The sequence below is a fragment of the Cupriavidus sp. YAF13 genome, assembly GCF_052113425.1.
Lineage (GTDB): Bacteria > Pseudomonadota > Gammaproteobacteria > Burkholderiales > Burkholderiaceae > Cupriavidus.
On the sequence record NZ_JBFRDD010000019.1, the window covers coordinates 57,129 to 114,799 of the forward strand.

At 66.3% G+C, this 57,671-nt stretch carries 46 protein-coding genes (1 of these 46 only partly in view); 13 read left to right on the forward strand and 33 right to left on the reverse strand.

Annotation, left to right across the window (positions count from 1 at the left end; translation table 11 throughout):
- The 6 genes from AB4061_RS17120 to AB4061_RS17145 all read right to left on the reverse strand — a co-directional run.
- A protein-coding gene (locus AB4061_RS17120) for a ParB/RepB/Spo0J family partition protein (protein ID WP_043350783.1) crosses the window boundary here: on the reverse strand, positions 1–530 show its 5' portion. Its footprint begins 373 nt before the window's first position; 530 of the gene's 903 nt are visible here — the first part of the coding sequence; it begins with the start codon at positions 528–530; its stop codon lies off the left edge, out of view.
- Positions 531–582: 52 nt separating this feature from the next.
- The gene (locus AB4061_RS17125) at positions 583–1,356 is read right to left on the reverse strand and encodes a ParA family protein (RefSeq protein ID WP_441635766.1); all 774 of its coding nucleotides are present in this window, start codon (positions 1,354–1,356) and stop codon (positions 583–585) included.
- Positions 1,357–1,424: 68 nt separating this feature from the next.
- Entirely contained in the window at positions 1,425–2,132 is a 708-nt protein-coding gene (gene rsmG, locus AB4061_RS17130) for a 16S rRNA (guanine(527)-N(7))-methyltransferase RsmG (protein ID WP_441635768.1), read from the reverse strand.
- Positions 2,133–4,073 (reverse strand): tRNA uridine-5-carboxymethylaminomethyl(34) synthesis enzyme MnmG, encoded by a 1,941-nt coding sequence (mnmG, locus tag AB4061_RS17135; protein ID WP_441635770.1) that lies wholly within the window; start codon positions 4,071–4,073, stop codon positions 2,133–2,135.
- Positions 4,074–4,269: 196 nt separating this feature from the next.
- Entirely contained in the window at positions 4,270–5,130 is an 861-nt protein-coding gene (locus tag AB4061_RS17140; RefSeq protein ID WP_441635772.1) for an N-formylglutamate amidohydrolase, read from the reverse strand.
- 5 nt (positions 5,131–5,135) lie between these two features.
- Entirely contained in the window at positions 5,136–6,131 is a 996-nt protein-coding gene (locus AB4061_RS17145; protein WP_441635774.1) for a Bug family tripartite tricarboxylate transporter substrate binding protein, read from the reverse strand.
- A gap of 127 nt (positions 6,132–6,258) precedes the next feature.
- Here AB4061_RS17145 and AB4061_RS17150 point away from each other — a divergent pair, with 127 nt between their 5' ends.
- Positions 6,259–7,203, forward strand: a complete 945-nt coding sequence (locus tag AB4061_RS17150) for a LysR substrate-binding domain-containing protein (protein WP_441635776.1) — start codon at positions 6,259–6,261, stop codon at positions 7,201–7,203.
- 263 nt (positions 7,204–7,466) lie between these two features.
- Here the strand turns inward: AB4061_RS17150 and AB4061_RS17155 are convergent, their stop codons facing one another.
- From AB4061_RS17155 to AB4061_RS17225, 15 genes are all read right to left on the reverse strand, one after another.
- Positions 7,467–8,210, reverse strand: coding sequence for an ABC transporter ATP-binding protein (locus AB4061_RS17155; RefSeq protein WP_441635778.1), 744 nt, complete (start codon positions 8,208–8,210; stop codon positions 7,467–7,469).
- 10 nt (positions 8,211–8,220) lie between these two features.
- Complete coding sequence (locus AB4061_RS17160) at positions 8,221–10,008, reverse strand: branched-chain amino acid ABC transporter ATP-binding protein/permease (protein WP_441635780.1); 1,788 nt, start codon at positions 10,006–10,008, stop codon at positions 8,221–8,223.
- Positions 10,009–10,018: 10 nt separating this feature from the next.
- Complete coding sequence (locus AB4061_RS17165; RefSeq protein WP_441635782.1) at positions 10,019–11,071, reverse strand: branched-chain amino acid ABC transporter permease; 1,053 nt, start codon at positions 11,069–11,071, stop codon at positions 10,019–10,021.
- Positions 11,072–11,481: 410 nt separating this feature from the next.
- Positions 11,482–12,633, reverse strand: a complete 1,152-nt coding sequence (locus AB4061_RS17170) for an ABC transporter substrate-binding protein (protein ID WP_441635784.1) — start codon at positions 12,631–12,633, stop codon at positions 11,482–11,484.
- A 409-nt stretch (positions 12,634–13,042) separates the two neighbouring features.
- Positions 13,043–13,801, reverse strand: a complete 759-nt coding sequence (locus AB4061_RS17175; protein ID WP_441635786.1) for a sulfite exporter TauE/SafE family protein — start codon at positions 13,799–13,801, stop codon at positions 13,043–13,045.
- An 81-nt stretch (positions 13,802–13,882) separates the two neighbouring features.
- A complete protein-coding gene (locus tag AB4061_RS17180; protein ID WP_441635788.1) occupies positions 13,883–14,353 on the reverse strand; it encodes a hypothetical protein in 471 nt (156 codons plus the stop codon).
- A 358-nt stretch (positions 14,354–14,711) separates the two neighbouring features.
- Complete coding sequence (locus AB4061_RS17185) at positions 14,712–15,740, reverse strand: branched-chain amino acid ABC transporter permease (RefSeq protein ID WP_441635790.1); 1,029 nt, start codon at positions 15,738–15,740, stop codon at positions 14,712–14,714.
- Positions 15,740–16,624: a branched-chain amino acid ABC transporter permease gene (locus tag AB4061_RS17190; protein WP_441635792.1), complete on the reverse strand. Its 885-nt coding sequence runs from the start codon at positions 16,622–16,624 to the stop codon at positions 15,740–15,742. The genes AB4061_RS17185 and AB4061_RS17190 overlap by 1 nt, the downstream gene beginning before the upstream one ends.
- Positions 16,625–16,803: 179 nt before the next feature.
- A complete protein-coding gene (locus AB4061_RS17195; protein WP_441635794.1) occupies positions 16,804–18,012 on the reverse strand; it encodes an ABC transporter substrate-binding protein in 1,209 nt (402 codons plus the stop codon).
- Between the two features lie 95 nt (positions 18,013–18,107).
- Complete coding sequence (locus AB4061_RS17200) at positions 18,108–18,833, reverse strand: ABC transporter ATP-binding protein (RefSeq protein ID WP_043350837.1); 726 nt, start codon at positions 18,831–18,833, stop codon at positions 18,108–18,110.
- Between the two features lie 9 nt (positions 18,834–18,842).
- On the reverse strand, positions 18,843–19,619 hold the full coding sequence (locus AB4061_RS17205) for an ABC transporter ATP-binding protein (RefSeq protein ID WP_441635796.1): 777 nt from the start codon (positions 19,617–19,619) through the stop codon (positions 18,843–18,845).
- A 392-nt stretch (positions 19,620–20,011) separates the two neighbouring features.
- A complete protein-coding gene (locus AB4061_RS17210) occupies positions 20,012–21,712 on the reverse strand; it encodes a GMC family oxidoreductase (protein WP_441635798.1) in 1,701 nt (566 codons plus the stop codon).
- A gap of 170 nt (positions 21,713–21,882) precedes the next feature.
- The gene (locus tag AB4061_RS17215; protein WP_441635800.1) at positions 21,883–22,830 is read right to left on the reverse strand and encodes an alpha/beta hydrolase; all 948 of its coding nucleotides are present in this window, start codon (positions 22,828–22,830) and stop codon (positions 21,883–21,885) included.
- Between the two features lie 50 nt (positions 22,831–22,880).
- Positions 22,881–23,381 carry a Cu(I)-responsive transcriptional regulator gene (cueR, locus tag AB4061_RS17220; RefSeq protein ID WP_441635802.1) on the reverse strand — a complete coding sequence of 167 codons (501 nt, stop codon included), beginning with the start codon at positions 23,379–23,381 and terminating at the stop codon, positions 22,881–22,883.
- Entirely contained in the window at positions 23,378–25,849 is a 2,472-nt protein-coding gene (locus tag AB4061_RS17225) for a heavy metal translocating P-type ATPase (RefSeq protein ID WP_441635804.1), read from the reverse strand. The genes cueR and AB4061_RS17225 overlap by 4 nt, the downstream gene beginning before the upstream one ends.
- A gap of 261 nt (positions 25,850–26,110) precedes the next feature.
- Here AB4061_RS17225 and AB4061_RS17230 point away from each other — a divergent pair, with 261 nt between their 5' ends.
- A complete protein-coding gene (locus AB4061_RS17230) occupies positions 26,111–26,323 on the forward strand; it encodes a heavy-metal-associated domain-containing protein (RefSeq protein WP_441635806.1) in 213 nt (70 codons plus the stop codon).
- A gap of 66 nt (positions 26,324–26,389) precedes the next feature.
- Here AB4061_RS17230 and AB4061_RS17235 read toward each other — a convergent pair whose 3' ends face one another.
- The 4 genes from AB4061_RS17235 to AB4061_RS17250 form a co-directional block, all read right to left on the reverse strand.
- A complete protein-coding gene (locus AB4061_RS17235; RefSeq protein WP_441635808.1) occupies positions 26,390–27,118 on the reverse strand; it encodes an OmpW/AlkL family protein in 729 nt (242 codons plus the stop codon).
- A 230-nt stretch (positions 27,119–27,348) separates the two neighbouring features.
- Positions 27,349–28,308, reverse strand: a complete 960-nt coding sequence (locus tag AB4061_RS17240) for a delta(1)-pyrroline-2-carboxylate reductase family protein (RefSeq protein WP_441635810.1) — start codon at positions 28,306–28,308, stop codon at positions 27,349–27,351.
- Positions 28,309–28,405: 97 nt separating this feature from the next.
- Positions 28,406–29,410 carry an aldo/keto reductase gene (locus AB4061_RS17245; RefSeq protein ID WP_441635812.1) on the reverse strand — a complete coding sequence of 335 codons (1,005 nt, stop codon included), beginning with the start codon at positions 29,408–29,410 and terminating at the stop codon, positions 28,406–28,408.
- 112 nt (positions 29,411–29,522) lie between these two features.
- Positions 29,523–30,434 carry a LysR family transcriptional regulator gene (locus tag AB4061_RS17250; protein WP_441635814.1) on the reverse strand — a complete coding sequence of 304 codons (912 nt, stop codon included), beginning with the start codon at positions 30,432–30,434 and terminating at the stop codon, positions 29,523–29,525.
- A 175-nt stretch (positions 30,435–30,609) separates the two neighbouring features.
- Between AB4061_RS17250 and AB4061_RS17255 the strand changes: the two genes are divergently transcribed.
- Positions 30,610–32,154, forward strand: coding sequence for an MFS transporter (locus AB4061_RS17255; protein WP_441635816.1), 1,545 nt, complete (start codon positions 30,610–30,612; stop codon positions 32,152–32,154).
- 55 nt (positions 32,155–32,209) lie between these two features.
- Positions 32,210–33,136, forward strand: a complete 927-nt coding sequence (locus AB4061_RS17260; RefSeq protein WP_441635818.1) for a LysR family transcriptional regulator — start codon at positions 32,210–32,212, stop codon at positions 33,134–33,136.
- Here AB4061_RS17260 and pbpC read toward each other — a convergent pair whose 3' ends face one another.
- The 4 genes from pbpC to AB4061_RS17280 all read right to left on the reverse strand — a co-directional run bounded on the left by pbpC (position 33,137) and on the right by AB4061_RS17280 (position 42,620).
- Entirely contained in the window at positions 33,137–35,338 is a 2,202-nt protein-coding gene (gene pbpC / locus AB4061_RS17265; protein ID WP_441635820.1) for a penicillin-binding protein 1C, read from the reverse strand.
- The gene (locus AB4061_RS17270) at positions 35,335–36,036 is read right to left on the reverse strand and encodes a lysoplasmalogenase (protein WP_441635822.1); all 702 of its coding nucleotides are present in this window, start codon (positions 36,034–36,036) and stop codon (positions 35,335–35,337) included. Before AB4061_RS17270 ends, pbpC begins: the two co-directional genes overlap by 4 nt.
- Positions 36,033–42,053 (reverse strand): MG2 domain-containing protein, encoded by a 6,021-nt coding sequence (locus tag AB4061_RS17275; RefSeq protein WP_441635824.1) that lies wholly within the window; start codon positions 42,051–42,053, stop codon positions 36,033–36,035. The genes AB4061_RS17270 and AB4061_RS17275 overlap by 4 nt, the downstream gene beginning before the upstream one ends.
- An 87-nt stretch (positions 42,054–42,140) precedes the next feature.
- Positions 42,141–42,620, reverse strand: coding sequence for an Lrp/AsnC family transcriptional regulator (locus AB4061_RS17280; RefSeq protein WP_150987569.1), 480 nt, complete (start codon positions 42,618–42,620; stop codon positions 42,141–42,143).
- Positions 42,621–42,892: 272 nt separating this feature from the next.
- Between AB4061_RS17280 and phhA the strand changes: the two genes are divergently transcribed.
- From phhA to AB4061_RS17300, 4 genes are all read left to right on the forward strand, one after another.
- Entirely contained in the window at positions 42,893–43,825 is a 933-nt protein-coding gene (gene phhA / locus AB4061_RS17285) for a phenylalanine 4-monooxygenase (RefSeq protein ID WP_441635869.1), read from the forward strand.
- Between the two features lie 147 nt (positions 43,826–43,972).
- Positions 43,973–44,290 carry a 4a-hydroxytetrahydrobiopterin dehydratase gene (locus tag AB4061_RS17290; protein WP_253929198.1) on the forward strand — a complete coding sequence of 106 codons (318 nt, stop codon included), beginning with the start codon at positions 43,973–43,975 and terminating at the stop codon, positions 44,288–44,290.
- A 154-nt stretch (positions 44,291–44,444) separates the two neighbouring features.
- Complete coding sequence (locus tag AB4061_RS17295) at positions 44,445–45,149, forward strand: response regulator transcription factor (RefSeq protein ID WP_043350877.1); 705 nt, start codon at positions 44,445–44,447, stop codon at positions 45,147–45,149.
- Between the two features lie 25 nt (positions 45,150–45,174).
- Positions 45,175–46,794: a sensor histidine kinase gene (locus AB4061_RS17300; protein WP_441635826.1), complete on the forward strand. Its 1,620-nt coding sequence runs from the start codon at positions 45,175–45,177 to the stop codon at positions 46,792–46,794.
- A gap of 46 nt (positions 46,795–46,840) precedes the next feature.
- On the opposite strand, the gene AB4061_RS17305 is transcribed toward AB4061_RS17300, so the two are convergent.
- A complete protein-coding gene (locus tag AB4061_RS17305) occupies positions 46,841–47,398 on the reverse strand; it encodes an SET domain-containing protein (RefSeq protein WP_441635828.1) in 558 nt (185 codons plus the stop codon).
- A gap of 1,424 nt (positions 47,399–48,822) precedes the next feature.
- Here AB4061_RS17305 and AB4061_RS17310 point away from each other — a divergent pair.
- The 4 genes from AB4061_RS17310 (at position 48,823) to AB4061_RS17325 (ending at position 52,308) form a co-directional block, all read left to right on the forward strand.
- Positions 48,823–49,101, forward strand: a complete 279-nt coding sequence (locus AB4061_RS17310; RefSeq protein ID WP_006162250.1) for an HU family DNA-binding protein — start codon at positions 48,823–48,825, stop codon at positions 49,099–49,101.
- A gap of 238 nt (positions 49,102–49,339) precedes the next feature.
- Positions 49,340–50,308, forward strand: coding sequence for a DUF2272 domain-containing protein (locus tag AB4061_RS17315; protein WP_441635830.1), 969 nt, complete (start codon positions 49,340–49,342; stop codon positions 50,306–50,308).
- 204 nt (positions 50,309–50,512) lie between these two features.
- On the forward strand, positions 50,513–51,277 hold the full coding sequence (locus AB4061_RS17320; protein ID WP_441635832.1) for a class II aldolase/adducin family protein: 765 nt from the start codon (positions 50,513–50,515) through the stop codon (positions 51,275–51,277).
- A gap of 47 nt (positions 51,278–51,324) precedes the next feature.
- On the forward strand, positions 51,325–52,308 hold the full coding sequence (locus tag AB4061_RS17325; protein WP_441635834.1) for a 2-dehydropantoate 2-reductase: 984 nt from the start codon (positions 51,325–51,327) through the stop codon (positions 52,306–52,308).
- A 241-nt stretch (positions 52,309–52,549) separates the two neighbouring features.
- On the opposite strand, the gene rarD is transcribed toward AB4061_RS17325, so the two are convergent.
- Both rarD and AB4061_RS17335 read right to left on the reverse strand, forming a co-directional pair.
- Positions 52,550–53,440, reverse strand: coding sequence for an EamA family transporter RarD (rarD, locus tag AB4061_RS17330; protein WP_441635836.1), 891 nt, complete (start codon positions 53,438–53,440; stop codon positions 52,550–52,552).
- 106 nt (positions 53,441–53,546) lie between these two features.
- Positions 53,547–54,680, reverse strand: a complete 1,134-nt coding sequence (locus AB4061_RS17335) for a TRAP transporter substrate-binding protein (RefSeq protein ID WP_174424353.1) — start codon at positions 54,678–54,680, stop codon at positions 53,547–53,549.
- Between the two features lie 477 nt (positions 54,681–55,157).
- Here AB4061_RS17335 and AB4061_RS17340 point away from each other — a divergent pair, with 477 nt between their 5' ends.
- Entirely contained in the window at positions 55,158–56,879 is a 1,722-nt protein-coding gene (locus tag AB4061_RS17340) for a carbohydrate porin (protein WP_441635838.1), read from the forward strand.
- Here the strand turns inward: AB4061_RS17340 and AB4061_RS17345 are convergent.
- Positions 56,863–57,663 (reverse strand): aquaporin, encoded by an 801-nt coding sequence (locus tag AB4061_RS17345; RefSeq protein WP_441635871.1) that lies wholly within the window; start codon positions 57,661–57,663, stop codon positions 56,863–56,865. The two genes, AB4061_RS17340 and AB4061_RS17345, sit on opposite strands and share 17 nt — an antisense overlap.
- Positions 57,664–57,671: the final 8 nt, after the last annotated feature.

Genomic DNA, 57,671 nt, shown 5'->3' on the forward strand with positions numbered 1-57,671 from the left:
ACCGGCTGGGCCAGGTTCAGCAGACGCAGCAGGTTGGACACCGCGCTGCGCGAGCGCCCCACCGATTCCGCTGCCTGCTCGTGGGTGAAATTGAATTCGCGCACCAGGCGCATGATGCCTTGCGCTTCTTCCAGCGGGTTGAGGTCTTCACGCTGGATATTCTCGATGAGCGCCATCGCGGCCGCGGCTTCGTCGGCCACGTCCTTGACCAGTACCGGCACCTCTTCGAGCCCGGCGATCCTGGAGGCGCGGAAGCGGCGCTCGCCAGCAATGATCTCGTAGCGGTCCGGCTCGGCAACGCGGCGCACCAGGATCGGCTGCATCAGGCCTTGGGCACGGATGCTCGCGGCCAGCTCCTGCAGCGCGCCTTCGTCCATGCGCGTGCGCGGCTGGTACTTGCCAGGCTGGAGCTGGTCCAGACGGAGCACAGAGGGCGCACCCTCCTGCTTCACGGCGTCGACGATCTCGGCTGGCCCACCCAGCAGGGCTTCCAGTCCGCGGCCCAGGCCCTTCTTCTTCGCGGTGCTCATCTCGGTATCCTGTATTCGGTGACTCTCAACCCGGTGACTCTCAACCCGGCGTTCAGTCGAGTTGCTTGACGCGCGCGATCATCTCGGCGCCGAAATCGAGGTAGGCCTTGGCCCCCTTGGACGACGGATCGAACGCCACACCCGGCATGCCATAGGACGGTGCTTCTGCCAGCCGCACATTGCGCGGGATGACGGTCTTGAACACCTTCTCGCCAAAATGCGACTCAAGCTGGGCCGACACCTGTTGCTGCAAGGTAACACGTGGATCAAACATCACACGGAGCAAGCCAATCACCTTCAGGTCGCGATTGAGGTTGGCATGCACCTGCTTGATGGTATTGACGAGATCGGACAGCCCTTCCAGCGCGAAGTACTCGCACTGCATCGGCACGATCACGCCGTTGGCCGCGCACAGCCCGTTGAGGGTCAGCAGCGACAGCGACGGCGGGCAATCGATCAGCACGAAATCGTATTCGGCATCGACCTCGGCAATCGCGTTCTTGAGACGTTTCTCGCGCTGGTCCAGTTCGACCAGTTCCACTTCCGCGCCGGCCAGTTCGCGGTTGGCGGGCAGCACGTCGTACTTGCCGGATTCGGAATGCTGGCGTGCCTGGCTCACCGTCGACAAGCCAACCAGCACCTGGTAGACGCTGTGCTCGAGCGACTGCTTGTCGATGCCGGAACCCATCGAGGCGTTGCCCTGGGGATCCAGGTCGATCAGCAACACACGCTGGTCCTGTGCCGCCAAGCCGGCGGCAAGGTTCACCGTGGTGGTGGTCTTGCCGACGCYGCCCTTCTGGTTTGCGATCACGAATACCTTGGCCATATGTTCCTGCTGCTCCTGCTTGATTTCTACCTGCCGGGGGTGGGCGCCGGCGACAACCACCGGCCGGGTCAGCGGCGCGACAGCACCACCAGGTGACGTTCTGCGTCCAGTTCCGGCACGGTCAGGCGCGGTATTGCCTCGACCTGCCACTCGGCCATCAGGCCGGCCGCTTCCATGCGATCGAGTTCGGGCTGAGGATAAACGCCCTTCATGGCAATCAGCTTGCCGCCCGGCGCCAGCAGGTGGCCGGCGAGCGATGCAAAATCGCTCAGCTCGGCAAACGCACGAGACGTAATGACTGCATACCCCTTGTCGTCTTCCAGCTTCTCGACCGGGCCCCAGTGGGCGGCGGCGTTGGACAGGCCGAGCTGTGCCCGGCACTGCGTGAGGAAAGCGGTTTTCTTTTGCACGATGTCGACCATCAGCACCGACAGGTCGGGACACGTGATGGCCAGCGGCAGACCAGGCATGCCGCCACCCGAACCCACGTCCAGCACCCGGCCACGCGCGCCCTCCTCTACCGCCGCGGCGCGAGCCGCTTGGGCCAGCGCCGGCACGGCGGCCAGCGAGTCGAGCATGTGGTGCGTCAACATCTCGTCGGGATGACGGATGGCGGTCAGGTTATAGATGGCATTCCATTTGCGCAGCAGTGCCAGGTAGGCAAACAACTGATCGATCTGGCTCGCGGAGACCGCCAGGCCGATGGCGGACAAGCCGGCCTCCAGGCGGCGGCGCTGGTCGGCGTCATCCACGGCCGCGTAACGTTGGTTCCTCACTCAGGCGGCCTCTTGGCTGGAGTCGGACTTGGCACGCCCCATGCCCTTCTTTTTCAGATGGACCAGCAGCAGCGAAATCGCAGCCGGCGTCACGCCAGAAATTCGCGATGCCTGGCCGAGGGTCTCGGGCCGGTGCTGGTTCAGCTTCTGGCCCACCTCGATGCCAAGGCCGCGCACTTCCGTGTAGTCGAAATCCTCGGGCAGGCGGGTGGATTCGTTGGCTTCGAGCTTGTCCACTTCTGCGGCTTGCCGCGCGATGTAGCCGTGGTACTTGATACCAATCTCGATCTGCTCGCGAATCTGCCCGACCAGCAGAGGATCGGCATCGAGTGCCTGGGCAGGTGCGAACTTGCCGTCCTGCAGCGCCATCAGCGCTTCGTACGTGACAGCGGGACGGCGCAGCAGATCGGCGAGGTTGTACTCGCGCTCGATCGCTTTGCCCAGCAGCGGCACGGCATCGGCTTCCGGCAGGATGCTCGGATTCACCCAGGTACCCTTCAGCCGCTCTGTTTCACGTGAAACAGCATCGCGTTTCCGGTTAAATGCATCCCAGCGCACATCATCGACCACACCCAGCTCCCGACCGGCCTCGGTCAGTCGCATATCGGCATTATCTTCACGCAGGCTCAAACGGAACTCGGCGCGGCTGGTGAACATTCGGTACGGTTCCGAGACCCCACGGGTGATCAGATCATCGACCAGAACCCCAAGATAGGCTTGGTCCCGCCGGGGAGTCCAGGCATCGCGCTCCCGTACGAAGCAGCCGGCATTGATCCCGGCCAGCAGGCCCTGGGCAGCGGCTTCTTCGTAGCCGGTGGTGCCGTTGATTTGCCCGGCGAAGAACAAGCCGCTGATGGCCTTGGACTCCAGCGAGGCCTTGAGGGCACGCGGATCGAAGTAATCGTACTCAATGGCGTAGCCGGGGCGCAGGATGTGCGCGTTCTCCATGCCGCGGATCGAATGCACCAGGGCAAGTTGCACGTCGAACGGCAGGCTGGTGGAAATACCGTTGGGGTAGAACTCGTTGGTCGTCAGCCCTTCCGGTTCCAGGAAGATCTGGTGGCTGTCCTTGCTGGCAAAGCGGTGGATCTTGTCCTCGATGCTGGGACAGTACCGCGGCCCTACCCCTTCGATCACGCCGGTGTACATCGGCGAGCGATCCAGGCCGCCACGGATGATGTCGTGGGTCCGGCTATTGGTATGCGTGATCCAGCACGGCAGTTGCTGCGGGTGCTGCTCGGCACGGCCCAGGAAGGAGAACACCGGCACCGGATCGAGATCGCCGGGCTGCTCGTCCATCACGGAGAAGTCGATGGTGCGTCCGTCGATACGCGGCGGCGTACCCGTCTTCAGGCGGCCCTGCGGCAGCTTGAGCTCCTTCAGGCGCGCCGACAGCGAGACCGAGGCTGGGTCGCCCGCGCGACCGCCAGTGTAGTTATCCAGCCCGACGTGAATCTTCCCATCGAGGAAGGTCCCGGCGGTCAGCACCACGGCACGAGCGCGGAAGGTGATGCCGACCTGGGTGACAGCGCCGACGACACGATCACCCTCCACTACCAGGTCATCCACGGCCTGCTGGAACAGCATCAGGTTGGGCTGATTCTCCAGCCGCGTGCGAATCGCCTTGCGATACAGCACGCGGTCCGCCTGAGCGCGGGTGGCACGTACGGCCGGGCCCTTGCTGGAATTCAGGATGCGGAATTGGATGCCCGACTCATCCGTGGCTGCCGCCATGGCGCCGCCCATTGCATCCACCTCCTTGACGAGATGGCCCTTGCCAATGCCGCCGATGGACGGATTGCAGCTCATCTGACCAAGGGTCTCGATGTTGTGGCTCAGCAGCAGCGTCTGGCAACCCATACGCGCCGCGGCGAGTGCAGCTTCCGTGCCGGCGTGGCCACCACCGACAACAATGACATCGAATTCTTTTGGGTAAAGCATGGAGGCACCTCCTCCGGGAGGCTAGCGGGAATAAATCGGGATGCCGAATTATAACGGCAATCTCCGTGGCGCCCCTGCGCCGCAGCATGTTTCACGTGAAACATGCTCCATGAAGAACTTGGGTGTGTTCCACGTGAAACAAAAAACCGGGCGCAATGGCCCGGTTTCTCATGTGCATGGCGGAAGGCCGCAGCACTTACGGTCTGCGCTGCTCGCTCAGATAAACGCCGATGCGCTCGACAAGTCGACCAAGATTTGTCCGAAGTTCGTCAAAGCCACTGTTGCGCTCTCGCGTCACTTCATCCATGTACAAGGGCCGGCGGATCTCGATCTGCAAGCTGTTACGCCGTTCGGCCGGACGGCCGATCTGTGCGATCAGTTGCACGCCCTTATACGGATCATTGCGTGCCACGGTATATCCCAGCGCGCGCAGCTCCGATGCCACCAGCCCGACAAAGCCAGCCTCGCAGGTGGCGCCATCGCGGTCGCCCAGCACAAAGTCCGCCAGCGGATGCGGACTCTGAATCTTGAGGCGCTCGTATGCATTGTTCGGCATCGAGTGCAGGTTCAGATGCCAGACCGCCCCGAAGCGCCGATAGGTGTCCTCCACCGCTTCCGACAGCGCCTGATGGTAGGGGCGATAGTAGCGGTCGATCCGGTCGCGTACCTCTTGCAGCGAGAGCTTACGGTCGTAGATCGGCGTGGCCGCATCCATGTTCCGCCAGATCAGCCCGTAGCCGAGGCGAGTCTTCTCGCCTGGCGCCAGCGGCTCGGGCCAGGTGCCGTCCAGCAAGTCGGGGTCCAGATCATCTAGCGTGCGATTGGGATCGATGTAGACCCGCGGAAAATTGGCCGCGATCAGCGTACCGCCGACGCGCGGCACGGATTCCCAAAGCGCGTCGATATGCGTGTCCTCGCCGGCACGCAGCCGCTGCGTGGGGATTGCCGCCCGGAAATCCTGCGGGTAACGGGTGCCACTATGCGGCGAGTCGCACACCAGCGGCAGCGTCTGGGCCGAGGGCGAGAAGCGGACAAAGGGCTCGAAGTTGTCGCTCATCGCCATCAGTCCAGTTTGATATTGGCGGCCTTGGCCACACGTGCATAGCGCGCCATGGCCTGCTGGATTTGCACCTTGAAGCCGTCCGGCGTGGTCGGCACCAGCGTGCCGCCGGACTCCTCCACCTTGCGCTTGAACTCGGGATTCAGCATCGCCTTGTGAATGGCGTCGTTGAGCTTGGCGACGATGGCCGGCGGCGTGCCCGCGGGTGCGACGATGCCAAACCAGCCGCCATCGCCCATCTCCTTATAGCCCAGCTCCGCATAGGTCGGGACATTGGGCAGCTGCGGCGAACGGGCGGAGCCGAGCACGGCCAGCGCGCGCAGCCGGCCCGATTTCACGTGGGGCAGCGTGGACGAAAGGTTGTCGGTAATGGCATTGACCTGCCCTGCCACCGCATCGTTGAGCGCCAGGCCCGCGCCCTTGTACGGAACGTGCAGCATGTCGATCTTGGCCAGCATCATGAAATTCTCGATGTTCACATGGCCAAGCGAGCCGGCGCCGGGAGAGGCGAAGCTGTACTTGCCGGGGTTGGCACGGACAAGCGCGACGAACTCCTGCATGGTCTTGGCCGGCACGCTGGGGTGCACAGCGAACACGCTCGGGATGGCCACCACGTTGGTGACTGGCGCAAAATCCTTGATCGGATCGTAGTTCAGCTTCGGATAGACAGCCGGGTTCGAGCCGTGCGTGCTGACCGTCGCCATGCCGATGGTGTAGCCGTCCGGCGCCGCGCGGGCGACCTGCTCCATGCCCAGTGAGCCACCGGCGCCACCCTTGTTCTCCACCACAATGGACTGGCCCAGCTCGCGCCCGCCGAACTCCGCAACCAGGCGTGCCGACAGGTCGGTCGAGCCGCCCGCGGCGAAGGGCACGATCAGGCGAATCGGCTTGTTCGGATAGTTGGCCTGCGCTTGCGCACCGCCGGCTGTGGTCAGGCTGGCGCATGCCGCCAGGCAAGACAAGACAAAATGCCGGCGCGGCAGTTGGGCTCGGATCATGCGGACTTCTCCTTGGATTTCTATGAGTTGACTCGCCAAGTGTCGGGAGTTTACCGAGTCCGCACAAACGACTATATTGCACGGTTGCATTACCAAAGATCATTCTCGGCACACCCACCCCCACCGCATGCGGCTACGCTCGCCCTCGATGTCCGAACTCCATGCCTTTGCCGCCGCCGCGCGGCTGGGCAGCTTCACGCGCGCGGCCGAAGACCTGTGCGTAACCCAGGGTGCGATCAGCCGTGCGATTGCCCGGCTGGAATCCCACTTTGGCCAACCTCTGCTCCAGCGCAATGCTCATCGACTGACGCTGACGGATGCTGGCAAGCAACTGCTGGAGGCCGYGGCCGGTCCGTTGGCAGCCATTGAGAGCGCCAGCGCCGCCCTCCTCGCCCGTGACCGCCAGCACCACCTGACGCTGTCGGCCGTGCCCACGCTGGCCAGCGTATGGCTGGTGCCCAGGCTGCCGGATTTCCACCGCCGCTACCCTGATGTCCGCCTGGACTTCGTGCCCTACCGGCGCGATGAAGACTTTTCAGGCCCCGCGCCCGATGCTGCCATCCTGCCGGGCACGCCGGATCGCTGGCCAGGCCTGCAATCCGACTACGTGATCGGCAGCGAGATGGTGCCCATCTGCCACCCCGACCGCGCTCGCGCCCGCCACGAGGCCGGCCGCTGGTCCGAGCCCGCCGAACTCCTCGATGAGCCCCTGCTCTATCACACCACCGCGCCGGCAAACTGGCAGCACTGGCTGTGCGCCGCCGGCGTACCCAGTGCTGCGCCCACGCTCTCGAAAGGCTTCGACCAGGTCTCGATCCTGGTGCAAGCGGTCAAGGCGGATATGGGCGTGGCGGTACTGCAGCGCTGCCTGGTACGGGATGAGATCGCTGCGGGGCGCGTGGTGGCGCCGTTCGATTTGCCGATCCGGCTGACGCGCGGCTACTTCCTGTGCGCACCGCGGGAGCGGCGGGACCATCCAGCGTTTGCGCAGTTTCGCGCATGGTTGCTGGGCGTGGCGGCACAGGACCCGGATGTGCTTCAGCTCAATGAAGAAAATTCACCAGAAAAATAGAACTGATCTTCATTTGCTAAATGACATCCATCATGTGCATACATCTCACCATCCAGCAGCTTATTCATCATCGCAATAAATATAAATATCAAACTTTAAGATAGATATATTCATATCATGAATTTGAAGCGTACCCACTGCTGCGCTATCCAACGGACAATGTCGCCAACAAATCGGCCACATCAAAAAATGCACTACATAAATAATAACGGCGAACAATGTTCGCCGTTATTATTCTGGAGAATCCAAAAAGCAGAAAAGCGCTAAGCCGCCTTCTTCGCCAATCCCAGATACGTCTCGATCACCTTCGGATTAGCCGCGAGCTCGGCAGCCGGCCCCTCCATCGCCATATCCCCGGTCTCGATCACGTACCCGTAGTCCGCCACCTGCAGCGCCGCCCGCGCGTTCTGCTCGATCAGCAGCGTCGCCACCCCCGTCTTGCGCAGGTCATTGATGATGTGAAAGATCTCCTTGACGATCAGCGGCGCCAGCCCCAGGCTCGGCTCGTCCAGCATCAGCAGTTTCGGCTTGGCCATCAGCGCGCGGCCCACCGCCAGCATCTGGCGCTCGCCTCCGGACAGCGTGCCGGCGTCCTGCTTCGCCCGCTCCTTCAGGCGCGGGAACAGGCCGTAGACCACTTCCATCTGGTCGAGGAAACTCTTCTCACCCGCACGCTTGCGGCGATAGGCGCCCAGCACCAGGTTGTCCGCCACGCTCATCGAGCCAAACAGTTCGCGCTTCTCCGGCACCAGGCACATGCCTCGCGCCACGCGCCCTTCCACCGGCAGCCCGGCGAGGTCGTGGCCGAGGTAGGTCACCGCGCCGGTGGACGAACCGCTCACCGGCAGCGCGCCCATGATGGCGTTGAGCATGGTGGACTTGCCCGCGCCATTGGGGCCGATCACCGTGACGATCTTTCCCGCTTCCACTTTCAGGTTCGCGCCGTGCACGGCTTCGACCTTGCCGTAGCGCACGTGCAGGTCCTTCACTTCCAGGATCAGGCTCATTGTCGTTTCCTTACTCCACGCCGCCGAGGTAGGCCTCGAGCACCGCCGGGTCTTTCTGCACGTCCTCGGGCACCCCTTCCGCGATGCGCGTACCAAACTCCATCACCACCAGCCGGTCCGTCAGGTTCATCACGAAGTCCATGTCGTGCTCGACCAGCAGCACGCTCATGCCCTCGCCCTTGAGCTTCTTCAGCAGCTCAGCCAGTGCCTGCTTCTCCTTGTAGCGCAGCCCTGCCGCGGGCTCATCCAACAACAACAGCGCGGGATCGCAGCACAGCGCGCGCGCGATCTCCAGGATGCGTTGCTGGCCCAGCGCGAGGCTGCCGGCTTCCATGTACATGCACTCGGCCAGGCCCACGCGCTCGAGCTGGCGCGCGGCCTCGTGCAGCAGCTTGGCCTCCTCGTTCTTGTTCATGCGCAGGATCGCTGCCGTCACGCCGCCTTGCGGCGCAAAGTCGCCGCGCAGGTGCGCGCCGATGGCCACGTTCTCCAGCACGGTCATGGTGGGCAGCAGATGCACGTGCTGGAAGGTGCGGCCGATGCCGCGCTTGACGATCTCGCGCGAAGGCAGCCCGGAGATCTGCTCGCCGCGATACAGCACCTCGCCGCGCGTGGCCGGCAGCACGCCGGTGACGAGGTTGAAGGTGGTGGACTTGCCCGCGCCATTAGGGCCGATCAGCCCGATGATCTCGCCGGCTCGGACCTGGAAGCTCACGTCGTTGACCGCCACCAGCCCGCCGAACTCCTTGCGCGCGGCTTTGACATCCAGGATCAGTTCGCCGGCCTGCGGCTTGGCGCGCAACGGCAGCGCGGGCGCTTGCGCCGGCGCCAGCACCGGCGGCCCGTTGGGGAACAGCTTCTTGACGAACGGCCAGATGCCATCGCGCGCGTATTGCAGCAGCAGCACCATCAGCACGCCGAACACGATGGTTTCGAAGTTACCGTTGGCGCCCAGCAGCTTGGGCAGAACGCCTTGCAGCACGTCCTTCAGGATGGTGAGGATGCCGGCGCCGAGCACCGCGCCCCACACGTGGCCTACGCCGCCGACCACCGCCATGAACAGGTACTCGATGCCGTAGTTCAGCCCGAACGGCGTGGGGTTCACCGCGCGCTGCAGATGCGCATAGAGGAAGCCGGAGATGCAGGCCAGCATCGCCGCCACCACAAAGATCACCACCTTCATCCATGCGGTGTTCACACCCATCGCCTCGGCCATGGTGCCGCCGCCCTTCAACGCGCGGATGGCGCGGCCCGGGCGCGAGTTGAGCAGGTTCTGCATGGCGATCACCGACACCAGCACCACGGCCCAGATCAGGTAGAACATCGAGCGCCCGGAGGCCAGTTCGATGCCAAGCACGTGCAGCACGGGAATGCCGTTGAGGCCGTCGTACTTGCCGAGGAATTCCAGGTTGCCAAACAGGAAAAACAGCGACAGGCCCCAGGCGATGGTGGCGAGCGGCAGGTAGTGGCCCGACATGCGCATGGTGATCAGGCCGATCACATAGGCCGAGGCCATCGTGATCACCAGCCCGACCAGCAGGCCGAGCCAGGGCGACAGCCCGAACTGCGTGGTGAGGTAGGCGGTGCTGTAAGCGCCGAGCCCGACGAAAGCGGCCTGGCCGAACGAGGTCATGCCGCCCACGCCGGTGAGCAGCACCAGGCCGATGGCGACGATGCTGTACAGGCCGATGTAGTTGCCCAGCGTGATCCAGAATTCGGGCGTGGGCAGCACCGGCAACAGCGCCAGCACTACCGCGAAGGCCAGCAGGAAGATTCGGTTCTTGAGGTTGGTATTCATGGCGTGTCCCTTATTCCTCGTCTTCCACATGCTTGCTGGTGAGCGAGCGCCACAGCAGCACGGGCAGGATCAGGGTGAACACGATGACCTCCTTGAACGCACTGGCCCAGAAGGACGAATACGATTCGAGCAGCCCCACCAGGATGGCACCGGCGGCCGCCACCGGGTAGCTCACCAGACCGCCCACGATGGCGCCGACGAAGCCCTTCAGGCCGATCAGGAAGCCCGACTCGTAGTACACCGTGGTCAGCGGCGCGATCAGGATTCCGCACAGCGCGCCCATTGCCGCCGCCAGCGTGAACGACAGGCGCCCGGCTTGCGTTGTGCCGATGCCGACCAGCCGCGCACCCAGGCGATTGACCGCCGTGGCACGCAGCGCCTTGCCGGCGATGGTGCGTTCGAAGTAGAAATACAGCCCCGCGATCATCAGTGCCGATACGCCGACCACCCAGAGGCTCTGCCCGGAGATCGTCAGGCTGCCCACTTCAAAGCGCGCCTCGGAGAAAGGCGCGGTGCGCGAGCCCTCGGCGCCGAACATCACCAGCCCCAGCCCCACCAGCGCAAAGTGCACGCCCACCGAGACAATCAGCAGCACCAGCGTGCTGGCTTCGGCCAGCGGCTGGTAGGCCAGGCGGTACAGCATGGGCCCGAGCGGAATCACGATCAGCAGCGTCAGGGCGATCTGCGCCAGCATGGGCATCGACTGCCCGTCGAAGTTCTGCGCCAGCAGATGCACGGCCAGCGGGAAGACCAGGTACTTGCCGGCCAGCACCGCGACCCGCCTGGGCGCGGTCCTGCGCAGTTCAGCGCTGCGCAGGACGGTGACCGTCTCGTAGACAAAGGTCAGCACGCCCATCACCAGCAGCAGCCAGCTGCTTTGCGGCGCATGGCCGGACTGGATCGCCGCCAGGGTCAGCGCGCCATAGGCGACGAACTCCCCTTGCGGAATGAAGATGACGCGGGTCACCGAGAACACCAGCACCAGGGCCAGCGCGAGCAGCGCATAGATGGCGCCCGAGGTGATGCCGTCCTGCGCCAGGATGGCGGCGATCGAGAGGTCCATTGTCTCCCCGTCTTGTTGGTGAGTCCGGCCGGCGGAGGGAGGCCGGCTGGCTTGTGAAATTACGAGTTACGAAATATGAAACAACTTACGCATAGCGGAAATCCCGACGAACCCTTAGATTGCGCAGTGCCGCATCGGCAATCTGGCACGGCAGGCGGGAAGCTATGCAGATGCCAAGTGCCGCATATCCGCAGCGCACCACGGTCGTCATGCCGTCGTGACGTCTTGCTTGTCCTGGCAAACGCYGAATTCATTAACACGTTAAAGATCTCGCATGGCAGATGCGGTGTCAAGTGCGGGATTGCCTGTAGTCGCGCAATGGCGTGGGCCGGCATGAGCCGGCACCAACAAAAAGGGCGCATGGCTGGCCATGCGCCCTTTTTGCATCAAATGCAGCCCGTCTTCGCCGCTTACTTGGTCTGCAGCTTCCACTTGCCGTCGACGATCTCCACCATCACGCGCGCGCGCTGGTCCAGGCCAAGGTGGTCGGTCGGCGTCATGTTCATGATGCCGTGGGAAATCGGCAGCTCCTTGGTCTGCTCCATGGCATCGCGCAGCGCCTTGCGGAACTCCTTGGTGCCCGGCTGGCCCTTCTTCAATGCCTCGGGAATGGCTCGCTGCAGCAGCAGGCCGGCATCCCAGGCATGGCCGCCGAAGGTCGAGACCTGGCCGCCAAATGCCTTCTCGTAAGCCGTCTTGTAGGTGATGGCCGGTTTCTTCACCGGGTTGGTGTCGGGCAGTTGCTCGGCCACCAGCAGCGGGCCGGCCGGCAGGAAGGTGCCTTCGCAATCCTTGCCGCACACGCGCAGGAAGTCGGCGTTGGCCACGCCGTGGGTCTGGTAGATCTTGCCTTTCCAGCCGCGCTCCTTGAGCGCCTTGGCGGGCAGCGCCGCGGGCGTACCCGAGCCTGCGATCAGCACGGCGTCGGGGTTGCTGCCCATCATCTTGAGCACCTGGCCGGTGACCGAGGTATCGGTGCGCGCAAAGCGTTCGTTGGCCACCACCTTGATCTTGCGCATCTCGCCAACCTTGGCGAACTCTTGCGCCCAGCTATCGCCATAGGCGTCCGCGAAGCCGATAAAGGCAACCGTCTTCACGTTGTGGTTGGTCATGTGCTCGGCAATGGCGGTGGCCATGTGCGAGTCGTTCTGCGGCGTCTTGAAGACCCAGGCGCGCTTGGCATCCATCGGCTCGATGATGCGGGCCGACGCGGCCAGCGTGATCATCGGCGTTTCGTTCTCGGCGACGACATCGACCATGGCCAGCGAGTTGGGCGTCACGGTGGAGCCGACAACCACGTCGACCTTGTCTTCGCTGATCAGCTTGCGCGTATTCTTGACCGCGGTGGTGGTGTCCGACGCATCGTCGAGCACGATGTACTCGATCTTCTTGCCAGCGATCTCCTTGGGCAGCAGCGAGATGGTGTTCTTCTCGGGAATGCCCAGCGAGGCGGCGGGCCCGGTGGCCGACAGCGTTACCCCGACTTTGACCTGTGCGCTGGCGGTGCCGGCGCACAGGCTGGCTGCGGCGAGAGCCAGCAGGCTGGCGCGCTTGAATGTCATCGTGTCTCCTTCCATTGCGGCAAACGGAAGAGGCACCCGTGCCGCCTTGCGGCCAGTCGGATGCCTCAATCTGGTCTTCTGGTCTGATTTGTCCTGGTGGATCTTATTGTGCCGGTGCCCTTTCGTTGCATTTTTTTTGGCCCGTATCCAGGCGCAACGCCGGCGCCTGCCTGTTACCCCGGGGCGATGGGCGAATCCGTATCCGCCCTGCCCCATTTCCCGTCCTGCGCGTGATCCCTGGCGGCGCTCGGCAGGACTCGCCAGGCAATGCCATGGCGCGCCACGCCGGCCGCTCATTCACCGACCGCTTGGTCGGGAATGCGTAGCGAGTCTAGCAACAGGCATATCGCCGGGCTAGCGGGATTAACCCGCATCGCAGCATGCAAGCGACACGGCCGCAAACTGACCCTCAGCGGCCGAACGCATCCCAGGCGGTTTTCACGATCAGCGCGGCCACCACCACGATGAACACGCGCCGCACAAAGGCGCTTCCATGCTTGAGCGCGAGGCGGCTGCCAATCTGGCTGCCGCCTACGTTAGCCAGCGCCATGACCAGCCCGAGCTGCCACCAGACGTGCCCCTTCGCCGCCAGCAGCAGCAGGGCCGCCAGGTTGGTGGCGAGGTTGACCACCTTGGTCGATGCCGAGGCGTGCAGGAAATCGTAGCCGAACACGCGCACGAACACGATCATCAGGAAGCTGCCGGTCCCCGGCCCGAACACACCGTCGTAGAAGCCGATCACGGCCCCCGCCAGCAACGCCGCGGCGCGCTCCTTGCCGCCGCGGAGCGACGGTGCGTGCTCGGTGCCGAGGCTCTTCTTGGCCACCGTATAGACCAGCAGGGCCACCAGGATAAAGGGCAGCGACTTGCGCAGCGGCGCCGCGGGAATCAGCGTGAGCGCGTAAGCGCCCGCCATCGAGAAGGAAAAGGCCGACAGCATCGTCGGCAAGGTCGCGCCCCAGTAGATGCGCACGCTGCGGCCATAGCGCAGCGCCGCATTGGTGGTACCGGCCAGCGACGCCACCTTGCTGGTGCCGAGCAGCGTGGCCGGCGCCATGTTGGGATAGGCTGAAAACAGCGCGGGGATCTGCACCAGGCCACCACCGCCGGCGACAGCATCGATCAGGCCGGCAAGAAAAGCGGCAACAGCAAGAAACGCGAATTCCATGGACGCGGGGAGACGAAAGAAGAAAAAACGGAGGGAGCGAGGGAAGGAGGCGAACCCAGCGCGGCGGGCGCGCTCGAATCGTCAGCCCAGCATCTTGGCGGCTGGCGACAAATTGAGATGCCACAGGCCGCTGGCATGCGGCGCAAAACCCGCCGGTGCGGCCTGCGCCGCCGCCAGCAGCGCCGGCGCCAGCAACAGATGGCGCACGCCATGCGCGCTGCACCAGCCGGCCAGCAGGCCGCAGCAATCCAGCAGCAAAGCGGCACCCCTGTCCGCCGGCACGTCACCGGCCCACCATTCGGTGGCAAGCGCCGCAAGGCCGGCAAGCTCGAGATGCGGTATCAGCGTAACGGGCAGGCAACCGAGCAGATCCGTGCCGACGCTGGCCTGCGCCACCACACAGGCCCCGCGCTCGGGCCGGGCAAGCAGGCCCTCCAGCAGCGCCTGCCGGGCACGCGCCGCCGCTACGGGCAATGCGTGCCGCGATTGCAGCCAGGCGCCCAGGTTTTGCGCATCGCCAGTACCGGCCAGGCGTATCGAGGCCGGGGGCATGGCGGATTCAGGCAGGGAAGGAATGAGAGAGGGGGAATCTGACGGCATGGCGGGCCCGATGGCAAGGCCACATTGTCGCATGCGCAGTTGGTCGCTTTGACAACGATCCCGCATGGCGAAAACATCACGCACCAGGAAGGGGCATTCAACCCGCAAATTAAAAAAGGCGTTGCTGAGGATCACCCAGCAACGCCCTTATCTTATATTGACACTGCAGCCTAGTGACTGCGCGCCTGTCGTCTCCTCGCTTCCGCCTCCATTTAACCTGCGAAAACCGTATATGGAATGTAACGAAGCGGTGCGTTTCGAGCAAGCTAGAAGAAACCCTAGCCCCAAAATCGGGCATGTCGCCCCACGATCACTCCCGGGCCTTCCCAAAGCGGGCAAGAAGTTCGCCCATGATGCCGCGGCGGAACGTCAATACGCAGATCACGAAGATCACGCCGGTCACCATTGTGACGGATTCGCCCAGTGAGTTGAACCACTCGATGCCCGTCGTCGAGGCCAGGAAGCTGCCGATATCGCCAAGCTTGTTTTCCAGCGCCACCACCACGAAAGCCCCGACCAGCGGGCCCGAAAGCGTGCCCAGGCCGCCAACCAGCGTCATCAGGATCACCGAGCCCGACATGGACCAGTGCACGTCAGTCAGTGTGGCAAAGCCCAGCACCAGCGCCTTGATCGACCCGGCCAGCCCGGAAAGCGCCGCTGACAGCACAAACACCATCAGCTTGAAGCGGTCCGTATCGTAGCCCAGCGAGATGGTGCGCGGCTCGTTTTCCTTGATCGCCTTGAGGATCTGGCCGAACGGCGAATGCACGGTCCGCACGATCAGCGCGAAGGCCGCCACGATGATCGCCAGCGCCACGTAATACAGCGTCAGATCGTTGGCTAGCGACAACACACCGAACAGCTTGCCGCGCGGAATGCCCTGCAAGCCGTCCTCGCCCCCGGTGTACGGCACCTGCAGGCAGAAGAAGAACAGCATCTGCGCCAGCGCCAGCGTGATCATCGAGAAGTAAATGCCCTGCCGGCGAATCGCGATATACCCGACCACGTAGCCGATCAAGGCACCCGCCAGCGTGCCCAGCACCAGCCCGACCTCAGGCGTGACGCCCCACACTTTCATCGCATGCCCGGCCGTATAGGCCGCGCCGCCGAAGAAGGCCGCATGGCCGAACGACAGCAGCCCGGTATAGCCAATCAGCAGGTTGAAGGCGCATGCGAACAGCGCGAAGCACAGCACCTTGAGCACGAACACCGGATACGCTCCGGCCATCGGCGCCAGGACCAGCGCTGCCAGCAACAATCCGTACAACAGTTTCTTCTGCACGCCCCGCCCCTGTCTTGTCTGCCCCGCGGCCACTGCCGCGCCGATTGGTTGGTTCATCACTTCTCCCTCCCGAACAGCCCGGCCGGGCGCAGCATCAGCACGATCACCATGATGAAGAACACGACCGTGGAGGAGGCCTCGGGATAGAACACCTTGGTCAGGCCCTCGATCACGCCCAGGCCGAGGCCGGTCAGGATCGAGCCCATGATCGAGCCCATCCCGCCGATCACCACCACCGCGAACACGATGATGATCAGGTTCTGCCCCATCAGCGGCGAGATCTGGATCACCGGCGCAGCCAGCACGCCCGCAAACGCCGCCAGCGCCACGCCGAACCCGTAGGTCAGCGTSAYCATCAGCGGCACGTTGACGCCRAAGGCTTCAACCAGCTTGGGGTTCTCGGTGCCGGCACGCAAATAGGCGCCCAGCTTGGTCTTCTCGATCAGGTACCAGGTGGAGAAGCACACCACCAGCGAGGCAGCCACCACCCAGGCCCGGTAGTTCGGCAGGATCATGAAGCCGAGATCCGTGGCGCCGCTCAGCGCCTCGGGCGCCGAGTACGGCAGCCCCGACACCCCATAGATCGAGCGGAAGATGCCTTCGATCACCAGCGTGATGCCGAGCGTCAGCAGCAGGCCGTAGATATGGTCGAGCTTGTAGATCCAGCGCAGCATGGTGCGCTCGATCACGATGCCGATCAGCGCCACCGCCAGCGGCGACAGCACCAGCATCACCCAGTAGTTGAGCCCGGCGTACTCCATGCCCATCCAGGCCAGGACCGCGCCGAGCATGAACAGCGCCCCGTGGGCAAAATTGATGACGTTGAGCAGCCCGAAGATGACCGCAAGGCCGAGGCTCAACATCGCATAGAAGGCACCGTTGACCAGTCCCAGCAGTAACTGGGACAGCATGGCGGGCAGAGGAATACCGAAGATGTCCATCGCAGGCGTTACCGTTTGCGCACCAGCCGGGATTCGTCGTTCCCCGCCAGGCAGGCGCTGTCAAAATGAAGCGAAGAAAGACACTGGCCCCCGCTCCCGATCCCGGTCAACATGCAACGGTCCCGGGCGGGGGCGCCATACCTCAATCAACTCAACGCAACTTAACTCAGTTCACACGCTTACTTCTTCATCATCGCGCACTTCGATTCCGCCACCGTGGTGAAAGCCTGCTCACCCGGGATCGTGGCCACCACCTTCAGGTAGTCCCACGGCTTCTTCGATTCGGCCGGCGACTTCACCTGCATCAGGTACATGTCGTGGATGCCGCGGCCGTCCTGGCGAATGTAGCCCTTGGTGTAGAAGTCGTTGATCTTCATCTTCTTGAGCTCGGCCATGACCTTGTCCGGATCATCCGTCTTGGCTGCCTCGACCGCCTTCAGGTAGGTATGCGCGGCGGAGTAGTCGGCAGCCTGCAAGCTGCTCGGCATCTTCTTCATCTTGGTGAAGAAGCGCGCGGCGAACTTGCGCGTATCGTCGTTCATGTCCCAGTACCAGCTGTCGGTCATCAGCAGGCCTTCGGTGTTCTTCAAGCCCAGGCTGTGGATGTCGTTGATGAACATCAGCAGGCCAGCGATCTTCATCGTCTTGGTGATGCCGAATTCCTTGGCCGCCTTGATCGAGTTGATGGTGTCGCCGCCGGCATTGGCCAGGCCCAGGATCTGCGCCTTGGACGATTGCGCCTGCAGCAGGAACGACGAGAAGTCGGAGGCCGACAGCGGATGGCGCACCGAGCCCACCACCGTGCCACCGTTGGCCTTCACCACGGCCGCGGTATCGTTTTCCAGCGAGTGGCCGAAGGCGTAGTCGGCGGTCAGGAAGAACCACGACTTGCCACCCTGCTTGACCACCGCGCTGCCGGTACCCTTGGCGAGCGCCACCGTGTCATACGCATAGTGCACGGTGTACGGCGAGCACTCTTCGTTGGTCAGGCGCGCCGAGCCGGCACCGATATTGAAGTAGACCTTCTTCTTCTCCGAGGCCACCTTGTTCATGGCCAGGCCGGTAGCGGAATTGGTGCCGCCGATCAGCACGTCCAGGCCCTGCTGGTCCATCCACTCGCGCGCCTTCGAGGCGGCGATGTCGGCCTTGTTCTGGTGATCGGCCGAGACCAGCTCGATCGGCTTGCCCAGCACCTTGCCACCGTTGTCCTCGATTGCCATCTTGATGGCTTCGAGGCCGCCCGGGCCGTCGATGTCGGCGTACAAGCCGGACATGTCGGTGATGTAGCCGATCTTGACGGTATCGCCCGAGACCTGCGCCGATGCCGAACCCATTGCCACGCCCGTTACGATTGCCGCCAGAGCGACCGCCAGCCGAGTCATCTTCATTGTCTGTCTCCTTAGTTTCGGCGGCACCTGACGCCACCCGTTCCTGCCCTAAAACAATGCCTGCGATTCATGACAGCGCCGCGCGCCGATTCGAATCAGACCCCAAGCAGCTCGTTCAGCACCGGCATCTTGGCCTGCAGCTCCGCAGCCGCGAAGCGCTCGACGATCGTGCCGTGTTCCATCACATAAAAACGGTCGGCCAGCGGCGCGGCAAAGCGGAAGTTCTGCTCCACCATCACCACCGTGTAGCCCTTTTTCTTGAGCATCAGGATCATGCGCGCCAGCGCTTGCACGATCACGGGCGCAAGGCCCTCCGAGATCTCGTCGAGCAGCAGCAGGTTGGCGCCGGTGCGCAGGATGCGCCCGACGGCAAGCATCTGCTGCTCGCCGCCCGACAGGCGCGTGCCCTGGCTCTGGCGGCGCTCCTTCAGGTTGGGGAACATCTCGTAGATCTCGGCCTCGCTCATGCCGGTGACCGCGCTGGTGCCCTGCCCTTTCAGCAGCGGCGGCAGCATCAGGTTTTCCTCACACGACAGGCTGGCGAAGATGCCCCGCTCTTCCGGGCAATAGCCGATGCCGCAGTGCGCGATCTTGTGCGTCGGCATGCCGATGGTCTCGGTGCCGTTGACGCGGATCGAGCCCTTGCGCTGGCCGGTCAGGCCCATGATGGCGCGCAACGTGGTGGTGCGCCCGGCGCCGTTGCGGCCCAGCAGCGTCACCACCTCGCCGGCATTCACGGTCAGGTCCACGCCATGCAGGATGTGCGATTCGCCGTACCAGGCGTGCAGGTCCTTGATTTCTAGTGCGGGCGTTGTGCTCATCCTGGCTCCTCAGTGCGCGCCCTGCAGTTCAGCCTCGACGGTGCCCATGTAGGCCTCCATCACGCGCGGGTCTTTCGATACCTCGGCGTACGGCCCCTCGGCCAGGATCGCGCCGCGCTGCAATACCGTGATCTTGTCGGCGATCGACGAGACCACGTTCATGTTGTGCTCCACCATCAGGATGGTGCGCCCCACCGCCACCTTGCGGATCAGCTCGGTGACGCGCGCCACGTCTTCGTGGCCCATGCCCTGGGTCGGCTCGTCCAGCAGCATCATCTCCGGCTCCATCGCCAGCGTGGTGGCGATCTCGAGCGCGCGCTTGCGGCCGTACGGCAGGTTGACCGTTACCGTCTGCGCCACATCGGTCAGCCCGACCTGCTCCAGCAGTTCCATGCCGCGCGCGTTCAACGCGTCGAGCGTGCCCTCGCTGCGCCAGAAATGATAGGAAGTGCCAAGTTGCCGCTGCAGCCCGATGCGCACGTTCTCCAGCACCGTCAAGTGCGGGAACACGGCAGAGATCTGGAACGACCGGATCACCCCGCGCCGGGCGATCTGCGCCGGCTTCTCGCGGGTGATGTCGATGCCGTTGAACAGGATCGTGCCCGTGGTCGGCTCGAGGAACTTGGTCAGCAGGTTGAAGCAGGTGGTCTTGCCGGCGCCGTTGGGGCCGATCAAGGCATGGATGGAGCCGCGCCGCACCTTGAGGTTGACGTCGCTTACCGCGGTGAACCCCTTGAACTCCTTGGTGAGGTTCCGCGTCTCCAGGATCGTTTCTTGCTGATTCATGGTCTCCTGCCCGCCCTCTTGCTGCGGCGCCGGCTTCTGGTCGGCACCGCCAAATGGTCAGAACTGTGGTGCCAGTCGCACCACCACCGCACAGGTCACGCCAATCCAGTTGCGCTCCCCGTGGCTGTTGCGGCTCTCGCGCCGCTTGTATTTATTTACCGCCTTTATTGCTGCCTGGATGTCCGCCGTGCGCGCCCGTCCCGGAACGCGCGACGCGCCCTTGTGGGGGCGCGCCAATGTGAGCGGTGCTGCACGGCATCTCGGCGTCTATTGTGTGCGTCTGCTGCGTCGCAAAACATCCGGGTTTGCACTGATTATGAAACATGAACCAGATGTCAGGTTGGTGTCAGGTTCGCCGCGCGTTTGCCGCGCGTCCACGGCAGGCGGCGTACTCAAGCCTGGGTTGTGGCTCCCGTTTTGATGGCCTGTGGAGCCCCCGCAGGGGAAACAGCACCGAGCGCGGCCCCTTGCCCCACGCCGCTCGCGCGCCGGCGCCGGTCCTCGCGGATCATGTCGCTGGCGCGCTCCGCGATCATGATGGTCGGGGAGTTGGTGTTGCCCGAGGTGATCAGCGGCATGATCGATGCATCGACCACGCGCAGGCCATCGATGCCGATCACGCGCAGGCGCTGGTCCACCACCGCCTGCGGGTCATCGGGGCGGCCCATGCGGCAGGTGCCCACCGGATGGAAGATGGTGGTGCCGATCTCGCTCGCGGCCTGGGCCAGTTGCTCGTCGGTCTCGAACGCCGCGCCCGGCAGCCATTCCTGCGGCTTGTAGGGCGCGAGCGCGGGCGAGGCCACGATGCGCCGCGTCAGCCTCAGGGAATCCGCCGCGACCTTGCGGTCGGCGTCGGTCGTCAGATAGTTGGGCGCGATCACCGGCGCGTGGCGGAAATCCGGATCGGCGATGTGCACGCTGCCGCGCGAAGTCGGGCGCAGGTTGCACACACTGGCCGTGAACGCATTGAAGCGATGCAACGGATCACCGAACTTGTCGAGCGATAGCGGCTGCACGTGGTACTCCAGGTTGGGCCGCGCATACGATGCATCCGAGCGCGCGAAAGCGCCGAGCTGGGACGGCGCCATGCTCATCGGGCCGCTCTGGTTGACCGCGTACTGCAGGCCGATGCCAAGCTTGCCCCACCAGCTTCCCGCGCGCGTGTTGAGCGTGCGCACGCCCTCCACCTTGACCACGCTGCGCAGCTGCAGGTGGTCCTGCAGGTTTTCGCCCACGCCGGGCAAGGCATGGCGCACCGCGATGCCCGCCGCCTGCAGCCGCTCGGGCTGGCCGATGCCGGACAGTTCCAGCAACTGCGGCGTATTGACCGCGCCCGCCGCCAGGATGACCTCCTCGCGCGCGGCCACCGTGAATGGATTGCCGCCGCCGAGATAGTCCACGCCGGTGCAGCGGCGTCCCTCGAACGTCAGCGCGCTCACCTGGGCGCCGGTGACGATCGTCAGGTTCGGCCGCTCCGCCGCGCGGCGCAGGAACGCCTTCGCGGTATTCCAGCGGATGCCGCGGCGCTGGTTGACCTCGAAATAGCCCACGCCAAAGTTGTCGCCGCGATTGAAGTCATCAGTACGCGGGATGCCGGCCTGCTCGGCGGCATCGATAAAGCGCTCCAGGATGTCCCAGCGCAAGCGCTGCCCTTCCACCCGCCATTCGCCACCCGCGCCGTGGAATTCGTCGCCGCCGCGATGATGGTCCTCGCTGCGCTTGAACAGCGGCAGCACATTGTCCCAGCGCCAGCCATCGTCGCCCGTCAGGCGCGCCCAGTCGTCATAGTCTTCGCGCTGCCCGCGCATATAGATCATGCCGTTGATCGACGACGAGCCACCCAGCACGCGGCCGCGCGGGTAGCCCAGCGAGCGGCCGCCCAGGCCGGCTTCCGCCACGGTGCGGTACATCCAGTCGGTGCGCGGGTTGCCGATGCAATACAGGTAGCCCACCGGGATGTGAATCCAGTGGTAGTCGTCGCGCCCGCCGGCTTCCAGCAGCAGCACGCTCACCTCGGGATCCTGGGTCAGGCGGTTGGCCAGCACGCAGCCGGCCGATCCGGCGCCGACGATGATGTAGTCGTAAGTCTCCATGCTTTCTCTTGTCAGGCCTTGCGCCACGTTTGGAACGGTTGATGATGAGTCCGCGCGGGAACATCCCGCCAGGATGGCAAATGCATGCATCCATGCGCGGCATGCCGAGCTTGGGCCGTGGCTGCGTGCAATGGTTCAGCTGACGGCAGCCAGGCGCACATCATGCACGCTCACGCCGCCTGCGGCTGCAGATGCTTGCGCAGCCAGCCGGTGAGCGCGGCCAGCACCTCGCCGCGCAGCGGCTGTGCCTCGTTGAAGATCTCGTGGTAGCCGGTGTCGAACCAGAGCGCGTCGCGCAGGTCGGGCGGCGCGTTGTCGAAGAAGCGGCGGCTGCCGGCCGGGTCGACGATGCGATCGTCGCCCGCCACCAGCATCAGCATGGGCGCTTCCAGCATGGGCGCGTCGGTCTGCGCCTGCGCCATGCCGCGCAGGAAGGTCTCCAGCACGCCGGCGCTGATGGTGCCCTGCACCAGCGGATCGGCGCGGTACTGCGCCACCACCGCGGCGTCGTGCGACAAGTAGCGCGCATCGATCGGGTTGGGCACGCGCAGGCGCGGCACCAGCGTCAGCAGCATGCGGTGCAGGGCCAGCATCGGGGCGGACAGCCTCAAGGCCAGCGCCGGCGATGACAGCACGAGCGCGCGGATGGGCCGCACGCGCGCGGTGGCGAAGCGCGCGGCCACCAGCCCGCCCATGCTGTGCCCCAGCAGGAACGGCAGCTCCTGCCACTGGCCCACCGCGGCGTCGTGGATTTCGGTGAGGTCTTCGACGAACACATCCGGATGCTCCGCCACCATGCGCGGCCCGCCGCTGGCGCCATGGCCGCGCTGGTCGTAGGCGCGCACACGCAAGCCCAGGCCGCACAGCAGCTCCGCCACGTGCTGGTAGCGGCCGCAATGCTCGGCCAGGCCGTGCACCAGCAATAGCGAACCGGCGGGCTCCGGGAACAGCTCGGGATCGGGCTGCCAGGTGCGCAAGAACAGTTCGGTGCCGTCACGCATGCGCTGGCGGCTTTCGATAGGAGTGACGGGCCGCGCGGGGGCCTCCTCGGCAGGGCCGGCGCCATCGGCGCCGATGGCGGCCGGCTCGGCGCAAGCAGCGGTACTCGGTCGATCCATTCGGTTGATCTCCATCTGCGTTCCGCTACGATGCCGCCGGCCTTTCCTGACTAGGAGGCCGCGGTGCTGTCCTCGCCGTGGCGATGGCAGGCCGGCACCGCGCCATTGCTGCTGCCGCCCGTTTCCACTTCCTCCGGCGCCAGGCCATATCCCGCCTGCGCCATATCGGCGAGGATCGGGCAGTCGGGCCGTGCATCGCCGCTGCACGCCTCGGCCAGCTGGCGCAGCGTGTCGCGCATGGCGGCAAGCTCGGCAATGCGCTGCTCCAGGTCCGCCACGTGGCGCAAGGTAAGCGCCTTGACGTCGGCGCTGGCCCGCGCGCGGTCGTGCCACAGCGACAGCAGCCCGCGTATCTCGTCCAGCGAGAACCCGAGATTACGGGCACGCCGCACGAAGCGCAAGGTGTGCACCGCGCGCTCGTCGTAGCGGCGGTAGCCGCCCTCGCTGCGCGGCGGTGGCGCCAGCAGGCCGATGGACTCGTAGTGCCGGATCATCTTGGCGGAGACGCCGGAAGCCTGTGCCGCATCGCCGATATTCTTGCCCATATTCATGCTTGCTCTCCCGCCGGCTTCCAGCGCCGCAGCAGCAGCGCATTGCCGACCACGCTCACGCTGGAGAATGCCATGGCCGCGCCGGCCACTACCGGGTTGAGCAGGCCGGCCGCCGCCAGCGGGATGCCGATCACATTGTAGAAGAAGGCCCAGAACAGGTTCTCGCGAATCTTGCGCACGGTGCGGTGCGAAATCGCCAGCGCGTCGGCCACCAGCGCCGGGTCCCCGCGCATCAGCGTGATGCCGGCAGCATGCATGGCCACATCGGTGCCGGTCGACATGGCGATGCCGACATCCGCCGCGGCCAGCGCCGGCGCATCGTTGATGCCGTCGCCCACCATCGCCACCACGGTGCCGCCCGCCTTGAGCCCGTTCACGCGCTCGGCCTTGTCGGCCGGCAGTACTTCCGCCTGCACCTCGTCCAGCCCCAGCGTCTGCGCCACGCGCGCGGCGGCGCCCTGGTTGTCGCCGGACAGCATCACCGTGCGCACGCCAGCGGCGCGCAGCCGCTCGATCGCGCGCCGCGCGCCAGGCTTGATGGCGTCGCCAAAGGCAACCAGCCCCACCACGCGGTTTTGCGCTGGCGACGCATCCCGCGCGCCGGTCTCGATCAGCCAGGACACCGTGCGGCCCGCTTGCTGCAGTGCCTGCGCCTGCGCTTCGAGCGTACCCGCCGCTGCACCAAGCGAGGCGCGCAGGCGCTCGCTGCCAAGCTGCAACGCCACGCCATCGACCTTGCCGGACAAGCCCATGCCGGGCAATGCACGCACATCGGTCGCCGTCGGCGCGTGGATGCCGCGCGCCCGCGCCGCTGCCAGCACCGCGTGCGCCAGCGGATGCTCGCTGCCGGCCTGCAGCGCGGCCAGGCTGGCCAGCAAGCGTGGCTGCGCATCGTCACCGGCACCCGCCGGCACCGCCAGCGCCACCACTTCCGGCTTGCCCACCGTGAGCGTGCCAGTCTTGTCGAAGGCCACCACCTTGACCCGGTGCGCCACTTCCAGCGCCTCGGCGTCCTTGATCAGGATGCCGGCGCGCGCACCCGCGCCGGTGCCCGCCATGATCGCGGTCGGCGTGGCCAGGCCGAGCGCACACGGGCAGGCGATCACCAGCACCGCCACCGCGTTGAGCAAGGCCGCCTCCCAGTTGCCGCCGAACAGGCCCCAGCCTAGCAACGTGACCAGCGCGATGCCCAGCACCACCGGCACGAACACCGCGCTCACGCGGTCGACCATGCGCTGGATTGGCGCCTTGGCCGCTTGCGCGTGCTCGACCATGCGGATGATGCGCGCCAGCACCGTCTCCGCGCCCACCGCCACCGTGCGCGCCACCAGGCGGCCTTCGTAGTTGATGGCGCCGCCTGTCAGCAGCGCGCCGGGCTCCTTGGGCACCGGCAGGCTCTCGCCGGTCAGCATGGATTCGTCCGCATGGCTGCTGCCTTCGATCACCTTGGCATCCACGGGCACGCGTGCGCCCGGCAGCACCACGATCTCATCGCCGACCCGCACCGCGCCCAGCGGCACGCTCACCTCGGCGCCATCGCGGCGCACGATCGCGCTATCGGGGCGCAGCGCGGCCAGCGCGCGGATGGCGTCCGCCGTCTGGCGCTTGGCGCGGGTTTCCAGCCACTTGCCCAGGCGCACCAGTGTGATGACCACCGCCGCGCTCTCGAAGTACAGGTGCGGCATATCGTCCGCGCCACGCCACATCAGCCACAAGGACAAGCCGTAAGCCGCCGAGGTGCCGAGCGCGACCAGCAGATCCATATTGCCCGCGCCCGCGCGCACCGCCTTGAAGCCAGCCTTGTAGAAACGCCAGCCAAACACGAACTGCACCGGCGTGGCCAGCAGCCACTGCACCCAGGCCGGCAGCATCCAGTGCACGCCGAACCATTCGGCCACCATGGGCGCCACCAGCGGCAACGATAGCGCCGCCGAGATCGCCACCGGCCATGGCCCGGACCAGAAGCCTTCGCCAGGCACCGCCCCAGCCGGCAATTCGCCGGTGACCGGCACCGCGCCATAGCCGGCGCGCGCCACCGCAGCGGCCAGCGCCTCGGCATCCACGGCACCACGCAGCACGGTCACCTCAGCCTGCTCCGTCGCCAGGTTGACCTGCGCATCCACCACGCCGGGCACGGCTTTCAGCGCCCGCTCGACACGGGCCACGCAGGAAGCGCACGTCATGTCTCTGATGGACAGCGTCATGGCCTGGTGCGGCACCTCGTAACCGGCAGCCCTCACGGCCTCGGCGGCGGCCGGCAGCACGGTTGCGCTATCGGCCTGCAGCGTGGCTTCTTCGGTGGCGAGATTGACGGCGACCTGGCGCACGCCAGGCACCTTGCCCAGCGCGGTCTCGACGCGCCGCACGCACGAGGCGCACGTCATGCCGCCGATCGGCAGCCGCCATTCGGAGGCCGGCGCGCCTGCTGTGGCGCCGGGTACGGGAAGGAGTTGGGAGTGAGCGGGCATGGCAGGGATCGGGTCCACAGTGATGACAACCACATCATGGACCTTACCATGTTGGGAAGGTCAAGCCCGCACGCAAGCAATGCATTCAGCATGTGCCGCGCGCGAACGTTCGGAAAAGGCCTTGCGCTTCCCACAGTGGGAAGGTGCAAACTTCAGGGGTAGACCGAAGTCCGGCCCGGCCAGCGCAGCGATAGGTACGCTTTTTGGACGGCCGGGCGCTTGCCTTGATTCCGTATCCCAGGTACCAACAGGAGATTCCAGATGATCCAGTTCCAGGTTGAAGGCATGTCGTGCGGCCATTGCGTCGGCGCCATCACCCGCGCCGTGCAAGCGCTCGATCCCGCCGCGAAGGTGTCGGCCGACATCCCCGCGCAGGCAGTCACGGTAGAAGCCGCCGCCAGCGGCCAAGCACTGCGCGAAGCCATCGAAGCTGCCGGCTATCCCGTCAAGGGCAGCACCCAGGCCGCGGGCTGAGCCGGCAGCAGCACAAAGCAAAACGGGCGCCAGCAATGGCGCCCGTTTTGTCGTCTGGCGAGCCGCTTAGAAGCGGTAACCGACGYTCAGGTAGGTCACGACCGGATCGATCTTGATCTTGGTATGCGACACAACGGTAGCATTGCCTGCCGCACCCGCGTTCTGCGTGGTGAGCGTGGCCGTGCTGGACAGCGGCAGGTAGGACACCGACAGGCCAACGAACCAGTTATCGGTGACGGCGTAGGTCGCGCCGACATTGAACACCGGATTCCACGAGCTCTTGGCGCTCGCCGTCATCCTGGCGTTGGGACCAAATTCGGAGCGCACGAAAGTCTGGTTGTTGATGGTCTCGTCGGTGAACCACGTGTAGTTCACGCCAAGGCCCACGTAGGGGCGGAACTTGGTTTTCGCTTCCCCGAAGTAGTACTTCACAAGTACCGCCGGGCTCCATTGCTTCACATTGCCCAGCGTGCCGTATTTGGCAAACGTGCCAGCCCCCTCTACGTCGTGCTTCGGCGGGATCCCCGCCACGATTTCGCCTGCGATATTGTCGGTAAAGAAATGCGTGAACGCGATGCCAAGCGTATCCGCGGACTTGATCTTGGCACTCGTGCCGGCTTTGGTCTGGTTGACGGGGAAGCCACTGATGCTATCGACGACCAGCGCATCGGCCGAACTCGTCGGCATCACGCGGAACCAGCCCAGGCTGACAATATTGCTGCCGGCGCTCTGCGCTTGCGCGGCGCCAGCAATTAGCATGGCTACGCTGGCCAGCAGGATCTTCTTGGGGGACATGCCTCTTGCTCCTTATTAACTCTCTACCCGAGGCAGGCATTATCCCGTCTGGTGTGACCCGCCTGTTTCAAACGCTTAACACTTTTGTAGAAGCCCGCCCCTAAATCACGGGTTAACCATTAAAAACGCAGGCAAACGAGCCAAACCGGCCAGGCAAACCGTATGCAATTTGCGACGCTCGCCGGCTCAAAAACCTACTGCACGGTATAGGCCTACTCGCTGCAAGGGAATTACGCAGTGCCGGCGCTCGCCAGCACGCATGCCGCGAGATCCCACAGGGCATAGCCGACACTCTTGAAGACCAGCGGGCTGCCGCGGCGAGCGCGCAGTGCGTCCGCGGCGAGAATGGCGTGCTCGAACGGCTGCACGGTGGACCAGGCGATGCCCGCCTGCAGCAGGTCGCCCGCCTCCTCCTCGATGCCGAACAAGGTATCGGCCAGCAGCCGGCCGTGCGCCGAGGCCGCCTGGCAAAGCGCCGGGGGCAACTCGCACATCTCCGGGCGGAACGCGCCCACCGCGGCGATGAAATGATCGTCGCGCCACAGGCCGCTATCCAGGTCCGGCAGCACCGGTACCAGGCTGGACGTCACCGTCACCACCATCGACACGCGCGGCAAGACGGCGCGCACGTCATCCACCGTCTGCGCCTCCACGCCCAGCGTGCGCGCATGCGCGGCGAGGGCTTCGGCCTTGGCGGTCGTGCGCGAATGCAGCCACACCCGGCGCGGCGAGAGGCCGGCGGCAAAGGCTTCCAGATGGGTCAGCGCCTGCACGCCGGCACCGATGATCAACAGCTCGCCAGCGGGATCCGGCGCGAAGCTCTGCGCCGCCAGCAGCGACACGGCGGCGGTGCGCCGGCCCGTCACGGTCGGCCCGTCCAGCAGCGCCAGCCGGCGTCCCGTATGGGCGTCGGCCACCACCACCTCGCCGAGGATGTTGGGCAAGCCGCGTTGCGGATTCCCGGGGTGCACGGTGATGTTCTTGGTCATCACCAGCTCCCGGTTGCGCGCCGGCATCACTAGCAGCGTGCCTTCCCCGCCGGCGGGGTCCCCCACAGGCAACGCAATGCGCGGCGGCGCCATGGCCGTGCCCGCGCGCAGCTCGGCCAGCATGGCGGCAATGGCGCGGGCCAGAGCGGGGTAAGGCAGGCGGGCCGCGGTCTGGGCGGCGTCTAGCAGGGCAACGGACATGGCGGGTGACTCCGGAGGCGGTTCGCGATGCTGGATTATCGGCGAACTCGCCGCCGGCCTCCCCCCACGCTCTACTGGTTCAGCCGATTCAGCCGGTTCAGCGCGCCAGCAAGGACATCACCTGCCCCGGATAGCGCGTACCCGCTACTGCGTCCACCGGGAACACGGTATCGATGGCCGCCATGTCGGCCGCGTCCAGCACCACGTCCAGCGCGCCAAGGTTGTCGTCAAGGTTGGCCACGCGCCGCGTGCCGGGGATCGGCACCAGCATGTCGCCACGCGCCAGCACCCACGCCAGCGCCAGTTGCGCCGGGCTGCAGCCCTTCTCGCGCGCCAGCGCGTTCACCTTGTCCACCAGCACCAGGTTGCGCGCGAAGTTCTCGCCCATGAAACGCGGGCTGGAACGGCGGTAATCGTCCGGCGCGAAATCCTCAGGGCTGCGGATGGCACCGGTCAGGAAACCCCGGCCCAGCGGGCTGTATGGCACGAAGGCAATGCCGAGCCGCTGGCACGTAGCGAGAATGCTCTGCTCCCCACCCGCCTCCACGTCGCGCGTCCACAGCGAATACTCGCTTTGCAGCGCGGTGATGGGATGCACAGCATGCGCGCGCTCGATGGTCTGCGCACCGGCCTCCGACAGTCCCAGCCAGCGCACCTTGCCCGCCTTCACCAGTTCCGCCATCGCGCCCACGGTTTCCTCGATGGGCACCTGCGGATCGACCCGGTGCTGGTAGTACAGGTCGATATGCTCCACCCCGAGCCGCTTGAGGCTGGCGTCACAGCTGGCTCGCACATACTCGGGCCGGCCATCCACGCCGCGCGCCACCGGGTTGGCGGCGTCGCGCACGATGCCGAACTTGGTCGCCAGCACCACGCTGTCGCGGCGATCCGCGATGGCCCGGCCTACCAGGCTTTCATTGGTGTACGGGCCATATATATCAGCCGTATCGATAAAATTAACGCCTTTATCTATAGCGTGATTGATAGTGCGAATAGATTCGGCGTCGTCATGCGCGCCGTAGAACTCGCTCATGCCCATGCAGCCCAGGCCAAGCGGGAATACCTGTGGGCCATGCCGGCCCAGCTTGCGTAGTGCGGTCATGCGGAACTCCTTGGTTGAGGAACCTCGGCAGTATCGCCAAGGCCGGGGCGCGGAAACAGTCGGCTGCGCTGCATGCGTCATGAAGCACAGCTTCACAATCCGGAGGCCCTTTTTAGCTGGACACAGTGGGTTCTGATCCCGGGTTCTCCCGGCGGGACAGGAAGTCAACCAGCACCCGCAGCTTAGGCAGCATGTGCCGGCTCGATGGCCACAGCATCCAGAATGTGCCTTGCACCACGTTGTACGTGTCCAGCGCCGTCACCAGGCGCTGGTCGCTCAACGCCTCCTGCGCGACGAAATCCGGCACGTAGCAAATGCCCAGGCCGCCGATCGCCACGGCCAGCACGCCTTCGATGTTGTTCAAGGCGAACGTGCCCGGCAAACGCACTTCCTCGTCACCGGCATCTTGCGTCAATACCCAATCCTGGAGTTTCCCGCTGGAGGGAAAACGATAGCGCAGGCAAACATGCTGCTCCAGGTCCTTCGGCCGCCTGGGCATGCCACGCCGCGCAAAGTAGTCCGGCGCGGCGCAAACCACCTGGCGAAAAGGCCGCAGGCGCCGCGCCATCAGCTGGGAATCCACCAGCGCGCCGCTGCGGATCACCAGGTCGAAGCCCTCCTCCACCACGTCCACCATGCGGTCGCTGAAATCCAGGTCGAACTCGATCTCCGGATAGGCGGCGCAAAACGCAGCCAGGTCGGGCAGCAGCAGGCGATAGCCGATTGCCGGCACGCTGATGCGCAGCCGGCCGCGCGGCGCCTCCCGCAGCCGCGACAACTCCAGTTCCGCGTCGTCGATTTCCTCGAGGATGCGGCGGCAGCGCTCGAAGAAAAGCGCGCCCTCATCCGTCAGCCGGATCTGCCGCGTGCTGCGGTGAAACAGCCGGATGCCGAGCCTGGCCTCGAGCCGCATCACGCTCTTGCCGATGGCCGATGGCGAGACACCAAGAAGCCGTCCCGCCGCGACGAAGCTCCGGGTCTGCGCCGCGCGCACAAAGGCGTACAGGCCACTAAGACTATCCATGACGATCCATGCCGCTTCATTAGAGAATTATTGTCCATTAAACACGGAAATCCAGGTGCTTTAAGACGTATTAAGGCCATCCTATCATCAGTCCACTTTCGCGAATGGCCATAGCCACGTGACATCGGCGGCAGCAACATGCGACCCCCGCCCCGCCCTCCAAACCGGACTCCCGATGCCCAAACCTGCACCTGACGCAGCGCGCACCACGGCGCAAACACTGTTGATCCTTGGCGCGGTCTGTCTCGCCGCGCTGGCCATGCCCCTGAGCTTCACCGGCCCGGCGGTAGCCCTGCCAGCGATCGCCGCCGATCTCGGCGGCAGCCCCATCGCGCTGAACTGGGTCACCAACGCCTTCATGCTGTGTTTCGGCAGTTGCCTGATGGCGGCCGGCGCGCTGGCCGACCGCTTCGGGCGCAAGCGTGTCTTCCTCGCCGGCATGGCTGGCTTTGCGCTTAGCTCGCTGGCCCTCACGGCAGCGCCCGACATCGCCTGGCTGGATGGCCTGCGCGCAGCGCAAGGGGTGGCTGGCGCCGCCGCCTTCGCCGGGGGCATGGCAGCGCTGGCGCAGGAGTTCGAGGGGCAGGCTGCAACCCGCGCCTTCAGCTTGCTGGGCACCACGTTCGGCGTGGGACTCGCCTTCGGGCCGGTGCTGGCGGGATGGCTGATCGGGCAAGCCGGCTGGCGCGGCGTCTTCCTCAGCGCGGGCGCGATCGCCGTTTGCGCAGTGGTGCTGGGCGCACGCTGCATGCGCGAGTCGCGCGACCCCGCCGCCAGCGGGCTCGACTGGCCGGGCGCGGCCACCTTTACCGGCGCGCTGACCTTGTTCACCTACGCCGTGCTGCGCGCGCCGGACAGCGGCTGGGGCAGCTTGCCGGTGGTCTTGCTGCTGGCCAGCGCTGCCGTGCTGATGCTGGCGTTCGTCATGATCGAGCAGCGCGTGCGCGCGCCTATGCTGGACCTGTCTCTATTTCGCTATCCGCGCTTTGTCGGCGTGCAATTCCTGGCGGCCGCGCCCGCGTATTCGTACGTGGTATTGCAAGTGCTGCTGCCGGTCCGCCTGATCGGCATCGAAGGCTACAGCGCGATCGAAGCCGGCCGCACGATGATTGCACTGTCCGCACCCATGCTGGTGGTCCCGCTGCTGGCCGGCCATCTGACCCGCTGGCTCTCGGCCGGCCTCATCTGCGGCTTGGGCTTGCTGGTGTGCGCCGGCGGCCTGCTATGGCTGGCCCAATACGCACCGGGCCAGCCGAGCGCCGGGCTGGTGCTGCCCATGCTGGCGATTGGCCTTGGCATCAGCCTGCCCTGGGGCCTGATGGATGGCCTCGCCGTCAGCGTGGTGCCCAAGGAGCGTGCGGGCATGGCCACCGGCATCTTCAGCACCACGCGGGTGGCGGGTGAAGGCATTGCCCTGGCCATCGTCGGCGCCATGCTTGCCGGGCTTGCCCAGTCCAGGCTGCACGCCATCGCCACTGCGCCCCCGGCCACGCTGGCGCAGGCCGCTCAGCGGCTCGCCATGGGCGACCTGCCCCGCGCCATGGCCCTGCTGCCGCAGGCGAGCGAGCAGGCACTGGTGCAAGGCTATGACGATGCCTTCCGCCTCCTGCTGTATATCCTCGCCGCGATCACCGTTGCGTCGGCGGCGTTGGTCTTCGGCTTGCTTAGCCATTCACGGTTGCCGCATCTGGCGGCATCCGCGCCAGAAGCCTTGCGCTAGCGACGCGCCGCCGCACGCCTCGCGGCAAGGCGCGCCATGCTACCCTCGCCGCACTATGAAGCCTGACGTCTCCCTTGACCCCGACCTGCTGCCCGCCATGGCCGCCTTCGTCCGCGTGGCGCGCCTGGGCAGCTTCACCGCCGCCGCCGCCGCGCTGGCGGTGAGCCCATCGGCCATCTCGCAGACCATCCGCCAGCTTGAGCAGCGCCTGGGCGTACGCCTGCTGCAACGGACCACGCGCCGGGTCGGCCTGTCCGAAGCCGGCGCCGCGCTGCTGGCTCGCGTGGAGCCCGCGCTGACGGAGATCGCGGCCGCTGCCGACGACACGCGCCAGCAGCGCGAAATGCCCGCCGGCACGCTGCGCATCACCACTTCGTACTCGGCTGCGGCCACCGCGCTGCAACCGGTGCTGGTGGAGTTCATGCGGCTCTATCCGTCGATCTGCGTCGACGTGGCCGTCGACGACCGCTTGACCGACCTGATCGCGGAGGGCTTCGATGCGGGGCTGCGCCTGGGCGAAGCGCTGCAGCGCGACATGGTGGCGATTCCCATCACCGGCCCGATGCGCATGGTGGTGGCCGGCACGCCGGACTACTTCGCGCGCCGTGGCAAGCCCAAGCTGCCGCGCGACCTGCAGGCGCATGCCTGCCTGCACTACCGCTTCGGCCCCGCGGGCCAGGTCTATCGCTGGGAGTTCATGCACGCCGCGCGCCAGGCCACGGTCGATACCGGCGTCGCGCTGATCGCGAATGACAAGGCCCTGCTGCACCAGGCCGCGCTCGCCGGGCTCGGGCTGCTTTACGAGTTCGAGGCCTTGCTGCGCGCGCCTCTCGCCTCGGGCCAGCTGGTCACGGTGCTGGACGACTGGCTGCCGCCGTTCGATGGCTTCTACCTCTACTACCCGGGCCGCCTGCTGATGCCGGCCAAGCTGCGCGTGTTCGTCGACTTCCTCAAGGCGCGCGCACCGCTCGCGCCGGCGTGATCAGCGGCGCGGCGCCTTGGCTACGGCGCCGCGCACTTCGATGCCGATGCGGTCAACCACCTTGCCCGCAGCATCCAGCAACTCCACCTCGTGCCGGCCCGGCCAGGGCAGCCAGGAAAGCTGTCCGCCGCGCCCCAGCGGCTTGCCGTCGATGCGCCAGCTCACGCGTTGCGCGGTCTGTCCGCTGACGCCCTCGGCATGAAACCAGACACGCTGCGCCGCCGGCGGGATATCGGGATCAAGCGCGAACACAGTGCCGTCGGCAGGGCTGGCGATGGCGGCGACGCGATCCTTGGTGGCACGCACGCTATCCGCGCTGGCTATGTTGACAACGCGCATGGCGGTACCCGCGAGGAAGACCTCATCGCGCGCGGGCTCGAGATCATCGGCGAAGCGCAACGCCACACGCTCCACGCCGGCAGGCATGGCCGGCGCCACGCTCGGCACCGAGCGGTGCAGCGCCTCCATGATCTCGTGCCACACTGGCGCGGCGCCGGATACGCCCGAAACCTCATGCATGCTTGCGCCGCTGGCGTTTCCCACCCACACGCCAACCGTGTAGCGCTGCGACCAGCCCACGCACCAGTTGTCGCGCATGTCCTTCGACGTGCCCGTCTTGACCGCGGTCCAGAAGCGGGTGGTCAGCGGGCTGTCCAGGCCAAACGTGCGCGCCCGCGCATGGCGATCCGACAGCACGTCGGCAACCAGGTAGCTCGCCGCGGGCGACATCACCGCGCGCATTGTCACCGGCGGCGCATCGGCGCGCAGCCGCGCGCCCGCAAAACGCCCGCCGTTGGCGAACGCGCGATAGGCATTGGTGAGCGCGACCAGCGGCACATCGGCGCTACCCAGCGCAAGGCTGTAGCCGTAGTAATCGCCCGCCTGCGCCAGCGGCAAACCGAGCGCGGTCAGCCGCTGGTGAAAGCGATACGGCGTGACCATCACCAGCGTGCGCACGGCCGGCACGTTCAACGACGACGCCAGCGCGGCCCGCATGCTCACCCAGCCCGCATATTGCCGGTCATAGTTCTGCGGCACATAGAGGCCTCCGCCGCCGCCCGTGGGCAGGTTGACCGGCCGGTCGTCCAGCAGCGACGCCGTGGTCAGCCGCCGCCCCTCCAGTGCCTGCCCATAGAGGAAGGGCTTGAGCGTGGATCCCGCCTGGCGCGGCGCCCCCGCGTGGTCGACTTGCGCGGCCGCCGACAACGCGCCCGACGAACCCACATAGGCCAGCACGTCGCCACTCGCGTTGTCGATCACCACCACCGCGCCGTCTTCCACATTGCGCCCGGCAAGCTCGCGCAGATGTCGATCCAGGCTCGCCGTGGCGATGCGTTGCAGGCCGGCATCGAGCGTGGACGTGATGGTGGCAGGCATCGGGCCAGCGCCGCGGGCTTGCGATACCAGCAAGCGCGCCAGATGCGGTGCGAGGTTCGGCGTGAGGCCCGGGGTCGATGTTGTGCCCGCGGTGCTGCCGCTGCTGCGCAGCAGCGCCAGTTGCGCGAAGCCGTCCAGCCCATCGCATGCCTTGGGCAATTGCTGCTCGCGCAGGATGCCGCACGCGCGCTGCGCCACCTGCGGCGCACGCGCGTTGGGCGCACGCACCAGCGCCACCGCCAGCGCCGCCTCGCGTGCATCCAGGCCACTCGGATACTTGCCGAACAGCGCCTGCGACAGCGCGGACAGGCCGACCAGCTCGCCGCGAAACGGCACCAGGTTGAGATACGCCTCGAGGATCTGGTCCTTGCTCCAGTTGCGCTCCAGTGCCGTTGCGCGCACGGCCTGCGCCATCTTCTGGCTCACGCTGCGGCCGCTGTCGGCTCGCCGCAGGTCCTCGTCGAGCAAGCCGGCGAGCTGCATGGTCAAGGTGGAGGCGCCGCGCGTGCGCGTGTTCCACAGGTTGGCCCACGCGGCGGCGGCAACGCCCTGCCAGTCCACGCCGCTGTGTGCATAGAAGCGGCGGTCCTCCGACAGCACGATCGCCGTGCGCACCGCGGGCGATATCTCCGCCAGCGTGACCCAGTCGCCGCGGCGCGCACGGAAATCGTCGCGCACGCGGGACAGGGTTTCGCCATGGCGGTCGAGCACCACCACATCCGCGCTGCGCCAGCTGGCGCGCACGCTGTCGAAGGACGCAAGCGCATACGCGGGCGCGCAGGCCACGCAGGCCAATACGGCTACCGCGCGCAGGCCCGTGTTCATTTGTCCCGCCCGGCAGCCACGCCGGCCACCAGCAGCACTTGCGCGGCCGCGTAGGTCCACCAGATGCCGAGTGCAAAGGTATCGAACGGCACGAGGAACCGCGCGGTGCCGAGCAATCCGTCGGACACGGCGAAACACAACGCACCGATTGCCGCCAGCGGCGTCGGCAGTTTCGCCAGCAACGCGGCGCAGGCCATCGCCGCGAGCGCGCCGACATAGACCGAGACCGGCACCGCCAACGTGCCCAGATTGGGCCAGAAGCGCGCGAGCATCACGCCGGCCGCGCCCACGACCACACCGCAAGCAATCAGGCGATGCGCGCGCCCGTCGCCCGCCATGGGCACGAACAAGCCAAGGTAAGCAAAGTGCGCGATCAGGAAAGCCCCAAGGCCGCCGATGAAGGAGAACGACAGCCACGGCATCGCCAACAGAAAGTCCCCCAGCGCGGAGAACAGCAGCGCCGCCATCAGCCAACGCCGCTCGCGGCGCAAGGGATGGAAGTGCGCGGCGCGCACCAGCAGCAGCGCCATGGCGGTCTTCCACAACGGCTGGAAGGCGATCTGCCCGTTCAACGGCGCGCCGGGCGGCGAGTCCATCGCGACGGTGACCAGCAGGCCGCCGTAGACCAGGCCGGCCATCGTGCCGGCCAGCCACCACTCGCGCACCCGCGCGGGCATCATCATTGCAAGCCAGCTCAAGGGCGTGCTCCTACGGTCAGTCTGGCATTGGGTTGCGCGCCGAATACATCCGGCGCGTACATCGCCTCTACCCGGGTGGGCGGCAAGGCGAACTCGCCGGCATTGTTCAGGCGCACGGTGTATTCCACCGTGGCACTGCCGCGCGGCATGTAGGCGTAATACTCACGGAAGGCCTGCGGCGTGCGCTCGGTGAACGCCGGCCATGCGCCCTTGCGCCGCTCGCCGCGCGTGGCGATCTCCGAGTCGCGCCCGAGGCCGCTGCCGAGGATGGTGGCGCCGGCGGGCACCGGGTCGCTCACCACCACCCAGGTCATGTCGGCCTGCGCATCGATCTCCAGCTTCACGCGGTACGTGTCGCCGCGCGACCACTTGCCCGCCACCGCCTGCTCCACCGCCGTCACGCTGCGCGTGATGCGGTAGCCCGCCGAGAGCGGCGCGGCGAGCGGCACCGCCGCCAGCGCCCGCACCGTGGCCCAGGGTTTGCCGGCGCCTTGCTGCACGGCCTGCAGCGTGGCGGATTCGCCAGCGCGTGGCCACGGCAGGCTGATGCTGCCGCTTGCCACGCCATCCACCTTCCCGGCGCGCGCCCAGTCGAAGCTGCGCGATGCATCGGCCACGCCTTCCAGCGTCACGCGCGTGGCGCCCGACACCGGCGTCTTCTCGAAGGCTTGCGCAAAACGCGTGATCGCCAGCGAGCCCCAGGCGTTGGCCGTGGTCGTGCCCCAGGCGCCGCGCATCTGCCGGCCGAGCAAGCCGGTAGCGAGTTGCGCGCTTTCGTCCTTCCAGCCGGGCAGGTCGAGCGACAGCGCCAGCAGGCGCGCGGCGTTGAGATCGCCGCCGCTCATCAGCCACCACCAGTTGTCGTCGCGCTCGGTCGAAAACGCCAGCCGCGTGCCTTGCACGGTCAGCCGCGAGCGCAGGATCTGCTGCGCTTGCGCGAGGCGCTCGTCGCCTTGCGGGATATCCTGCACGCGCGACAGCACGGCAATCCAGTCGAGCAGCGCGGAGGTGGGCCACTGCGCCGGCAGGATCTGGATCGAGCCCAGCATGCGCGCCTGCGCGTGCCCGCTGCGCGAGAGCGCCTCTAGCGCCGCCAGCTTGCGCACTTCCAGGTCTTGCGTCGGTGCCCAGCGTTCGCGCTTGATGCGGCCTTCGATGAACGCGGCCAATCCGCTTTCCATGCGCGCCCGCGATTCGTCGGGCAGGCGCAGCGGCAGCCCCGCGCGCACGGCTTCGTCGGACACGGCCAGCAGGTAGGCGGTCAGCACCTCACTGCCGGCGTTGCCGTCGTTTTGCAGCGGGAAATACGAGGCCAGCCCATCGTTGTCGAGATAGCCGGGCAGCTGCGTAGCCAGTGCATTCCACTGCGCCGCATCGCCCAGCCCGATCGCGCGCGAGGCACGCTGCTCCAGGCACGAGAACGGATAGTCGCGGAACCACGCGCGCACGCCCGGCATGCCGCCTGCCAGCGAGGCTTGCAGGTTCACCTGCAGGCCACCGCGAGGCTGGCCCGCACCATCGGCCAGCGCACCCTGCGGTGCGCGTACCGGCACCGACAGGTTTGGCGCGAGCTGCGCCAACGTGGCTTGCTGCACGGTAAGCGGCACCGCCGGCACCAGTTGCTGCGAGAGCTTGACGCGGTCGCTGGCGCCGCCCGTCCTGCCGGCCTCGGTCGCTTCCACCTCCCACTGCACCGTGCCGTCCTGGGCCGGCGAGCCCGCCGGCAACAGCGGCGCGGCCACATCCCAGCCGATCTCGCGCGATTCGCCCGCGGGAATCTCCACCGTCTGTGCAGCCAGCGCCTGCGGCTGCACGGATTGTCCCGGCGGGCTCACGCGCGCCACGGCCTGCACCGTCATCGCGCGCTGCGTGGTATTGCGCAGCGTGAACATAGCGCGATAGCGGTCTTCCTCGCGCACCAGCGGCGGCAGTCCCGAGATCAGCTGCAGGTCCTGCGTGGCAGCAATGGTGGCGCTGCCGTTGCCGAAGCGGCCCACGCCCAGGTCGGCCACGGCCACAATGCGGAATCGCGTGAGCGAATCGTTGAGGGGCACTGTCAGCGTGGCGCGCCCTTCGCCGTCTAGCTGCACGCGCGGATTCCACAGCAACAAGGTATCGAACAGCTCGCGCGTCGGGCTCTTGCCGCCGCCGCCGCCCGCCGGCACGGCCTTGCGACCGTAGTGGCGCCGGCCGATGATTTCCATCTGCGCGGTAGCGGTCTCCACGCCATAACTGCGCCGGCGCAACATGGCGTCGAGCAGATCCCAGCTCGTGTTAGGCATCAGCTCCAGCAGTGCTTCATCCACCGCGGCAAGCGCGACTTCGCCATTGGCGGCAGGCTTGCCGTCGGGCAGCTTCACCTGCACGGCTACCTGCGCCTTGCCGCGCACGGGGTAGCTCGTCTTGTCAGGCGTGACCTTCACATCGAGCCTATAGCCGTCGTTGCCCACGCGGATCTCCGCCAGCCCGAGGCGGAATGCCGGCTTGGACAGGTCCACCAGCGCGCTCGGCGCGGCATACTCGCGGCCCTCGCTGCGAAACGCCTGCCACCACTCGGTCGGCTGGCGCCAGCCCCAGGTGAAGAATGAATACCAGGGCACCTCGCGCAAGCGCCCGCGCAACGCCAGCACCGACACATACACATTGGGGCCCCACTCCGGCCTTACCTTGACCCGCACCGTGGGATCGCGCCCGTTGAGCTCCACCACGCTGGTCTCCAGCACCCCCTCGCGCTCCACCGCCACCAGCGCGGTGGCATGGCGGAATGGCATGCGTACCTGAAACACGGCGGTCTCGCCTGGCGCGTAGGCCTTCTTCTCGGGCAGCAGGTCGATGCGGTCGTTGTTCTCGCCGCCGAACCACAGCTCGCCCTGGCGCGTCACCCAGACCGAGGTGGCAGCCTGCGATACGCGTCCCGCGTTATCCCGGGCCTGCGCGATCAGTTCCACCTGGCCGGCCTCGGGCAACGTCACGTCGCATTGCATACGGCCTTGCGCATCGGTACGGCCCTCGCACACGATGCCCAGATCCTTGTTCTCGTTGCGGTTGTCGTAGCGATAGAAGCCGCCCACCACACGCTTGCGCACCGAGCTGGTGATGCGCACCTGCGCGCGCAGCGAGATCGGCACGTTGGCCTGCGGCCGCCCCTGGGGATCGAGCGCCACGGCATGCACGGGAAGCTTCTGCCTGACCGAGACCCAGCTCTCCGTGCGGATGCCGGCTACCACGCCCGCCGGCCACATCGGCACCGTCTGGCGCAGCGTCTGGATCTCGCCGTTGGGATCGGCAAAGCCCGACTCCACCACCAGGTCCTTGGGTGCGTCGAGCCTCGGCATGTTCTTGAGGGTGAGCGTGCCGCCGCCGTTCTTGTCGAGCTTCAGCGGCAGTTTGTCCGCCACCAGCTTCTGCGCATCGTCGCGCTGCGTATTGCCATCCTCGCCCTCGTCCTCATCGCCGCTGCTATCCTTTTGCGGCTTGCGCGGGGCGGCGAAGGCATAGCTGTCGTAGTCGGCAAAGCGCACGTACTTGTCGCGCAACAGCGCCGACACCTGCACCGGCAAGCCTGCCGCGCCGCCACCCGAGACGTAGTGCACTTCCAGGTTGAGCGGCACCTCCGCCGGGGCTACCAGCGCCCCGCCGCTGCCGGCCTTGAGCGTGCCCGCGAGCACCGGCAGGCGGAAGGCCTCGACGCGGAAACTGCCGCTGTCCAGCACACGGTCCTTCGCATCGCTGAACGACACCGTATAGACGCCCAGCTTCGCCGCGGCGGGAATCGCGAACGTGCTTTCGGCGCTGCGCCCACCGGTAGCGGTGCTGCGCCATTGCACCGGCTGCTCGTAAGTCTGGCCGCTGCCTTCATGCCGGATGACCAGCTTCTCCGGCAAGGGATCGCCCGCGCCCGGCAAGGCGAAGCCATTCGCCGTCTCGGTGCGGATCATGTGCTTCATCGACACGGTCTCGCCGGCACGCAGCAAGGTACGGTCGAAGATGGTGTGGACGCGCACGTCCGGCACCGCGCTGGTGTCGGTCGGCACATTGAAGCGCCAGCTCTCGATGCCCCGGTTCCAGTCGGACATCACGAAGGCCATGTCGGCCTGGCCGCGTGCCTGCGGATGGTCCGCGGCGATGCGCGCCGAAACGAAATAGCCCGACAGCCCGGTGTCGTCGCAACTGCGCTCGCGCACGTCGTCCAGGCCGTTGAAACGCGCCAGCCCGGCGGCATCGGTGCGGCCCGAGGCCAGCAGCTTGCCGCTGCAATCGCGCAGCGCCACCGCGGCGTTGGCCACCGGCTTGCCGTCGTCGAGCGTGGTGACCCATGCCAGCGCGGTCATCTTGCCGGGGCCTCGCGCGAGCTTGAAATGCACGCCGAGGTTGGTCACCAGCGCGGCGGTGCGCACGTACATGGGTGCCGGCTTGCCAAGCAGCGCCTCGCCCAGCATCGGCGACGCGATCTCCACCACATGGAAGCCGGCTTCGGGCAGGGGAATGCCGACCACCTCGAACGGGCGTGGCACCTTGCCGCCCGGCTCAACCAGTTGCGGGATGGCGAGCTTGCGCGCGCCGGCCACGCCATCGAGCAGCGAGATGGAGCGGGTCTCGATGGCAGGCGCATTGCGCGGGTTGTTGACCGCGGACGGCGAGCGGCCGGCGAGAATGGCATCCAGCTCGCCGCGCGTCCAGCTGCCTTCGTGCAGCCGGCGAACCAGCCCGTACCAGCGCAGTACCGCGCCGTCGTCGTCCACCTTCAGGCGGCGTACCGTGCCGGCTTGCGCGCGCACGCCTTGCGCCGGCAGGTCGGCCTCGACATTGCGCAGCGTCACCGGCAGCAGCGCCGGATAGTCGGCCGCTGGCTTGCCCTTGGGCAGCTCGCCAAAACGCTCGAGCACGCCGAACGGCGCGGCCGAGAATTTCGCCAGGGGCGGCATCGCGGCCATGCTCACCTTGAGCGGGAACAGCTCGGCATTGGACAGCACGCGGCCGCTGTCGTCCTTCAGGCCAGCGGGTACAGACAACGTGAACTCGGCCTTCTCGGCAAAGGGCGGCTTGAAGCTGACACTGCTGACGGGCGCGTCGCGCGCCGCTTCCGGCTCGAACTGCGGGGCGCGCGGGCCTTTGGGCGTATTGAGCAGGATATGCTCGGCGTCCTTGCGCGAAATCGGCGCGGAGAACGACAACGAGATCGGCCGCAACGGCGTGCAGGGCGACTGCGCGCGCTCTCGCTCGCAGGTAAAGCTCGCGGTGAAGGGCTCACGCACGGTGTAGTCGAAGCGCCGTTCATCGCGCGTGGCCAGCCCCGAAGGCGTGGCGATGCCGCTGCCCAGCACCAGTTGCATGCGCGCGCCGGACGGCAGGCGCTGCTGGCAGGCCAGCAGGTGGACGGAATCCGCCTCGTCGGCCTTCAGCTTCCAGTGCAGCGCGCCCAGCACGGCGTCGCGCTCCTTGCCGGCAACGAGACGCACGGGGATGCGCTCGCCCAGGCCCTGCGCCTGGCACCAGGCGGCGTTGCGCACCGAGTCGGCGGTGGCCGGGCCGTTGAAGCGCAGCGCAAAGACCTGGTCCTCTTCGATCTCGCCGCCGCCGGGACGCGCGGAGACCACGGTGGGCCCGCCGGTCTCGAAGCGATACTCCGGCTTGCCGGTGTACGCCTTGCCGGCCTCGCTCTTGAGGCCGGCCGCCATGCGCACCGTGCAATTGACGCCCGGCGGCAGGTCGCGCGCAAAATCGAATGCCCAGTTCTTCGCGTCGATCCAGCGTGCCTGTCCGGTGATCGCGCTGCCTTTGCAGGACACCGTGGCGGGCGGGCTCGCCTGCAGGTCGCCCAGCGGCACCATGGCTTCGTCAAAGCGGATCGCCACCTGCCGCACGCGAGCGACCTCGCCCTCCGGCGAGAAACGGACCACCTGCGCGGCCTGGCCGGAACCCGGCATCGTCGCCAACATTGCCTGCAGGCAGGCCGCGGCGGCCCACCAGTACCCACGTCTCTCACGCTTGTCCATCCGCGCGACGATCTGCGTCATCCTGCCCCTCCCGATTACGGCACCCGGCGAGGGTGACATGCGCCGATGGCAAGCGCAAGTCCGCGCGCGCTGCGAGCGATCCGCAGGCTAGCGCAAATGCGACAGTGGCAACGGCCCGTCGCGCTTGAGCGCGGTCAGCACGATGTTGGAACGCACGCTCTCCACGCCTGGCACGCGCATGAGCTTCTTCATCGTGAATTCGGCCAGCGTCGGCAGGTCGGGCACCATGATGCGCAGCAGGTAGTCGGCCTCGCCCGCCACGGAGTAGCACTCCTGCACTTCTTCCAGCAGCAGGATGTCCTCGCGGAAGCGCTCGACAATGGTGTCGCCGTGATGGGCCAGCTTGACGCTGGTGAACACCAGCACGCCAAGCCCGAGCGATGGCGGCGACAGCACCACGCGGTAGCCGGTGATCACGCCGTCGGCCTCCAGCCGCGCGAGCCGGCGCCCGATCTGGCTGGGTGAAAGATGAATGCGCTCGGCGAGCTGCTGGTGGGTGGACCGGCCGTCGGTCTGCAACGCCGCCAGCAGCGCGAGGTCGAATGGGTCGAGATTGATCATGGTCATGTCGCTTCGGTCGCGTTAGACGCGTTGGTCGAGTCGGAATCGCTTCTTGTTGTGCACTGGGCCTGCGGGTAGGAATGCTACCCCCGCCGCCGCCCGGCGGCGCGCCGGTTGTCACTGGCAGCGCACCCGCGCACATTTCCCGCAGACAATACCAAATTTTTGCGTACTTGACGCATCGCCTGACGAAACCAAGCCGTTTTTGCGGGCCATTTGCGTCACCTCCTCGCTAAACTGTGCGGTAAATCTGCAGGAGATAAAACATCATGGACGCAATGGCTACCGCCACCCACGCTGGCGACGCCCAGGCCAGCTTTTCCGGCACCCTGACCGACAAGCTCAAGGAACAATTCGACGCCGGCCTGCTGTCCGGCCAGGAATTGCGCCCCGATTTCACCATCGCGCAGCCGCTGGACCGCTATACGGACACCGACCACGCGGTGTGGGCCAAGCTCTATGACCGCCAGGCCTCGATGCTGCGCGGCCGCGTCTGCGATGAGTTCCTGCAAGGCCTGTCCACGCTGGGCATGGGGCGCGACCGCGTGCCCAGCTTCGACCAGCTCAACGAAACCCTGATGCGCGCCACCGGCTGGCAGGTGGTGGCGGTGCCCGGCCTGGTGCCGGATGCCGTGTTCTTCGAGCACCTGGCCAACCGCCGCTTTCCCGCCAGCTGGTGGATGCGCAAGCCCGAGCAGCTCGATTACCTGCAGGAGCCCGACTGCTTCCACGACGTCTTCGGCCATGTGCCGCTGCTGATCAACCCGGTCTTTGCCAACTACATGGAGGCCTACGGCAAGGGTGGGCTCAAGGCCGCCTCGCTGGGCGCGCTCGACATGCTGGCGCGGCTGTACTGGTACACCGTGGAGTTCGGCCTGATCCGCACGCCGGAAGGCCTGCGCATCTACGGCGCGGGCATCCTGTCGAGCCAGGGCGAGTCGATCTACAGCCTGGACTCGGCCAGCCCCAACCGCATCGGCTTCGATGTGCGGCGCATCATGCGCACGCGCTACCGCATCGACACCTTCCAGAAGACGTACTTCGTGATCGACAGCTTCGATCAGCTGTTCGACGCCACCCGCCCCGACTTTGCGCCGCTGTATGAGGAACTGCGCACACAGCCCACGCTGGGCGCGGGCGACGTGGGGCAATCCGACCTGGTGCTCCAGCGCGGCTCGCGCGAAGGCTGGGCCGACAGCGACGACGTCTGACACGCGCTACCCGCGCGCGTCCTTTGTGAAACAATGACGGCGTGCCCGCTCCGCCCCCGCCTCGATGCACATCGCAAGGGCCGGGAGGCCGAGCAGGCGGGCCGGCATTGACCCTTGCCAACTTCCTTTTCGACCATCGAGCCCATCATGTCCCCTGCGCCTGTCGTGCCCCTAACGCTTGAAGAACGTGCGCCGCTGCTGGCCAGCCTGCCCGGCTGGAGCACGGTCGATGACCGCGACGCGATCCACAAGCGCTTCACCTTTGCCGACTTCAACGCCGCCTTCGCCTTCATGACGCGCGTGGCGCTGGCCGCGGAGAAGGCCGACCACCATCCGGAGTGGTTCAACGTCTACAACCGGGTCGACGTCACCCTGTCCACCCATGACGCCAACGGCCTGACCCGACGCGACACCGACCTGGCCGCCTTCATGGACCGCGCGGCGGCTTCGCTGGCGAAAGCCTGAGCACGCATGCGGCAAGCCGGGACACGCTGGAGACCGCTGGAGACTGTAGGCAGACCGAAAGCTCGCTGGTGGTCGTGCGCTGTACAATCGGTGGCTGACCGTTTGTAACTTTCGTTACTCTCCCGATTCCTTTCCAGCCTCCCAGCCTGCCACCATGCGTATCCTTCTGATCGAGGACGACCGTCAGATCGCCAGTGGCGTCGAAGCCGGCCTGGCCCAAGCCGGCCATCAGGTGCGCGTGGTGCACGATGGCGTCTACGCCACCGAGCACCTGCTGCGCGAACAACACGACCTGGTGATCCTCGACCTGGGCCTGCCCGGCATCGACGGCATGACCCTGCTGGCGCGCTACCGCGCCCGCAACCGCACCACGCCGGTCATCATCCTGACCGCGCGCGACGAGCTCGAAGACAAGCTCTCCGGCCTGAACGCCGGCGCCGACGACTATCTGGTCAAGCCCTTTGCCCTGCCCGAGCTGGAAGCGCGCGTGCGCGTCTTGCTGCGCCGCAGCCAGCACGGCGAGGCCGCGCCCGAGCGCGACGTGCGGCTCGGCCGGCTACGCCTGTCGGGCAACGACCGCCGCATGTTCATCGATGGCAAGCCGCTGGAGCTCTCGCCGCGCGAATTCGCCGTGCTGGAGTTGCTGCTGCAGCGCCAGGGCCGCGTGGTCAGCAAGGCGCAGCTGCAGGACCACCTCGCCACTTTCGCGCATCCCGCGGGGGAAGGCGGAGACACGGTCGGCGATACCGCCATCGAGGTCTACGTGCACCGCGTGCGCAAGAAGCTCGAAGAATGCGACGTGGAGATCGTAACCGTGCGCGGCTTCGGCTACCTGCTGCAGATCCGCGCCGGCACCTGACGCCGCGCCCAGGGAGAAGCCTGCCATGTGGCTGCGCCCACGTCCTCCCCAGCCTCCCAAGGCCCTGACCGACGCCGCCGCCGGCGCGTCCGGCAAAGCTGCAACCGCCGCCGCGACGCCATCCGCGCGCTCGGCCTCCACGCAAAGCCTGCGCGTGCACTTGCTGCGCGCGCTGGCCACGCCGCTGTTCGCGCTGGTGCTGACCAGCGGCTCGCTCTCCTACTGGCTGGCGGCGCACTACACCACGCAGGTATTCGACCGCGCCCTGTATGGCGTGGCCAACAATATCGCCCAGCAGATCCGCATTGCCGGCCCCCGGCTGGAGCAAGACATTCCGATGATTGCGCAGACGCTGGTCGAGGCCGAAGGCACCGACCGCATCTACTGGCGCATCCACGGCCCCGACGGGCTGATCGGCGGCATGGACACCTGGCTGGGCTACGGCACCGGGCAAACCTCGCTGCACGATGCGCGGCTCTTCTACGCCTGGTTCAGCGGGCGCCAGGTGCGCGCCGTGCGGCTGCCGGTCAACCTGCCCAGCCCGGCCTCGGATGAACTGGCCACCAGCGAGGCCGGGCGCGTCCCGCGCGGGCCCATCGTGGTGGAAGTGGCCGAACTGCTGGACCGGCGCGAGACCGCCGCCAACGAGATCCTGCTTTCGGTCTCCGTGCCGCTGATCCTGCTGCTGGTGGTGGGCAGCCTGATCCTCTCGCATGTGCTCAAGGAAGAGCTTGTGCCGCTGCAGATCCTCACCGACAAGCTCAATCGCCAGACGGCGCGCTCGCTGGCGCCGCTCGATGAAACGCAAGTACCGGCGGAAGTGGAGCCACTGATCCGCGCGCTCAACGCGCTGCTGGCCAGGCTGCGCGATGCGCTGGACGCGCAGCGCAAGTTCATCGCCGATGCCGCGCACCAGTTGCGCACCCCGCTCACCGCCGTCAAGCTGCATGCCGACCGCGCGGTGCAGTCGGCGGATCCCGCGGTGACGGACCACGCGCTGCGCGAGCTGCAATCGGCGGCCGACCGCGCGGTGCGCCTGTCCAACCAGCTACTCTCGCTGGCCCGCGCCGAGCCTGGTCTATCGCTGGAGCGGCTCGGCCCGATCGAGCATTTCGACCTGGCCACGCTGGCCTTCGAGACTGGCGCCGAGTGGGTGCCGCAGGCGCTGGCCCGCCAGATCGACCTGGGCTTCGAGACCTTGCCCGGCCCCACCTTTACCGGCGCGGCACCCTCCACGGTGCGCGGCAACCGCCTGCTGATGCGCGAAGCGCTCAGCAACCTGATCGACAATGCCGTGAAATATGTGCCGCCTGGCGGGCGCATCACCGTGCGCGCCGGCGGCGAGGCGCTCGGCCATCGCGGCATGGCGGTGGTGATGGTGGAAGACAACGGGCCTGGCATCGCGCTGGCGCGCCGCGAGGAAGTCTTCAAGCGCTTCTTCCGCGGCGACCATACGCCGGGGCCCAATGCGCCGGCGCAACCGCCCGGCGGCGCGGGCCTGGGTCTGGCGATCGTGCATGAAATCATCGGCCTGCATCACGGCACCATCCGCATCGAGGATGTGCCCGCCTCCGGGGAGGAGGCCGAGGTGCGCGGCATGCGCTTTGTGATCCGCATCCCGTGCGAGGCCGCAGGGACGGTCTGAGGCGGGACAAGCCGCGGCGCGGCTCGCCCTTCTCTTTTCCAGTGTTCTAGCTGGCCTTCTTTTCCTTCGGCGCCAGCATGGTGCCGCGGCATTTCGGGCTGCCGCAACGGCACTCGAACTCCTTCTTGAGCTTCTTGGTGTAGCGCGCGTCGATCACCAGCCCATAGTCATAGAACAGTTCCTCGCCGCCTGCGATGTCGCGCAGCGCGTGGATGAACACCCGCCCCTTTTTCTCGCGCGCCTCGCAATTGGGCTGGCAGGCGTGGTTGATCCAGCGCGCGCGGTTGCCGCCGAACTTGGCGTCGATCACGTCGCCGTCTTCCAGGCTGAAGTAGAAGGTATGGTTGGGATCCGCCGGATCGTGCGGATGGCGCTTGAGCGCCTCCTTCCAAGAAATGTGCTCGCCCTTGTATTCGATGATGCGCTCGCCCTCGGCAATCAGCGCGTTCGCATAAACGCCCTTGCCATGCACGCCCGAGCGGCGCACTTCGACGCGGTCGGACGCGGTCTTGCGCTTGCCTTCCTTCGGGCTCTTGACGCGCTTGGCGTCTTTCGCGTCAGTCCCTTCCTGCTTCAATTCCTCTTGCTTTGCCTGTTCCGCCATGTGCCATCCCGTATAGATCCGCCTGCCTGCCACCCCGCGTGGCTGCGCGCCGCCCCGGGCGCGATGGCGATGATACCTGCCCATATTGGCCGCGGCATCCCCTTGCCGGCAAATAGCCGCGTATACGGACAACGTGGGGCAACCCAGGGCAACCCGCCTGAACCTGCACACGTCAAGCCAGGTATACGACGCACTGGTTTACGGGGGAGGCCCACCATCAAGAACAGCCTTAATCAGCGCTTCGGTGTTTACGTATACGACCGCGACCGCGTTGATCGCCTGTGGATAACCCGGCAAAAATCTGGGGATAAAGACATGCAATTCATGTGGGCTGCCTGGGGTTGGCATGGGGATGCATCAGGCATAAGTCGGAGGGTTTCACCCGACCCCCTCCGCCAAATGGCTAAGTCATCCACGTCCGCCAACACCGGGTCCCACCACTTCTGCTTCTTGCAACGCACTGATTTAAAAAGCGTTTACAGAGTTATCCACAGAAAAGGCTGCCGTTTACCTACTACTACTATCTGTATACATTAAAGAAAGAAGTAAACAGAAAGGACTACGTCCGGCTACCGGTGAGCAAAAAGAACCCGGCAAAAATAAATGGCTGAAAAGCCGCTTCAGGCGTGGCTTCTTTTTTGAGCAGAAGGAATCCGCTGGCCACGGCACGGTTTACTGCCGTGTATCCATGGTTTTTTGATGAGAAGGATTGCGTATACGTCCGTAGGCTGGACGCGGACGTATACGCGACAAGGGCTGTCTGGCAGCGGCATACGTCGGCCCCGCCAGGCGCGTAAACGCGCATCGTTTGCCGCGTTGGCCAGCGCATGCATGAGGCGAATAGCCCTGGATTCCGGCTGCGCCTTGTCAATCGAGCGTCATGCACAATAGTGCATGCCCCTCCCTGGCGGCCCCTTGAGCCTCGCTGCTACGCTGCAATGGGTACGCAGTCCCCGCAGCTCGGCACCAGCGAAAGAATCTCCCACAGCGCCTGTCAGGCCCCTTTACGGGCAGGGATAGCCGCTGCGCGCCGGCCAACAGCCGTTGGCACGCGCCCAAGGCCCGGGCATCAGAGGGATTTCGCCCTCCGCGCACCGGGCTGCGCTTCTGCGATGCAATGCCCCTGAGAGGGCCTGCGGGGCGATTAGAGCCGTTTTTCAAGCGTGGATGCCCTCTGGGACACCTGGGTGCGTTAACTCGCCTGAGGCCCATCCTGACGCTGCCGAAGGCCCTGCTTATCTCCCCGAATCCCCACAAAGCCCCAGCCAGCGCGGCCTGGAGCGGGGTGCGCTGTAACAATCTGTTCCCGGTTGGCGTGGCCCGACACGGTATGATGTGGCCCGCGGCGCCTTTGCCGGCGCCGGTGCGCAGTGCGCCGGCCCAGCCAGGCGTCCTTGTTTTATCAACTCGACACGGAGTGAAGCATGACGAAAACCGAACTGATCGACGCCATCGCGGCCGGCGTGGACGGCCTGACCAAAGCCAAGGCAGAACAAGCGCTGAACGTGACGCTTGGCGCCATCATGGAAGCCGTGGCCAAGGGCGACACCCTGAGCCTGATCGGCTTTGGCACCTTCAGCCAGGGCGAGCGCGGCGAACGCATGGCGCGCAACCCGCGCACCGGCGAAGAAATCAAGGTCGAAGCCGCCAAGACCGTCAAGTTCAAGGCTGGCCAGAAGTTCAAGGACGCAGTGAACCAGTGAGTCCCGCGGGCGGTCTCGTGCCAGCCCAGTTGGATCAACCCCGCCGTGCCGCCACCAGTTGCCTGATGGCATGGGTGAGCGCCAGGCGGGGCGCGTTATCCACAGTGTTCGACCCGCGGTTATCCTGCCGCTTCGCGGTATACGCCGCATCCTCCGCCAGCCCGGTAAGATAGTGCCCTGTCGGCGCCTTCCCTCTGTAAATACAAGGGTCTAGGGCGTCCTGCTCAGTAGGCCTCTCATGCACCTTCGTTCGCCGCGCGGCAGATTTCCACAGCTTTATTCACAACGTTTCCCACAAAATTTTCCACAGGCACGAGGGCTTGGCCTGAGCCTGCTGATGACGCTCGCGCTGGTCTCCGGTTGCACCACGCCTTCTCCGCCCGCCCGGCCTCAGGCGACCCCCCTCCCCGATACGGAAAGAGCCGTGACAACGCCCGGCGCCACGCAGCGCCAGCGCATCGTCGAGATCGCCTGGCAGGAATGGCAGCGCTGGGGTGGCCAGACCGTGCGCCTGGGCCGCGACGACACCGCGTGCGTAGCCGATAGCCCGCTGCCCGCGCCGGTATTGCCCGGCATGCCGGTGGCGGGGGCCAATGAGGAGGGAGTGGATGCCGCGGACCGATCCGCCGATCGCGAGGAAGAAGAAAGCAGCGAGTCCGCCTGCCTGCACTTTCCCGATGGCACCGGCATGGAGGCCACGCCCCAGGGCTGCAAACTCGCCCAGCGCTATTGGGCCATCGTGGGCAAGGCTGTCACCTGCCGCCAGATCACCCAGGGAAACTGGGCCTGGTCCGCGGTGTTTATTTCCTGGGTGATGCGCAAGGCCGGCCTGGACGACCGCCAGTTCCTGACCGGCGATTCGCACTCGATGTACGTGGTGGACGCGCGCGACGGCATTTTGCCCGCGCCGGCGTTCCGCATCGAGCCGTTGCCCGCCATGCCCCGCCCGGGCGATGTGGTCTGCGCCGCGCGCGGGCGCGACAAGTACCTCGACAGCGCGGCCGAGATCGGCTTTGGCACCACGCCCATGCACTGCGACATCGTGGTCGAGGTCGACCCGGCGGCACGCCTGGTCAAGGCCATCGGCGGCAATGTCCAGCAATCGGTGTCGATGGAGCTGATCGAGCTCGGTGACTCCGGCATGATCGACAACGTCACCAACTCGCACATGCCGTGGCTGCTGATCATGCGTAACACGCTGCCTTGAGCCTGAGGCGTTGCTGGATGGCCTGCCCTCAGGCTGGCGCACGCGGGTAGCCCCGGCTTGACCAGTCCTGCAAAATCATTAACATGGTAATTAATCGGGCAGCGGCATGGTTTTTCCCGCGCTGGCATCCTGGCCCGACCCCACCTGAACCGCATTCCGAAAGCGCGCGCACCGACGCCGCGAGCAACGCGAGAGGAGACCTGCATGGCTGTAGCCAACTGTCATCCGGCGGAATGGGAGGCGCGCGTCAAGCTAGCCGCCTGCTACCGCATCTTCGACCGGCTGGGCTGGACCGAGCTGATCTACAACCACATCACCTTGCGCCTGCCGCCGGAGGCTGGCGGCGGTGGCAGCCATCCCCATTTCCTGATCAATCCCTTCGGCCTGCGCTATGCGGAAGTGACCGCTTCCAACCTGGTGAAGATCGATCTGGCGGGGCAGGTCATCGGCGAGAGCCGCTGGCCGGTCAACCCGGCCGGCTTCACTGTGCATGCGGCCATCCACGCCGGGATCCCGGGCGCGCACTGCGTCATGCATACGCATACCACGGCGGGCATGGCGGTCGCCTGTTCGGCGCAGGGCCTGTCGATGAGCAACTTTTACGCAGCGCAATTGTTCGGCAAGGTGGCCTACCATCCGTTTGAGGGCATCACCGTGCACGACGACGAAGGGCCGCGCCTGGTGCGCAATATCGGCGACAAGCCTGCCGTGATCCTGCGCAATCATGGCCTGCTGGCCTGGGGCGACAGCATTGCGCGTACCTTTTCCACGCTCTGGCTGCTCAACCGCGCCTGCGAGATCCAGCTGGCCACGCTGGCCATGGGGGCGGCGCTGCCGGTGCCCGAGGAGATTCAGCGCAAGTGCACGCGCGACTCGCTGCAGTTCAATCCCAAGTTTGGCGCGGGCGAAGATGTGTTCGCAGCACTGACGCGGGAAATTAACCACATCGATGAATCGTATCGTGATTAGTAATCATTGATTCGTCGCGGGAATAAACGTACAGGAACAAGGCAGTCATGACATCCCTATGCATCGTCGGCGCAGGCGCCGTCGGCGGCTTTATCGGCGCGCGGCTTGCCCGTTCCGGCCAGGCGCTGAACATACTGGCGCGCGGCCAGACGCTGGAGGCGCTGCGCTCGCAAGGCCTGACCCTGATCGAGGGCGAGCGCACCGAGACGTTTCCGGTCAATGGGCAAGGCGATCCCGCAGCGCTAGGTACGCAAGATGTGGTGATCCTGGCGGTGAAAGCCCCGGCGTTGCCACAGCTGGCGCAGACCATCGGGCCGCTGATCGGCCCTGATACGGTGGTGGTGACAGCGATGAACGGCGTGCCGTGGTGGTTCTTCGAGCGGCCCGGCCCGCATGCCGGGTTGTCGCTGCGCACCGTGGATCCGCAAGGTGCCATTGCGCGCGCCATCCCGGCCGCGCAGGTGATCGGCTGCGTGGTGCACCTGACCGCCTCCACGCCGGCCCCGGCCACTGTGCGCCACGGCTTTGGCGCGCGCTTGATCCTGGGCGCCGCGGGTGGCGCTACCGGCATGGCAGCCGGCAAGCTCGAGGCCGTGGCCAGCCTGCTCGCCAGCGGTAGCCTGGAGGTCGAGCGCAGCGCCGCGATCCAGCAGGACATCTGGTTCAAGCTGTGGGGCAATATGACGATGAATCCGGTCTCCGTGCTGACCGGCGCCACCTGTGACCGCATCCTCGACGATCCGCTGGTCAATCGTTTCTGCCTGGCGGTGATGGAAGAAGCTGGCGAGATCGGCGCGGTCATCGGTTGCCCGATTGCGCAGAGCGGCGAGGAGCGCAGCCAGGTCACGCGCAAGCTGGGCGCCTTCAAGACTTCGATGCTGCAGGATGCGGAGGCCGGGCGGCCGGTGGAGATCGATGCGCTGGTGGCATCGGTGCGGGAAATCGGCGAGCACGTCGGGATCGCGACCCCCAATATCGATGCGCTGCTGGGGCTGGTACGGCTGCATGCGCAAGTGCGTGGGCTTTACTGACCAGGTGTGTCCGGGTAACGGGGATTTGTATTCTTGCTACCAATCAAGAAGACTTATTTTTGTTTAGTTTAATAAATGGTAAGAATTATTTTGAGCTGGATTGCCAAGACTTGGCTCACTGCTCGCTGAGTGAACTGCCTCGAAGGCACGCAAGATATCCATGTGATGAATGTTTTATATTGGCGCCAAGTAAGATTCATAGTTGGTGCAAATATAAAGAGGCCTCTATGAGGCCCCTTTTTCACCCTTGCGTCGCCAGCTTCGCGCGCTGGCGCCCCGCCCATATCCCCTCGACCGCATAAACAACCAGCGATATCCAGATCATCGCGAAGCCGATCTGCTTGCTGGCCGGGAACGGCTCGTTCCAGAGCCATACGCCGAGCAGCAGCTGCAGCGTCGGGCCGGTGTACTGCAGCAGCCCCAGCAAGGACAGCGGGATACGCCGCGCGCCGGCCGCGAACAGCAGCAAGGGGACGGCGGTGACTGGCCCGGCAAGCAGCGCCAGCAACTGCACCCCGCCGCCCACCTCGGTGATGTCGGCCTGGCCCGTCGCGAACAAGTACGCCAGAGCGCTTGCCGCCAGCGGGAACAGCAGCATGGTCTCCAGCGAGAGGCCTTCCAGCGCGCCCAGCGTGGCCGTCTTGCGCAGCAGCCCGTAGCCGCCAAAGGTCGCGGCCAGCGCCAGCGCAATCCATGGTAACTGGCCCGCGGCTACGGTCAGCCAGACCACGCCTGCCGCAGCCAGCGCAATGGAGGCCCACTGGCCGGGACGCAGCCGCTCGTGCAGGAACAGCACGCCCAGCAGCACATTGAACAGCGGGTTGATGAAGTAGCCCAGGCTGGCGTCGACCACCCGGCCGTTCGATACCGACCAGATGTAGAGAAACCAGTTGCCGCTCAGCAGCAGCGCACTGGCGACGAAGCCGGCCAGCAGGCGCGGATTGGTCCAGACGCCGCGCAGCCAGCCCCAGTGGCGCCGCCAGGTCAGCACCAGCCCGAGGAACACCAGCGACCACACCATGCGGTGCAGCAGGATCTCCATAGGCGCGATGCCATGGAGGGATTTGATATAGAGCGGCAGCAAGCCCCAGATGATGTAGGCGAGCAGCGCGTAGATGATGCCAGTTTGCATGAAGAGTCCCAAGGAATCGGGGGATTCTACCGGCGTAAAAAAGCCCGTGCTGAGCACGGGCTTATGGTTGGCTTGCACCACCATCGCATGGATGGCGGCAGCGCGCTTACAGCTTGCGCGCGAAGCTGAACTGCGAAAATGCCTGCTCGGCCACGTTGAACCACGCTGCTTCGTTGTTGCGGAATACGCGCCAGTCGTCGTAGATCTTCTTGAACGACGGGTTCTTGGCGGTTTCCTCGGCGTAGGCGTCCTGGGTGGCCTTGAAGCAGGCTTCCATGATTTCCTTGGAGAACGGACGCAGCTTCACGCCGTTTTCCAACAGGCGGGCCAGCGCTTGCGGATTGACCGCGTCGTACTTGGCCATCATGTTGGTGTGGACTTCGATCGTGGCCGTTTCCAGCGCGCGCTTGTACAGCGCGGGCAGCTTCTCGTATTCGGTTGCCGACGAGTAGAAGGACAGCTGCGCGCTGCCTTCCCACCAGCCCGGGTAGTAGTAGTACGGGGCGACCTTGTAGAAGCCGAGCTTCTCGTCATCGTACGGGCCAACCCATTCCGCCGCGTCGATGGTGCCCTTTTCCAGTGCGGGATAGATGTCGCCGCCAGCGATCTGCTGCGGCACCACGCCCAGGCGCGACAGCACCACGCCGGCAAAACCGGCGATCCGGTACTTCAGGCCCTGCAGGTCGGCGACCGTCTTGATCTCCTTGCGGAACCAGCCGCCCATCTGCGCGTTGGTATTGCCGCCCAGGAAGTTGACGACGTTGTATTCCTTGAAGAATTCGCGCATCAGCTTCATGCCGTTGCCCTGCATCATCCAGGCGTTTTGCTGGCGCGAGGTCAGGCCGAACGGGACGGTGGTGTCGAAGCACAACGTCGGGTTCTTGCCGAAGTAGTAGTAGCCGGCGGTGTGGCCGATCTGGACGGTATTGTTCTGCACGGCGTCCAGCACCTGCAGGCCCGGCACGAGTTCGCCGGCGGCGAAGACCTTGATGTTGAATTTGCCGTCGGTCAGTTCCTTGACCCGTTGCGACAGCAGCTCGGCGCCACCGTAGATGGTGTCAAGCGACTTGGGGAAGCTCGAAGCCAGGCGCCATTCCACGGCCGGATTGCTGCCGATCACGGCCGGTGCGCTGGCACCGGCGGCGGCCGGCGCGGCGGCCTTTTCTTCCTTGCCGCACGCGGCCAGCGCACCCGTGGCGGCCACGGCCGATGCCTTCAACAGAAAGGAACGACGTTCCATGACTTCTCCTCTTTTATAGATTTTTAGTGCGGCAGCAGGGGGGGGCACGCCCGCGTCATGCGCGGGCATTCCGCTCTGCACCGAGACGCGCAAGCAGCCGGGGTAAAGCCACCGCGCAACAATGAGCCTGTTACGGAGACACGCCAGGAATGTGGCGTATCCTGGCATGCCTTCGTAACAGGCTCGGGGGCCGGTCCGTACCCGTCGGACAGGCCAGATGATTATAGCGGTGGCCCTTTCGCCACGGGGGGCCGTGCAAGTGCGGGTTTTCGCTAGGAAAGTGCAGATTCAGCGGCTGCTGTACATCGTCCTGTCATCCCGCTCCGCYCCCATTGGCATGGCCGCACCGTCGCGTGCCAGATGGCGCAAGCGATGTATTCCATATGGTGAGAAGGACGCCTCGCCGCGGATTTTGTAACCCCGCTTGCGGTCCAATCGGTCGACTGTTAAAAAATCACGCCTTACTGGTCCCGCCCTATGTTGTTTGCCGTTTCGCCCGCTTCCGGCCGCCTGCCGGCGCTCCGCTCGCGTTGCCTCGCCGTTGCCGTGCTGGCCGCCTGGGGACTGAACGCGTGCGCGCAGACCGGGCCTGACCTGGCGGCAGCCGATGTGCCAGCCACGCCCACGATGCCGCAGCGTCCGGCTCCCCCGCCTGGCGCCGACCCGCTGGCAGCGTTGATTGCGGACGAACAAGCGGCTGCGGCACCGGCATCCGGCGACACTCCGGCTGCGGCTGTCGCGCAGGAAGCGCCCAAAGTCGCCGCTGCGGATGGTGCTTCGCCCGCCCCTACCCCCGCCCTGCCAGAGCCGCCCCCGCCTGCTACCTGGGCCAATGCCGGCCTGGATGACAACGGTAACGAGCTCGCCGGCCCGCCCGATCCACCCTTGCCCCCGGAGCCGGTTGTCGCGCCTCCCCCGCCCGTCGTGCTCTTTCCCAAGCGCCTTGGCGAGTTCGTGGCGGAGGCCGTGCCGAAGGTCGCCACGCCCGCCGAGGGCGAAGTCGCCGACACGCCGGCCAGCGCCGACGAAAGCTATGCGCTGGTGTCCCAGCTGCCCGCCGATGATCCTGCCGGCAACCAGGTCTGGCGCCTCAGCTACAGCGGGCGCGCCGCGTATGACGATCGCACCACCGCCACCCGTGCCTGCGCTGGCGGCGGCACCTTGTCCACCGGCATCGGCGGCGGCCTCGCGTGCCGCAGCACCGGCGAGGTCAAGGTCAAGGAGTCCCTGTTCTCGCTCGACGGCGGTGCGCAGGTGCAACTGGTGGCGCAGGCCAAGGGGACCGATGCCACTTCGATCAATGGCCGCCCGGCCGCAGTCGATCCCTATGCCCTGCTGCCGCAGATCTATACCTCGGTCAGCGGGCTGTCGGTGCTGGACGGCGCCACGATGTGGGCCGGCCGGCGCGAGAGCTCATCGTTCCTGATGTCGTCGGGGCTGCTGCCGCCTACGTCGCCGGCGATGCGTTTCGGCGTGGATAACGCCCGCTTTGGCGACATCGCGCTCAACTACCAGTACACCGCGCGCAATGACCTGAATGGCGCCAACCTGCCGAGCTATCACTCGCTGCGTACCGCGCCCATCGCCACCAATGAGAAAGGCTCGGTGCAACTGGGCTATACGCGGGTGGAAGCGCAGCCGCTGATCCAGCAGACCGGCAGTGCGTGGTGGGTGTCGGCCATGCATGAGCAGCAAGGCGTGCTCGCCGGCACCAACCGCTTCGGCATGCAGTTTGGCGAGGGCAGCCGTAACGCGTTGACCGGCTACACCGGCATGGGGCCCGCCTTGTCGCGGGTACGCGTGGCCGAATCGATGGAGTGGAAGCAACGCTCGGGGCTGGGCCTGGCGGGCTCGGTCGAGTCCAGCATGCAGTTCGACCGCTCGCCGGTGGGCACGCTGCAATGGATGGCCACGCGTGTGCGCCCCGCCTATATCGCCAGCGACCAGTTCAAGCTGACCTTCGAAGTGGCGCACGACCAGATCTCTTCGGGCTTCGGCGCCAGTGGACAGCGCACGGCGGTGACCGTGGCGCCTACCTTCACGCTCGGCAAGGCGGCCGGCAATGCCAACCTGCGCGCCTTCTACACCTACAGCAGGGCCAACGACGTGGACGGCATCGCCTTTTCCTCACCCACCGATACCTGGGCTTCGCAGACCTCGGGCTCAATCTTCGGCGTGCAGCTCAATCGCCGCTGGTAGGCGCAATAGCGGCTGCGGCTGCTCGTCGCCATGGCGCCTTGCGCGTGAGCGGCGCGCGGCCCGGCAGCACCGCCGGTGCTCGCAGCAGCCAGTGGAAGACCAGCGTGGCGCTCAGCCCGCCCGCTAGCTGCGCCAGCACGAAGCCCGGCACATCGATGGCGCGAATGCCGGTGAAGGTTGCCGTCAGCGCGCACGCAAGGGTCAGCGCCGGGTTGGCGAATGACGTCGATGCCGTGAACCAGTACCCCGCGGTGATATAGCCCGCCACCGCGAACGGCACCAGCCCGGGCCGGCTGCGCCCGGTGCCGATTGCTATGCCGATGAGGCCAAAGGTGGCAACAAACTCGCTCCACCACATCGATGGCCCGGTACGGCTTTGCGCCGACCAGGCCAGCATCGGCTCGCCAAACATCGCATGCGCGCAGGCGACCCCTGCGATGGCGCCGCCCATCTGCACCAGGCCGTAGCGCCAGGCATCGCGCGCCGGCAGCGCGCCGCGCACCATCGCCGAGAGCGTGACGACGGGGTTGAAGTGCCCACCCGAGACCGGTCCCAGCGCGAGCAACAATGCAATCAGCCCGCCGCCCGTGGCCAGCGAGTTCGCCAGCAAGGCCAGCGCGACATTGCCGCCGGCCAGCTGCTGCGCGCGAATGCCCGAACCCACCACCACCGCCACCAGCAGCGCCGTGCCGAGTCCTTCCGCGACCAGGCGCTGACAGAGCGTGCTCGCAGCCGCAGGTACGCTTGCGCTGTGCGGTTCGGCAGCGTGGACCGGGGCGGCCATGGTATCGG

Coding starts and splice junctions, on each gene's coding strand:
- mnmG (WP_441635770.1), bottom strand. CDS start 4,073: ATGCTTTACCCAAAAGAATTCGATGTCATTGTTGTCGGTGGTGGCCAC.
- AB4061_RS17140 (WP_441635772.1), bottom strand. CDS start 5,130: ATGAGCGACAACTTCGAGCCCTTTGTCCGCTTCTCGCCCTCGGCCCAG.
- AB4061_RS17145 (WP_441635774.1), bottom strand. CDS start 6,131: ATGATCCGAGCCCAACTGCCGCGCCGGCATTTTGTCTTGTCTTGCCTG.
- AB4061_RS17155 (WP_441635778.1), bottom strand. CDS start 8,210: ATGAGCCTGATCCTGGAAGTGAAGGACCTGCACGTGCGCTACGGCAAG.
- AB4061_RS17160 (WP_441635780.1), bottom strand. CDS start 10,008: ATGAATACCAACCTCAAGAACCGAATCTTCCTGCTGGCCTTCGCGGTA.
- AB4061_RS17165 (WP_441635782.1), bottom strand. CDS start 11,071: ATGGACCTCTCGATCGCCGCCATCCTGGCGCAGGACGGCATCACCTCG.
- AB4061_RS17170 (WP_441635784.1), bottom strand. CDS start 12,633: ATGACATTCAAGCGCGCCAGCCTGCTGGCTCTCGCCGCAGCCAGCCTG.
- AB4061_RS17175 (WP_441635786.1), bottom strand. CDS start 13,801: ATGGAATTCGCGTTTCTTGCTGTTGCCGCTTTTCTTGCCGGCCTGATC.
- AB4061_RS17180 (WP_441635788.1), bottom strand. CDS start 14,353: ATGCCCCCGGCCTCGATACGCCTGGCCGGTACTGGCGATGCGCAAAAC.
- AB4061_RS17185 (WP_441635790.1), bottom strand. CDS start 15,740: ATGAACCAACCAATCGGCGCGGCAGTGGCCGCGGGGCAGACAAGACAG.
- AB4061_RS17195 (WP_441635794.1), bottom strand. CDS start 18,012: ATGAAGATGACTCGGCTGGCGGTCGCTCTGGCGGCAATCGTAACGGGC.
- AB4061_RS17200 (WP_043350837.1), bottom strand. CDS start 18,833: ATGAGCACAACGCCCGCACTAGAAATCAAGGACCTGCACGCCTGGTAC.
- AB4061_RS17205 (WP_441635796.1), bottom strand. CDS start 19,619: ATGAATCAGCAAGAAACGATCCTGGAGACGCGGAACCTCACCAAGGAG.
- AB4061_RS17210 (WP_441635798.1), bottom strand. CDS start 21,712: ATGGAGACTTACGACTACATCATCGTCGGCGCCGGATCGGCCGGCTGC.
- AB4061_RS17215 (WP_441635800.1), bottom strand. CDS start 22,830: ATGGATCGACCGAGTACCGCTGCTTGCGCCGAGCCGGCCGCCATCGGC.
- cueR (WP_441635802.1), bottom strand. CDS start 23,381: ATGAATATGGGCAAGAATATCGGCGATGCGGCACAGGCTTCCGGCGTC.
- AB4061_RS17225 (WP_441635804.1), bottom strand. CDS start 25,849: ATGCCCGCTCACTCCCAACTCCTTCCCGTACCCGGCGCCACAGCAGGC.
- AB4061_RS17230 (WP_441635806.1), top strand. CDS start 26,111: ATGATCCAGTTCCAGGTTGAAGGCATGTCGTGCGGCCATTGCGTCGGC.
- AB4061_RS17240 (WP_441635810.1), bottom strand. CDS start 28,308: ATGTCCGTTGCCCTGCTAGACGCCGCCCAGACCGCGGCCCGCCTGCCT.
- AB4061_RS17245 (WP_441635812.1), bottom strand. CDS start 29,410: ATGACCGCACTACGCAAGCTGGGCCGGCATGGCCCACAGGTATTCCCG.
- AB4061_RS17250 (WP_441635814.1), bottom strand. CDS start 30,434: ATGGATAGTCTTAGTGGCCTGTACGCCTTTGTGCGCGCGGCGCAGACC.
- AB4061_RS17255 (WP_441635816.1), top strand. CDS start 30,610: ATGCCCAAACCTGCACCTGACGCAGCGCGCACCACGGCGCAAACACTG.
- AB4061_RS17260 (WP_441635818.1), top strand. CDS start 32,210: ATGAAGCCTGACGTCTCCCTTGACCCCGACCTGCTGCCCGCCATGGCC.
- pbpC (WP_441635820.1), bottom strand. CDS start 35,338: ATGAACACGGGCCTGCGCGCGGTAGCCGTATTGGCCTGCGTGGCCTGC.
- AB4061_RS17275 (WP_441635824.1), bottom strand. CDS start 42,053: ATGACGCAGATCGTCGCGCGGATGGACAAGCGTGAGAGACGTGGGTAC.
- AB4061_RS17280 (WP_150987569.1), bottom strand. CDS start 42,620: ATGACCATGATCAATCTCGACCCATTCGACCTCGCGCTGCTGGCGGCG.
- phhA (WP_441635869.1), top strand. CDS start 42,893: ATGGCTACCGCCACCCACGCTGGCGACGCCCAGGCCAGCTTTTCCGGC.
- AB4061_RS17290 (WP_253929198.1), top strand. CDS start 43,973: ATGTCCCCTGCGCCTGTCGTGCCCCTAACGCTTGAAGAACGTGCGCCG.
- AB4061_RS17295 (WP_043350877.1), top strand. CDS start 44,445: ATGCGTATCCTTCTGATCGAGGACGACCGTCAGATCGCCAGTGGCGTC.
- AB4061_RS17300 (WP_441635826.1), top strand. CDS start 45,175: ATGTGGCTGCGCCCACGTCCTCCCCAGCCTCCCAAGGCCCTGACCGAC.
- AB4061_RS17305 (WP_441635828.1), bottom strand. CDS start 47,398: ATGGCGGAACAGGCAAAGCAAGAGGAATTGAAGCAGGAAGGGACTGAC.
- AB4061_RS17310 (WP_006162250.1), top strand. CDS start 48,823: ATGACGAAAACCGAACTGATCGACGCCATCGCGGCCGGCGTGGACGGC.
- AB4061_RS17315 (WP_441635830.1), top strand. CDS start 49,340: ATGCACCTTCGTTCGCCGCGCGGCAGATTTCCACAGCTTTATTCACAA.
- AB4061_RS17320 (WP_441635832.1), top strand. CDS start 50,513: ATGGCTGTAGCCAACTGTCATCCGGCGGAATGGGAGGCGCGCGTCAAG.
- AB4061_RS17325 (WP_441635834.1), top strand. CDS start 51,325: ATGACATCCCTATGCATCGTCGGCGCAGGCGCCGTCGGCGGCTTTATC.
- rarD (WP_441635836.1), bottom strand. CDS start 53,440: ATGCAAACTGGCATCATCTACGCGCTGCTCGCCTACATCATCTGGGGC.
- AB4061_RS17335 (WP_174424353.1), bottom strand. CDS start 54,680: ATGGAACGTCGTTCCTTTCTGTTGAAGGCATCGGCCGTGGCCGCCACG.
- AB4061_RS17340 (WP_441635838.1), top strand. CDS start 55,158: ATGTTGTTTGCCGTTTCGCCCGCTTCCGGCCGCCTGCCGGCGCTCCGC.
- AB4061_RS17345 (WP_441635871.1), bottom strand. CDS start 57,663: ATGGCCGCCCCGGTCCACGCTGCCGAACCGCACAGCGCAAGCGTACCT.